We start from the raw sequence: 55,647 nt of genomic DNA, 5'->3' as shown, positions 1-55,647 counted from the left end.
GGGGGTGTCGCACAGAGTGGACGCTGCACCATCAGTGCCGTCGGGAGTCTCGGACGACGCAACTGCTGTGCCATCGGCGTCGTCGGTGCTGTCACTCATTGCTGTCACCCCCTCCCCGGAATCCCGTCGCCCACACTTCGAATATACGTTCGACTATAGCCCCCGAATCAGACACGCGCAACCCCTGATCTCGTCAAGCACAGGACCGGGAGAATCCGCCGACGAACGGGCTCCTCAGTTGCTCTGGGCTGCGTTGGCCTTGGCAGCTGACTGGGCGATCTCGGACAACAGCGGTGGCACATCCATGGTCGGAACCACGGCCTCGATAAACGTCATCCTGTCCGGGTCGTCGATTGCGGCCGTGAAGGCGGCATCGAGCTCGCGTGGCGTCGACGCCCGGAATGTTTGTGCTGACGTGACGCCCAGTGCCGACGGGGTGGACTGCCAGTCCCAGGTCGAGATGTCGTTGTAGTGGGCAGTGTCGCCGTGGATCGCCCGTTCGACGGTGTAGCCGTTGTTGTTCACCACCACGACAACAGGATTGACGTCCTCGCGCGCGAACGTGCCGAGCTCTTGCATCGTGAGTTGGGCGGCACCGTCACCGATCAGCAGAACAGTGCGTCGGCCCGGGGCGGCGACCGCCGCGCCGAGCGCTGCCGGCAGGGTGTAGCCGATCGATGCCCACAGTGGCTGACCGATGAAGGTCACACCGGTGGGGAGGCGATGCGCCGCCATTCCGTAGAACGACGTGCCCTGGTCGGCAAGGACAATATTTCCTGCTGTCAGACCCTCAGACAGCTTGTCCCACAAAGTCTCTTGCGATAGCTGCGCATCGTCGTCGATGATGCGGGTAGCGTGTGTGCGATCGGCGCCGGCCGAATACGTCGGCGCGACATCGCGGTTCTGAAGGATCATCGTCAGCGCGTCGAGCGCGTCGCGCATGTCCAGTGGAGCCACCACGGTGTTGCCGATCCGTGCTTCATGGGTATCCAGGACGATGGTGCGCGTCGGGTCGATGTGCTGCGTGAAGAAGCCACTGACCAGGTCGGTGAACTGCACCCCGGCCATGATCAGAACGGGGGCGTCCTCTACCGCGGTTCGGACCGATTCTTCGCTGGCCGCCCCCGTATAGATGCCAAGGAAGTTCGGTCGGCTCTCGTCCAGCATGCTCTTACCCCACATGAGGGTCGCGAAGGGGACGTTGCCGCGGGTGATGAGGTTATCCAGCGCGTCGACGGCACCGAGTCGATGCACCATCAGATCGGCGAGAACGGTCACCTGCTGGTCGTCGATGAGTGCGGTCGCCATCTCGATGAACTCCGATAGCGCCAGAGGGCTGGTTGCGTTGTGGGTTCGCGAGAGGAGCGGCGGCGACGGTGGGTCGGCGGGGAACCGCGCGACATCGGTGGAGAGCAGGAGATAGCCGGGTAGTTTTTGCTGGTGGACCTCCAGCAGTACCCGATCGATCTCCTCGGTTGCGGTTGCGGCTTCGAGATCGGCTTGGGCGCAGGTGAATTCACGTGCGACGCGAAGGAAGTGGCCGAAGTCGCCGTCGCCGAGGGAGTGGTGGACGACCCGGTGGGCGGCCTGTGCATCCTTGGACGGAGCGCCCACGATGTGCACCACTGGTACATGCTCCGCGTAGCTGCCGGCGATGGCGTTGGCCGCGGAGAGCTCGCCCACGCCGAAGGTGATCACCAGAGCAGAGATGCCTCGGATTCGGCCGTATCCGTCGGCGGCGTAGCCTGCGTTGAGCTCGTTGGCATTTCCGACCCCAACGCACCGATTCGTGGGTCACGATGTGGTCGAGGAATTCGAGATTGAAGTCGCGGGGTACCCCGAACACCTCGGAGACGCCGAGTTCGACAAGTCGGTCCAGTAGGTAGTCGCCAACCGTGTAGTCCGTCATGGTCATTCCTTTTCCGCTGATGAATATCGAGGTCGAAACCCTGTCGACATCAGTTCACCATCGGCGCGCCGATCACCACGTCCGGCAATCGGTGGAAACCACGGCTGACACGTCCTTCCCCCGATTGGGGGACTGACGCCGAAGGCCGATCGTAGAAGGCTAGGTGACGGTGATACCGCCATCCACGGCGATCGTCTGACCGGTGACGTAGCCACCGGCCGACGACGCCAGCCACACCGCGGAGGCGGCGAGCTCGGCGGGTTCGCCGGTACGTCCGAGCAGTACGCGCGGCAACTGCGACTCCAGGTAGCCGGGCACGTAGGAGTCGGTCATCTCGCTCTTGAAGAATCCGGGCGCCAGCGCGTTGACGCGAATTCCCTTGCGGGAGCCCCACTGCTGCGCGAGATCGCGGGTCAGGCCGATGATGCCCGCCTTGCTCGCGGCGTACGCGGCCTGGGGGAGGCCGGCGGTGGTGATCCCCAGGATGCTCGAGATGTTCACGATCGCGCTGCCCGGAGCCATCACGCGACCGCACGCCTGGGCCATCCAGTACGAGCCGTTGAGGTTGATGTCGATGACCGAGCGGAACTGATCGGGCGTCTCCCGCGTGGCGGGCGCGGCCGTGCCGACGCCGGCGTTGTTGATCAGGATGTCAACCTTGCCGAATTCCGCGACAGCGGCGTCCACTGCACCCTGGCACTGGCCTGGATCGGCGACGTCGGTCGCGACGCACAACGCCCGACGACCGGTCGCTTCCACCAGTGCTGCAGTGTCTTTCAGCTTGTCGACGCGTCGGGCGGCGAGCACGACGTCGGCGCCGGCCTCGGCAAACGCCTGGGCGAAGGCCACGCCGAGCCCCGACGACGCGCCGGTCACGATGACGACCTTGTCGGTGAGTGAGAACATGTCGAGAACAGACATCGGTGTCCTAACGGTAAGAGGTGGGAGTGGCTGTCAGAGCCACGCGGGATCGGTGTCGAGCGTGGTGCGGTCGAGGGCGCCAAGCAGGTCGAACATCGGACCTGTCTTGGGGAGTTCGTATGTGAAAAAGTACTGTGCCGCAGCACGTTTGCCGTCGTAGAAGTCGCCGGTCTTGTCGCCGACGGCGAGGAGTTGCTCGAGCCACATCCACGCGATGACGAGGTGACCGGCGGCCTCGAGGTAAGCGGTCGCGTTGGCCAGGGCGAGTTGCGGATCGCGGTCGGCCCAGACGGCGGCCGTGGTCTCGACGAGCCGGGCCAGCGCTGCCTTCAGAGCACTTCCGTGGACTGCCGCGGGTCCGCCCGCAGCAGCGGCGCGATCAATGGTGGCGCCGATCGTCTCGGCGAGCAGTGCCAGACCGGCACCGCCCTTCATGATCACCTTGCGGCCGAGCAGATCCAGGCCGTGAATCCCATGTGCCCCTTCATGAATGGGGTTCAGCCGGTTGTCGCGATAGTACTGCTCGACGTCGAACTCGCGGGTGTAGCCGTAACCGCCGTGCACCTGGATCGCGAGATCGTTGGCGGTCAAACACCATTGGGACGGCCAGCTCTTGGCGATCGGGGTCAGCACATCGAGCAGGAGCAGAAGCCGATCGTGCTCGTCGCCGGTGATCGTCGCCATCTCGTCGACGATCTTGGAGCAGTAGAGGCCGAGTGCCATCGAGCCCTCGACATACGACTTCTGGGCGAGCAGCATGCGCTTGACATCGGCGTGCTCGATGATCGGCACCGGCTTGCTGCTCGGGTTCTTGTCGTCGACCGGCCGTCCCTGAGTACGTACCTTCGCGTACTCCAGGGACGTCAGGTATCCCGCGTAACCCAGTGCGGTGGCGAGGAATCCGACGCCGATCCGCGCCTCGTTCATCATGTGGAACATGTAGAAGAGACCCTTGTGCTCTTCCCCGACGAGATACCCCACCGCGCCGGGAACGGCGTCGGGCTGCCAGGAGCCGTCGCCGAAGTTGAGCAGGGTGTTGGTCGTCGCGCGCTGGCCCATCTTGTGATTGAGGCCGACGAGTGCGACGTCGTTGCGCGTCCCGTCGTCGAGATATTTCGGGACGATGAACAGTGAGATGCCCTTGACTCCGGGGCCACCGCCCGGGGCTTTGGCGAGGACGAGGTGCACGATGTTCTCGCTGATGTCGTGCTCGCCGGCGGAGATCCACATCTTGGTGCCGGTGATGCGATACGTGCCGTCGTCCTGCGGCGTGGCCCTGGTGGTGATGTCGGCGAGCGACGATCCGGCCTGCGGTTCCGACAGGCACATCGTGCCGAAGTAGCGGCCCTCGATCATCGGCCGCACCCACGTGTCGATCTGTTCGGGGGTGCCGTACTCGACGAGCAGGTTGGCGTTGCCGATCGTCAGAAACGCATACGACGACATGCCTGCGTTCGCCGCCTGGAACCAGGCCTGGGAGGCGTGCCCGACGGTGGTCGGCAGTTGCATACCACCGAGATCGTCGTCGAAGGACCCCGCGAGTAATCCCGACTCGATGAACGCCCGGATGCCGTCGACGATCTCGGCGGGTTGGACGACCTTCCCGTCCTCGCCGACCTGCGGCTCCTGCTGATCGCCGAGCTTGTTGAGCGGCGCGAACTTCTTGACGGCGAGATCCTCGGACAGGTCCAGCACCGCGTCGAAGGTCTCCCTGGAATGCTCGGCGAACCGCTCGCGCCGCGTGAGGGATTCGACGTCGAGCCACTCGTAGAGCAGAAAGTCCAGGTCGCGGCGACTCAGTGGGGCAGCCATGTCAATCCTCTCGACGGCGGAGATATAAGCACTCGCTCATTTAATGAGCACTCGCTTATACTGCCTGGACAAGGCCGTCAGGTCAACCACCAGGAGGCATTGATGAGCGCACCGGACCCGGCACCGGGTCGTCGGGATTCGCGTGCGGCCGCCCGCATCCGTGACGCCGCCATCGCATCGTTTGCCGAGGTCGGATACGGCGGGACGTCGACCCGCCAGATCGCGAAACGCCTCAATCTCAGCGCCGCGGCGATGTATCCGCACTACCGCTCCAAGGAGGAATTGCTCTACGCGATCTCCGTCGACGGGCATCGGGACACGCTCGCGCAGTTGCGGGCCGCCGATGCCTCCGTCGATCCGTCCGAGGGAGCCGTCGGGCGGCTACGGGCCGTCGTCGGCGCGTTTGTGCGATGGCAGGCCGACCATCACGACCTCGCCAAGGTCGTCCAGTACGAATTGCACGGGCTGACCGACGACCACTATCGGGAGGTCACGGCCATCCGGCGCGACACCAGCGCCATCCTCGCGCGGGTCGTCGACGAGGGGCTCGCGACCGGGGAGTTCGACGTCGACGATGCAGGCGACGTCGTCCTGGCCATCTCGTCGCTGTGCGTCGACGTGTGCCGCTGGTTCCCCTCCCGCACCCACTCCGACGCGGATGCGCTCGCGCGGGCCTACGCTGATCTTGCGGTGCGGATGGTCGCGCCGCGAGGGTGAGGAGAGCCATGAGGATTCGCGACGCCGTCGACGGTGACGTAGCCGCCATCACCGTGATCTACAACGACGCGGTGCAGCACACGACGGCGATCTGGAACGAGAAGATCGTCGACGCCGCTGATCGCCTGGAATGGATAGCAGAACGACGCCGCTCCGGGTACCCCGTCATCGTCGCCGTCGACGACGACGATGTGGCGCTCGGCTATGCGACGTTCGGTGACTGGCGGCCCCATGACGGGTACCGGCACACCGTGGAGCACTCGGTATACATCCGCGGCGACGTGCGCGGCGGCGGGTTGGGTACGGCACTGATGGTCGAATTACTGGACCGCGCACGGCAATTGGGCAAACATGTGATGGTTGCCGGTATCGACGCGAGCAACGTCGGGTCGATCAGGGTCCATGAGCGGCTCGGGTTCCGGACGGTGGGGCTGCTGCCCCAGGTCGGTACCAAGTTCGGCCGTTGGCTCGATCTGGTGTTCCTGCAGATAGAATTGGACGATCGTACCGATCCCGACGCGATCTGACTGTGGCGGTCTGCGTCAGCCGGCCACCGATGACCAGGTGAAGTCGCCGACGTCGCTGCCCAGACCGCCGGCCACCAATCCCGCTACCACACAACCGATTCGGGCGGAATCGACCAGCGACAGGTCATGCAGGCGTGCCGCGAGGAAGCCACCCGAGAACGCATCACCGCAACCACTCGTGTCGACGACGTCGACCTCGGTCGCCGAGGCGTGCTCGGCATCCTCTGCGGTGACGACATACGCGCCGTCGGCTCCGGTGGTGACGGCGACGACCTCGACACCCTTCTCGATGAGTCGTCGACAACCGGTGACGAGCTCTGACTCGCCGGTGAATCCGCGTACCTGATCGTCATTGGGCAGCAGGTAATCGAGATGCGGCAGGATGGGTTCGATCCAGGCAAGCACTCCGGGATCCCCGTTGGCGAGGATGTCCGCGGAGATCGTGGTGCCGGTGGCCGCGACGTCGGCGAGGAGATCGACGAGCGCCGGCGGGTTGAACAGCTCGGGTGCGCCGAGATGCAGATGCGCTGCGCCGGTGAGCAATTCGAGGGGAATCCGTTCCAGCGGGTAGGCCAGATTTGCGCCCGGCTGATGCAGGGCGGGCCGGTCACCGTTGGAGCGGATCGGTAGCACGCTCATGGACGTCGGTGCGTCGACGCGGATGAGATGATCGGTGACCACCCCGAAGCGGTTGAGTGCGGTATCGAGGACAGAACCGGCGTCGTCGTCGCCGATGGCGCCCACGGTGTACACCTCGAGGCCGAGCTTGGCGAGGGTGATCGCGGTGCCGCCGGCTGGTCCCGCCGCTGACATACGGATCTGCCGAACCAGTGCTGCCCCTTGACCTTCCGGGATCTCGTCGACGGGTTGCGCGAGCACATCGAGGACGTGCGCGCCGAAGGTGACGACGGTTCTGGTCATGAGTTTCTCCCCGGGAACGGTGTGTAGTGACGTTGCGCTGCGGTGACGACGACCTCGATCAGTTGATCCCCGGTCAGGGTGGAGCCACCGGGAGCCTGCAGGTGGATGCGGGCGAGCCAGTCGACGAGTTCGATGTGATCGCACGCGGCGTCGATGTCGGTGCCCCAGGCGACCGATCCGTGGTTGCGCATGAGGGCGGCGACGCGGTCGGTGAGCGCGGCGGCGACGCCGTCGGACAGTTCCTGACTCCCGAATACCGCGTACGGCGCGACACGAATCGTGCCGCCCAGCATCGCCGCGGTGTAGTGCACGGCGGGTAGCTCGTCGACGGAATTGGCCACCGCGATGGACGCGACGGGATGTGCATGCGCAACCGCACGGGCCGTCGTCGAACGGTAGACGTCGAGGTGAATGCGCAGTTCGGACGTCGGCTGATGTGGGGTGTCCTCGACGACGGTGCCGTCGAGATCGACGACGACCATCTGTTCCGGAGCCACCGTCTCCAGACGTGACCCCGACGGCGTGAGGATCACGTGATCGTCGACGCGGATCGACAGGTTGCCGCCCGTCCCGTGTGTCAGGCCGGAGGCGGCGAGTCGGTGGGCGGCCGCCGCGAGGGCGGCGCGTTCGGCGTCGAAGGGCACGTCGCACACGTTAGTCGACCGGCCGGGGAACCTTCTCGGGTTGCGGCGCATCCAAGTTCACGCGATGTGCAGGGGGCCAACGCGGGGAGGGCAGCGTGACACCAGAACAGGAGGAGGACCTCGATGAATTCGTTCGTGTGCGGGTTGAGCCGGGATTCCTTGATCTCGAGGAACTCGAGGCGGATGTCCGGGACTGGGCCGAGGATCGCAATGTCGATACGGGCAGTGTGCGTGCGATCCTCCACGAGCAATGGCGGCGGCGAACCGCCATCGAGCACACCTGGACCGACACCGGAGACTTCGGACGACTGAGCGCGGCGTTCGCCGAACTCGGCGTCGCGGGTGTGCTGGGCCGGATGAGCTACGCATGCTGCGCCGCGTGCGCGGTGGACCGTATCGGTGGTGAACGTACCCCCGACGGCGACGGCGGCTATTGCGAGTGGGCCTACGTCTACTTCCACGAAGAGGACGCGGAGCGCCTCGTGGGGGCGGAATCGGAACTGCGGCTGGGCTTCGGCTCATTCGCCGAGTCCGACGGCTTCTCGGACTCGATGGCCGGCGTCGTCGTGGTGGATGCGCTGGTGCGCAACGGATTCGATGTCACCTGGTCGGGCGATCCGGCCGATCGCATCGCCGTCAGCATCGACGTGGCGAAAGCCGTTGCGCGGGTGGGGATGATCCCACGCCGAGCGGGCACAACCTAGCATCGAGCGGGCACGCACCAAGCCCGAGCGGGCGCGCACCAACGTCGAGCGGGCGCGCACCAACGTCGAGCGGGCGCGCACCAACGTCGAGCGTGCGCGCACAAGCCCGAGCGGGCACACTCCGACCTCAGAGCGGCGAGCGACTAACGGTGGGTCACTGGGCGTGCATCCGTCGGGCAACTTCCACTGATCCCGTGCCCGTTCGGCGTGAGGTTGTGCCCGATGGGTGCTGGTGTGTGCCCGTTCGGCGTGAGGTTGTGCCCGGTGGTTGCTGGTGTGTGCCCGTTCGGGGTCAGGAGCGCAGCGCGGAGTAGGTTGCGGACTCGAACTCGAGGTAGTTGTTCAGGGCGGTGGGGTCGCCGAAGGGGAAGATCTGCGTGGCGTAGTAGCCGCCGATCTTGTTGGTCAGGTCGATCCAGTAGTAGAGGTTGGCCAGGCCGGCCCACGCCAGCGATCCGGCGGGGCGGCCGGTGGGGGCGTCCTCGTCGTTGCGCAGAAACGAGATGCCCCAGGACTTGCGCTGTCCGGGGAAGAACTCGATGTCGTTGGACAGCGTCGGGTTGACGCCGGGCAGTGCGGTGACCTGCAGATCGCCGATGTGATTGCGGGCAGCGTCGGCGATCGTCTCGGGCCGTAGCACCTGATCGCCGGAGTCGGATTGGCCGTCCCGCAACCACATCCGGATGAACTTGAGGTAATCGCCGACGGTGGAGTACAGCCCGTGCCCACCCATGTGGACCTCCGGGTCCGCGGGCAGGGCGAACTTCCGGTTCAGCTTGAGCGAGCCGTCGGGCATCCGGTGATGCATCAACGCACGACGATCCCGCATGTCCGCGCTGAGGGTGAATCCCGTGTCCGCCATGCCGAGCGGGCTGAAGATGCGGTCGATCATGACGTCGCCGAGTCGCTGCCCGGTGACCGCCTCGATCACCAGTCCGGCCCAGTCCATGTTGATGCCGTACTGCCAGCGGGTGCCGGGGTCGAACAGCAGGGGTGTCTTCAGTGACTCGAGGGTCGCGGTCACGATATCCGGACGTCCCTGTTCCCGCGCGAGTCGCAGTAGCTCCGAGTCGAAGAAGTCGTAGCCGAAACCTGCTGTGTGCGTGAGCAGTTGGCGGACAGTTGGGGCCGATGCCGGCGCACGCAGGCGAAGCTGGCCGTCGTCGTCGATACCCTCGACGACGGCGACGTCGGCCAGTCGCGGCTCATACTCCTCGGCGGGGGCGTCGAGATCGAGCGCGCCGCTCTCGACCAACTGCAGCGCAACCGTCGCGGTGACCGCCTTGGTGGTGGAGAAGATGGCGAACACCGAGTCGGTCGTCATTCGCGACGGCGTCGGCGAATCATCAAGCGCGCGTGTGCCGGCGGCACCGAGGTAGACGGTGCGCTCGGCGGTGGTCACCCCGCCGACGACGCCGGGTGCCCGAGGTATGCCCTCGACGCCGGCCGCCAACACAGGCTCGATGGCGTCCGCCAGCTGCTGCCGGTCGACGGTGGGTGTGGTCATGTCAGCCTCCTCATTGAGTGCCGGTCGTCCGCAGGCGAGTGTAGGCGCCTAACCGAGTGACGCAACGAAGGTGCCGAGACGTGCGATCCCCTCGGTCAGTTCCGCACTGCTGGCCGCGTACGAGAGACGGACATAGCGTTCCGCGCCGACGTCGCCGAAATCCTTTCCGGGAGTGAGTGATACGTGCGCATCGGTCAACGCTCGATCGCAGAATTCCGAGGACGTCAACCCCGTCGACGACACGTCGATGTACACATAGAACGCGCCGTCGGGTTCGACGGGAACCTCGAGTCCGATCCCGGCCAGGCCGGCCAGCACCAGCGAGCGTCGCTCCCGGAATTCGGCGCGTCGGGCTTCGGCGACGGCCAGCGACTCCGGTGTGAAACAGGCGAGGGCGGCGAACTGGGCGGGCGTCGGCGGGCAGATGTAGTAATTCTGCGCCAGTCGTTCGACGACGGGAACCAGTTCTCTGGGGACGATGCACCAGCCCAACCGCCAGCCGGTCATCCCGAAATACTTGGAGAAACTATTGATGACGATGGCATTCGGGTCGTGCGCCAGAATGCTCTGCGGCGCGTGACCGTTGGTGTCGTCGGCGAGCCCCAGATAGATCTCGTCGACGATCCGCCAACCCTCGTGTCGGGCGACCGTGTCGCACAGAGCGGACAACTCGGTATAGCGGACCGACGTCCCCGTCGGATTCGACGGCGTGGCCACCATGACGCCACGGGTCGTCGGACCCCACGCGTCGTCGACGTCGGCGGCGGTGAGCTGAAACCGGCTCTCCGGCGTCGTCCCGAGGAGCCGCACCACACCGCCGAAGCTCTCGGCGAACCGTCGATTGCACGGATAGGACGGATCGGCGACGAGCACCTCGTCGCCGGGATCGATCAGCGCCGCGCAGCACAGCAGCAACGCCGCCGAGGCCCCCGCCGTCACCACCACCTGCTCTGGGCCCACCGAGCACCGGAAATGATCGCCGTAGAACCCCGCGATCGCGGACCGCAACTCCGGCAGGCCCAGTGCGTCCGTATACGCCAGGGGACGACCGTCGGTCAGTTCCCGGGCCGCGGCGAGAAACGCCGGCGGCGGACCGAAATCCGGTTCACCGATGCTCAGCTTCACCACGTGCTGTCCGGTCGCCTCGACCGCCGCTGCCCGCTTGCCGAACTCCATGGCGTAGAACGGCGTGACGGAGGCGGCGCGTCGGGAGATCCTCATGATCCCCATTCTGCGCTCGCGCCCATCTTGTTCCGTTCCGGGTCCGGAAACCCGGCCGGGTCAGGGAATGTAGTTGAACGTGTCCGGGTCCGGACCACGACGACGATCCTTGTTCAGGCCGTCGATCCGGGACATCTCGCCGTCGGAGAGGGAGAAGCCGAACAGATCGAAGTTCTCCTCAACCCGTGAGCGGGTCACCGACTTGGGGAACACGATGTCGCCGCGCTGGATGTGCCAGCGCAGGACGACCTGTGCGACGGTGCGGTCGAGGGAGGAGGCGATCTCGCCGAGAACCGGATCGTCGAGGACGTCGCCCTGCGCGATCGGCGACCATGCCTCCGTGGCGATCTCATGTCCGGCGTTGAAGGCGCGCAACGCATCCTGCGTCAGATACGGATGCACCTCGATCTGATTGACCGCCGGGACGATCTCGGTCTCCTCGAACAACCGCCGCAGATGATGCTGCTGGAAGTTGGACACACCGATGGCGCGCGCCTTGCCGTCGGCATAGAACTTCTCCAGGGCCTTCCACGTCTCGACGTAATCGCCGACATCGGGGAGCGGCCAGTGGATGAGAAACAGGTCGACGGCGTCGACGCCGAGATCGGCAAGGGTCTGATCAGCGGCGCGCAGGGCGTCGTCGTAGGCGTGGGAACCGTTGTTGAGCTTGCTGGTGATGAACACCTCGTCGCGGGGCAATCCCGACGCCGCGAGTGCCTGCCCGACACCCTTCTCGTTGCCGTACATCTCCGCGGTGTCGATGTGGCGGTAGCCCACCTCGAACGCGGTCAGCGTGGCCGCCTCGGTCTCCTCCGGCGGGATCTGGAAGACGCCGAATCCGAGCTGGGGGATGGTGACGCCGTTGTTGAGTGTGATGGCGGGAACTGTCATGTCGGAACTCCTTGGATATCGAGTGACGAACCGGAATCGAAGAAACCGTGAAAATCAGGGAATCAGAACGAATTTGCCGCGCGGGTGGCTCGCGGAGAGCTCGGTCAACGCAGGCCCGGCCTGCGCGAGTGGAAAGGTCTTGGCGACCTCGGTGACGAGGGCGCCCGACGCCGCGTCGGCGATGAGAGACGGGATGGCCGCGCGCCGGTTCGCGGTGCTCTGCGGCGTGGACCCGTTGAGCAACACGATGCCGTCGGCGGCGCGGCCGAACGCCGCGATGGACGCGATGCGTCCGGGGTTGGGGACCAGGGCCAACGACGTGTCGATCGCCTCGTCGGTGCCGACCGTGTCGATGGCCGCCGTGATCGGGCCGATCCCGAGATCCCGGATACGGTCGAGCAGCCCGTCGCCGTACTCGACGGGTGTTGCGCCGAGTGACCGCAGGAAATCGTGATGGATGCCGCGGGCGGTGGTGATGACCGTGGCGCCTGCTGCCCGCGCGAGTTGGATCGCGATCGTCCCGACGGCGCCCGAACCGCCGTGGATCAGTACGACGTCGCCGTCGCCGATCGCGGTGGTCGCGATGGTATCGGCGGCGGTCACACCGACGAGCAGGAGGCCCGCGGCGTGCTCCACGTCGAGTTCGGCCGGCCGCGGATGGACCGCGTCAACGTCGGCCACCAGCAGATCGGTGTAGCCGCCCACGGCGCGATACACGATCACCTCGTCGCCGACGGCGACATCGGTCACGCCCGGGCCGATCTCGACGACGGTCCCGGCCGACTCGAAACCGAGCGCTAGAGGCAGTTTCGACTCATCGGCGCTCATCGCGCCCTGGACGGTCTTGACGTCGATCGGGTTCACTCCGGCGGCCGCGACACGCACCAGGACCTGGCCCGATCCGGGTGGTGGGATCTCTGCGGTGACGATCTCGACGACGTCTGTCGGGTCTCCGTAAGCGGTGGCGACGGCGCGCCGGGACGTGCGATCAGCAGATTCAGCCATGCCTGGTTCAAGGCGCCCGGTGTCGCGCGGTATTCCCCGCGTCCGCAATGTCGGCTTCGATGCGATCGGTCAGCGTCGAAACCACGCGTGATCGTTTCCGCTCAGCGCATGCGTGATCCGCAACGTCGACGTCGCGGCGAGATCAGCCGGAAAGTCTTGTGGTGCAAACCATTCGACGGCGAGGTTCTCGTCATCGGCGGCGTGCGGCTTCCCGTCGACGTAGCGCGCGAGGAAGCACACATCGAGGTATTGCGTCTGATCCCCGTTGGGGTAGGTGATCATCGGCGTGACGTCGACGCTGGTGAGTCGGATGATCTCGGCCCGCACCCCGGTCTCCTCGGTGATCTCGCGCAGGGCGGCGACTGCCGGTTCCTCGCCCGGTTCGAGCACCCCGGAGACCACCGCCCACTCCTTCGTGTCGGCACGGTGGGTGAGCAGCACCCGACCGTCGTCGTCGACGATGACGGCGCTCACCCCGGACAGCCACAGCGGTGCGTGCCCGACGTGTGTGCGCAGGTGGCGGATGAAATCGGGGATCGGCATGCACCAATCTTGCCTTGCACGGTGCCCGCCTAGCAGAGTGGTGCTCGACGACGCCGAGTCGTCGACGAGGAGGTTCATGATGTCAGCCACAGCGAGCACCGGGCGCCGCTCACAGGGTCGGGGGATCTGGGTGTTCTTCCTCGTCGTCGGGTGCATCGGTTTGATCTGGGCCGTTGTCGACATCGTCAATCTGGGGCCCTCGCACGTTCCGGGCAGCACCTGGCTGTGTCTCGCGATGAGCATCGTGGTGGCCGTGGGATCGGTGTACCGCGAATTCGGTGGGACTCCGCTGGTCACCTTCGACGACGAGCCTGGCGCCTGAGGCGATTCTCATCGCTGACCCTCACGGTTGCCTGCGCTGATTGTCAGAGTCGTCTGCTTGACTCCGGATAGTGGCGGGTCACCTGGGCCCGGTCCGAGAATCAGTGGAGGTCGCGGTGCCATCGACCGAATCCGTTTGGCGCGAGATGCGTGCCTGGCTCGTGCAATCGACGACGACGATGGCCACGGGCTCCGTGCTCGAGGTCGGGCCGGCCGGCGCCGATGACGATCTGGCCGACTCCGCCCAGATCCACCGCCTGAGGGCGGGTACCTATCTGGTGCGGTTATCGCGCCGGCGGATGGACATACCGATGCTCGCCGACTATTCGGTCCCGGCCCGCGCACTGGACCGCTGGCACCACGACGGCCGCTTCCCGGACTGCACCGATGGCTATCTCTTCACGCGATCCCACGAAGTCATCGCCGACATCTGCGTCGCCTGGTTCCGCGACCGGTGCGGCGTCGCCGGCAGCGGTGACCTGGGATTCGGGTACACCGTGCCGTGCCCGGGGTGACGTGCGGCTCGTCGTCGACGACGGGTCAGGGGAGGACCCTGATCTTTCCCCCAACTGCGTGCTCAGGTGCTGATTTTTGCCCGGGACCGAGCCACAGTGGAGTCATGAACACATCACTGACCACCACCAACAACTCCGGCATGACCTTCTGGAAGATCCTCGGCATCATCGCCGTCGTCCTCCTCGGACTGGCACTCATCGGCCCGCTGATCAAGGGGCTGTTCTGGCTGGGCGTCGCCGCTCTCGCCATCTACGGCGGCTACATGCTGATCCGGTCGAACAAGACCACCTCGAACAACGGCACCACATCCCTCTGACCCGGCTCCGCGTCGTGAACCGAGCCCACCCCCGGGGTACGGACAGTCGACGGCAATGTTTCGTCTTGCGTACGAATTCGCAACGGTGCCTCCTCGGCCCGTAATCGCCCGAACGGTGCAAGGGAGGGGGGAAGCCGGGTCCACAACCTCGTGGCCCCGCCGATAACTTGGAGGCACCACATGCTCGCGCTCGGATTCTTCTCCTGGATCATCATCGGCGGACTCATCGGCGGGTTCCTTCTCAGCCTGTTCGGTGTCGACGTCGAAGGTGGCGGTTACATCTTCAGCTTTGTCACCTGTCTGGCCGGCGCCTGCCTGCTGCTCTGGATCGTCAACATGGTTCGGGGACGTTCACACACCCGCGTCTGACAGCGGCCCGCGCCGCCCGGCAGAGAGGTTGTCGGGTGGCGCGTTCTGCGCCATGGTGGAGGTATGACTTCCATCGTGATCATCGGCGGGCACGGCAAGATCGCCCTGCGCGCCGCGAGAGTCCTGTCCGCCCACGGTGATGAGGTCACCTCCCTCATCCGCAATCCGGCCCAGTCCGACGATGTCGCCGCGACGGGTGCCTCACCGAGGATCGCCGACGTGGAGAACCTCGACACCGACGGCATCGCCGAGGCGATCGCCGGACACGACGTCGTCGTCTGGTCGGCGGGTGCCGGCGGCGGTGACGCCGGCCGCACCTATGCGGTGGACCGTGACGCCGCGATCCGTTCCATGGACGCCGCGACGCAGGCGGGGGTCAAGCGCTACATCATGGTGTCCTACTTCGGTGCCGGACCGGATCACGGTGTGCCCGAGAGCGACTCGTTCTTCGCCTACGCCGAGGCGAAGGCCGCTGCCGACACCTACCTGAGGAACACCGACCTGGCGTGGACCATCCTTGGCCCCAGCTCGCTCACCGATGAACCGGGCAGCGGCAGCATCTCCCTGCGCGGCGACGGCGACTCCAGCGGCCACACGAGCCGCGACAACGTCGCCGCAGTGATCGCCGCGGTCGTCGCCGAACCAGCCACCGTCGGCGCGTTCATCGAATTCAACGACGGAACCACTCCGATCGCCGACGCGATCGGATCCGTGGGCGCGTGACGTCGGACCTCGTCGCATCGCTGCGCGAGATCGTCGGTGACCGACACGTCCTCACCGACCCCGACGCCACGCTCGGTCTGCGGACCGACTGGACCGGCCGTTGGGTGGGCGACGCCGACGCCGTCGTGCGTCCGCGCACCACCGCCGAGGTCGCAGCGATCATGACCCTGTGCGCGCACCACCGGGTGTCGGTGTGCGTTCAGGGCGGCAACACCGGGCTGGTCGGAGGATCGGTGCCACCGCCGCGCGCCGCCCACCCGACGCCGTCGACGATCTTGCTGAGTCTGACCCGGATGACCGACATGGACGACGTCGACACCGTCGGACGGTGCGTCGGGGTGCAGGCCGGCGTCACCATCGACGCGCTGGAACGCCACGCATCTGCCGCGGGATTGATGTTCGGCGTGGATCTCGCCGCCCGGGACTCCGCCACCGCGGGCGGGGTGGTGGCCACGAATGCCGGTGGCATCCGGATGATCCGGCACGGCAACACCCGCAGTCAGGTGCTCGGGATCGAGGCGGTCCTCGCCGACGGCCGCATCCTGCGACGCTGGACATCGTTGGTGAAAGACAATGTGGGATATGACATCCCGGGCCTGCTCGCCGGCAGCGAGGGAACGCTCGCGGTGATCACCGGGGTGCTGTTCCGCCTCGTGAGCCCGCCCGGTGACACCACCGTCCTGGTGGCGGCGGTCGACCGGGTGGAGAGTGCCGTCGACCTCATCGGTGCGGCCGCCAGACGTGGCCTGGTCATCGAGGCCGCCGAGATCATGACCGAGGCCGGCGTCGAGCTCGTGCATTCCTACGGACATCGACGCCCCGTCGCGACCCCCGCGCCGTACTATCTGCTGCTCGAGGTGTCGGGCACCGGAGACATCGAGTCCGTCGTCGTCGACGTCCTCGAGCACGCCGGCGGCGTCGAGGATGCCGTCCTCGAACCCGGACCCGCACGAGCACTGTGGTCGGTGCGCGAGAGTCACACCGAATCCATCTCCCGGTCCAGTGTCACCCCGGTGGTCAAACTCGATGTGTCCGTACCGATCCGGGCGCTTTCGGCGACGTTCTCCGAACTCTCGGCGCTTCCCGGCACGCTCGATCATCCCTGCCGGCCGATCCTCTTCGGTCACGTCGGCGACGGCAACATCCACGTTAATCTGCTCGACGTCCCGCCCGAGCACGCCGAGGACGTCACCGGACGCGTCTTCGCGGTGGTGGCCGCCAATGGCGGCAGTATCAGCGCCGAGCACGGCATCGGCCGTGCGAAATCCGCGTGGATACATCTCGGCCGGTCCCAGGTCGATCGGGACGTGATGTCGGCGATCAAACGCACCCTCGATCCGGACGGGCTGCTGAATCCGGGTGTCCTGTTCGACGCCTGAGCCGCGCCGGTCGGGTCACCCGCCGGTACGGCCAGGACGGGCGCGCAGCGGGCACGCGATCACCGGATGCGACATCACAGCGCCGCAGCCACCGCCGTCGACTCGACCGGCTCGGAGAACATCGGGTAATCGAAGCTGAGCGCGTTGTCGTGCTCGGCGACCGATGTCGCCGCGGTGCAGTCGGTCAGCGTGATGACGCGATACCCGTTCTCGTAGCCCGAGCGCATCGTCGACTCGACGCAACAGTTCGTGAGGAACCCGCCGAGGATGATCGTGTCGATTCCCTTGCTGCGCAGGATGAAATCGAGATTCGTGCTCGCGAACGTGTCCAGTCCACGCTTGCCCTCGATGAAGATGTCGCCGTCGGCGGGGGTCAGGTCGTCGACGATGGCCGCACCCCAGGTGCCCTTGACGAAGGCATTGCCGTCGACGACGCCCTTGAGGATGCCGTACGGGTGACGCGTGAGTTCGCCGTATCCGGGGGCGAAGGTGATGGGTGCGTGCATGATCGTCACACCCGCCGCCCGGGCCTTGTCCACCAGCGCGACGGTGTTCGCGAGCATCCCGCTCTTGTCCATCACCTCGGCCACCGCATCGTGCAGGACGCCACCCTCGGAGGTGAACTCGTTCTGGAACTCGATGAGCACCAATGCGGTGCGCGCGGGATCGAGGGTGAGGGTTTCGGCCATGGTGACTCCTTGATGAGACGACGGATGAGACGACGGGTGAGTCACATCACACTCAACCACTGTTTGGTGCTGCGCGGAGCCGGAAATGCTGAGACGATGCACGCGTGGAGACCGTCGATCGCGCACGACTGGTAGAGCTCGCCCTGGCCCACGGTGTGGCGGACAGTTACGTCGGATGGGATCAGCAGACCCATCCGGTCAGTTCGGAAACCATTGTCTCGGTGCTGGGTTCACTGGGACTACCGACCGACGAACCCGGCTGGATCGACGCCGCCCTCGCCGACCTCGACATCGCGCCGTGGCGTCGGATGCTCCCCACGGTCACCGTCGCCACGCAGCGCACCGGTCACCGCTTCCACGCCCACGTGCCGCACTGGGATCCGTTGCACGTCTGGATCGTCACCGAGGACGGCGCCACGATCGACGCGCCCCAGGTCGACGTCTGGGTGGAGCCACGGGACGTCGACGACGTCCTCGTCGGCCGCGCCACCTTCGAGATCCCGCGCGATCTCGAGCCGGGCTATCACACCATCAACGCGCACAACGCGGCCCGCGACGAGACGTCGTCTGCGCCGCTGATCGTCACGCCCGTCCGCCTCGACACGGCCGACGCGCTGCTCGATCACCAGCGGTGGGGTCTCGCGGCGCAGCTGTACTCGGTGCGGTCCGCCCGGTCGTGGGGGGTCGGCGACTTCGCCGATCTCGCCCAGATGTGCGAGGTGGCGGCCAGCCAGTACGGCGCCGACTTTCTCCAGGTCAATCCGTTACACGCCGCGCAACCCGTCGCGCCGATCGAATCGTCGCCCTATCTCCCGACGACCCGTCGGTTCGCCAATCCGCTCTACATCGCCGTCGGCGAGATCCCGGAGGCCGCGCAGGTCGGCAAGGCCGAACGCAAGTGGCGCAAGGCGTTGGAGAAGGACTTCTTCGCCGACAACACCTCGACCAAGAAGATCAAGCGCAACAAGTCCTTTCGGGCCAAGATGGCCTTCCTCGAGACCGTGCACCAGGTGCCACTCAGTCCCGAGCGTGCTGCCTCCTACGCTGCCTTCCGGCAGCGCGAAGGTGAGGGACTGCACCTGTTCGCGACATGGTGCGCGCTGGCCGAGAAGTACGGCTTCGACAGTCCGAAGTGGACCAAGAAGCTGCTCGATCCGGCCTACGTCGAGCGCAAGGCCGCCAAGCTCACCGGGCGCATCGAGTTCTTCACCTGGCTGCAGTGGATCTGCGATGAGCAGCTGGCCGTCGCCCAGCACGCGGCGCGCTCGGCCGGGATGAGCATCGGTGTCATCGCCGATCTCGCCGTCGGCGTCGGCAGACGCAGCGCCGATGTGTGGGCGCTCGGTGATGTTCTGACGCAGGGAGCCACCGTCGGTGCCCCGCCCGACGGCTTCAATCAGCAGGGGCAGAACTGGGATCAGCCGCCGTGGCATCCGGTGCGCCTGGCCGAGGCGGGATACGTTCCCTACCGCGACATGCTGCGCACCATCCTGCGGCACGCCGGTGGCGTCCGCGTCGATCACATCCTGGGGCTGTTCCGGCTCTGGTGGATTCCCGACGGCGAGAGTCCCGCGAAGGGCACCTACGTCCGCTATGACCACGAGGCCTTCGTCGGTATCCTCGCGCTCGAGGCCCAGCGCGCCGGTGCCGTGGTGATCGGCGAGGATCTCGGGGTCTTCGAGCCGGTCGTGCAGGAGACCCTGGCCCGACGCGGCATCCTCGGCACCTCGATCCTGTGGTTCGAGCACGGGCAGTACGCACCCATCCCACCCGAGGACTACCGCGAACTCTGCCTGACCTCGGTCACCACTCACGACCTACCGCCCACCGTTGGCTATCTTGCCGGTGATCACATTGAATTACGTTCTCGCCTCGGCCTTTTGGAGACCGGGGAAGCGGCCGAGCGAGCCCGCGACGAACGCGACCGCGATGCCATCCTCGCCCTCGCTGTCGAACGTGGACTGCTGGCACCCGACACCCCGCTGACCGATCAGCGGACCGTCGAGGCGCTCTACCAACTCATCGCGAGAAGTCCGTCGGTCCTCTTGGGTGTCGCGCTCGTCGACGCCGTCGGGGAGCGGCGGATCCAGAATCAGCCCGGCACCGACTCCTCCCAATACGCCAACTGGTGCATCCCCCTCGCCGACGACGCGGGCAACGCGGTGCTCGTGGAGGACCTCGCGAGCAATGCCCGCTTCACCTCGCTCATCGCCGCACTCCGCGAGGCGGGCGTCGGGTCCTAGCGTCGGGTCCTAGAGTCGGGTCCCGGCGTCGGACGCGCAGCCGACGCCTCAGACCGTCGTCTCGACGGGAGTCGGGGCGTCGGCTCGTCGAACCGCGACGACGGTCAGCACCAAGGCGACGAGGGCGAGCACACCGACGGCGACATTGAAGACCTCGCCCGCCCGCTGCAGACCCCAGTGCGCCGCGGCGAATCCCTCGCCGACGATGGGGATCGAGATGGCCACATACGCGACGACGAAGTATGTCGAGGTGACCTCGGCCCGACGATCCGGCGGCGCGGCCGCGACGACGGACGCCAGTCCCTTCGAGAACGCCAGTCCCTGCCCGGCCCCCGCAATCAGTGCGCCGGCGAACAGCAGGCCCACCGATTGGGCGATGAGTGCCGCGGTCACCACGCCGACCCCGACGACGAGGATCGCGCTGCCGGCGATCAGCGCATGATCGGTCTGCATGGGTCGACCCGCGATCTGGGCGGCCGCCGAGGCGAGGAAAAGCGTGGACACCACGATGCCGGCGACCGCGTGATTGTCGATGCCGATGACTTTCGAGATGAACGACGGCGCGACGCCGGTGAAGGTGCCCATCACGGCGAAGCCGGCGAACGCGGCGATGGCCGCCCGGACGAAGATTCCACGCATGTCCGTGGGCACCGACAGGCGTTGGGCGCGCAGGCTCGGATGTGCTTTCGGCTGCACCGGCTCGGCCATGAACCAGATCCCGATCATCACCGCGACGAGCAGCAGCATGTGCACCGCGAATGGCAGATGCAGCGGCTGCGGGGCGTACTGCGCGAGCAGTCCGGCGATCAGCGGACCCAGTCCCAGACCGCCGATGTTGGCGGCGGTGGCCACGGCCGGGGCCCGGTGGCGCCACGACGGCGGTGCCAATTCGATGACCGCCGCGGTGGCCGCGCCCGCGTAGATACCGGCGGAGAGTCCGGACAGCACCCGTCCGATCATCAGCTGCCAGACGGGTCCGGCGGTGATGAAGACGATGGCGCTGGCGAACGACAGCAGCGCGCCGGCGGCGAGCAGGGGGCGTCGACCGAGCTGATCGGACCATCGGCCGAAGCAGATGAGCGCCACGATCACGCCCCCCGCGTACACCGCGAAGATGATGGTGGTGGTCAAGACGTCGAAGTGCAGCGTGGCGGCGTAGGTGGAGTAGAGCGGTGTCGGCAGGGTGGTACCGAGCATGACGACTGCGAAGGCGAACACCGCTGCACTGAACGACCGCATCGAACTCATGCCTGCAGGCAGCGCACGGGCGGCGCGATCTATTCCTTCGTCCGGTCCCGTCGTCGGTCCGGTCCCGTCGTCGCGTAGGGGGGTGGTCAATCTCTGTGACGTGAGTTACTGTGTCGATCAGTTACAGAAACTATTTCGGGGAGTGGATCGACGATGAATCCTGATGTCGACGCGGTGATCGTGGGTGCAGGTTTCGGTGGTCTCGGCGCCGCCATCGAGCTCAAACGGCAGGGGCTGGAGAACATCGCCATCCTCGAGCGTGAGGACGATCTCGGCGGTACGTGGCACGTCAATCACTATCCGGGGCTCGCCGTCGACATCGCGTCGGTGACCTACTCGTACTCGTTCGAACCGAACCCGTACTGGTCGCGGCTGTTCGCGCCCGGTACCGAACTCAAGCGCTACGCGCATCACGTCGCCGACAAATACGACCTGAAGCGGCATATGGAGTTCGGCACCGTCGTGCAGCGCGCCGAGTGGGATGAGGACGCTGCTGTATGGCACGTGTACACCGCCGACGGCGGGCACCGCACCACGCGTTATCTCGTCACCGCGACCGGCTTCCTCTCGCAGCCGCACACCCCCGATTTCCCGGGGATCGACTCCTTCGCCGGAAAGATCATCCACACCACCGCCTGGGAGGACGGCCACGACTTCACCGGTGAACGCGCCGCCGTCATCGGCACCGGCGCGACGGCCGTCCAGCTCATCCCGGAGATCGCGGCACAGGCGTCGGCGCTGACGGTCTTCCAGCGCACACCCATCTGGGTGGTGCCGAAGGTCGACGTCCCGATCCCACCGGCCGTGCAGAAACTGTTCGCCCGTGTCCCGCTCACCCAGAAGGCCGCGCGGGCGGTGAACTCGTCGTTGCTAGAACTGCTCATGGTCGTCGGGGTCCTGCATTTCAAGCAGGCCAAGCCGGGTAACCGTGGTGCGGCGCTGCTCGCCAAGGCGCATCTGCGGGCACAGGTCCGTGATGCGGATACCCGTCGTCGACTCACCCCCCACTACGACTTCGGCTGCAAGCGACCGACGTTCTCCAACACCTACTTCGCCACGTTCAACAAACCCGGCGTGACGCTGCAGACCGACACCATCGTGCGGGTGGAGCCGGATGCGATCATCACCGCCGCCGCGGACGGCACCGAGACCCGCAACGAGGTCGACACCTTGGTTTTGGCCACCGGATTCAACCTCTGGGACACCAACTTCCCCGCCTTCGAGATCGTCGGCCGCGACGGACTGAATCTGGGAAAGTGGTGGCGCGACAACCGCTTTCAAGCCTACGAGGGCATCACCGTGCCGCGGTTCCCCAACTTCCTGTCGTTGAACAGCCCGTACTCCTACAGCGGCCTCTCGTACTTCACCACCATCGAGGGGCAGATGAGTCATATCCGACGCCTCTTCACCGAACTCACCCGGCGCGGCGAACAGATCTTCGAGGTGACCGAGCAGGCCAATGCCGAGTTCCTCGACACCGTCACCCACAAACTCGAGTCATCCGTGTTCTACAACGGGGACTGCCGCTCATCGCGCAGCTACTACTTCAATCAGCACGGCGAGGCCACCCTGCTGCGTCCGAGTTCGACGGCGGCCACGCTGCGTGAGATGAGGAGCTTCCCGCTCGAGGACTACAGCTTTCGCTGATCAGTCGCGCCGGTAGATGCTCTCGTACTCCGACTTCGTCTCCTTGCGCTTCTTGTCGCGCTTGGCGTTGAGCATGTCCGGGTCGAGACCGTTGGTGGCGAGCAGGTGGCGACGGTAGATGCGGATCAGGGCGATCTGGAAGTAGATGAGCGGGATCAGCAGCAGCGCCATCATGCAGAGCCGGTAGATCAGCGGGCCGGGGACGAAGTAGAACGCGATCAGGATGGGGATCAGCGGGATCAGTCCGCGTGTCAGGTAGCGACGGGCGTGTCCTGGGCCGGTGACGTCGGCGCGCACCCAGTCCTGCATCTCCGGCGGCAGCGGTTGACCGGCGAGGTATCGCAAACGCTGGAACAGGGACGGACTGGTGCGGCTCATACCCGGCATTTTCGCATGCGGCCGTTTATACCGGTGCGAGTAGTTCCGGACCGTTGTTCGACACCCGGTTGACCAGCGGTGCCACCTCGCGGATGTCGATCGCGTCGGCCAGCGCCTGCGCGGGCGGCGTGAACAGATCCGCGGGCGCGAGACCATCCGGATTGAGCCACGCATCCCAGTCCTCGAACGGCATGATCAGCGGCATCCGGTCGTGAACCTCGCGCAGATGGCCGACGGCATCTGTGGTCAGGATCGAGCAGCTGAGCAGGGGATCGGCGTCGCGCGGGGCATCCTTGGGGCGCCACACCGACCAGAGGCCCGCCATGAACAGTCGCGTTCCGTCATGCGGTGACATGAAGAACGGCACCTTCGTCGGTTTACCGTTGGCGCCGGCGGGACCCTTCTTCCACTCGTACCACCCGTCCATCGGGACGAGGCACCGCTTGGATTTCACCGACGTGCGGAACGAGCTCTTCTCCGCCGCCGTCTCGGCACGGGCGTTGAACAGCAGCGGGCCCTTGCCGACCTCCTTGGCCCACGGCGGCACCAATCCCCAGCGCATCGCGCGGACACGCAGCGTCGGGTCACTGTCGGGATCGTCGGCGTCGTGGCGTTTGACGACGGTCATCACCGTCGTCGTCGGCGCGACGTTGTAGTTCTCGCCCGGCGATCGCGGGGCACCCTGCTCGCCCGAGGCGTCGAGGTCCGCGGCGGGTACCTCGTTGACGGCATCGATCTCGGCGGCGAGCTTCGCCGGGTCCGTGGTCACCGCATAACGTCCGCACATGTCTCCATGCTGGCACGACCTCCGGACAGTGGCCGTCCGCATTGGTGCGTCGTCGGCGTCAGACGGCGATCTCGGCGGTGACGGCGTGGGTGACGGCGATCAGATCGGCCGGGGCCAGCGCGACCTCAAGGCCGCGCTTACCCGCGCTGCACAGCACGACGTCGAAATCCAGTGCCGAGACGTCGACGACGGTCGGCAGGGCGGTGCGCTGCCCGATCGGTGACACGCCGCCGAGGACGTAACCGCTCGAGCGGCTGACCTTGCCCTTGTCCGCCATCGTCACCTTGCCGCCGCCGAGTGCCGCAGCCACCGCCTTGGGTGCCATCCGACGTGGCACCGGCACCACCGCGACCGCGAGGAACGGACGTCCGCCACCGGTCGGGGAGACCTCAACCACCAGGGTCTTGAAGATCTGCCCGGCCTCGACGCCGGCCGCGGCGGTCATCGCCTCGACAGCCTCGCCTCCGTAATCCTCGGTGCGCGGATCGTGGTGATAGCTATGCACCTCGTGCGCGATTCCGGCACGTTCGAGGGCGGCGATCGCCGGTGTCGCGGCCATGGCAGTGGACTTCCTCTCACCTGGGGTCTAAGGACGTGATCAGGGAACAAACATGAGAAAACGTCTGTTGCCCATTGTGTTCAGAAGCAGTCTCCGAAGGGAAGGTCGATCAGGTTGACGAGCAACACAGTGGTGCTCACGCCCCCCGACCCGATGCTCGGCGAACAGCCGATGGCACGGTCGGTAAGCTGGACCGACAACACTGGGTACGACACCTCCGGGTACGACGGCCGGTTGGTACCGGCGTCCGCGGTGGGCAGGCTCTCGATCCGGGAGGTGCTCCCGCGGCCCGCGGCGGTTGCGGCCCAGATGATCACCGAAGGGACCTCAGTGGCCGACCCGGAATCGCACGATCCCTCGGCGGAGGGCGCAGGCAGTCAGGCACCCCGCCGCGCGGACCCTACCGAAACGCCCGAAGAGCTCACCGAGCGGTTCGAGCGCGACGCGCTCCCGCTCCTCGATCAGCTCTATGGTGCCGCACTGCGGATGACACGTAACCCGGCCGACGCCGAGGACCTCGTGCAGGAGACCTACGTCAAGGCGTTCTCCGCGTTCGCGTCCTTCCGTGAGGGCACCAACCTCAAGGCGTGGCTCTACCGCATCCTCACCAACACCTACATCAACGGCTACCGCAAGAAGCAGCGTCAGCCTGCGCAGTACCCGACCGACGAGATCACCGACTGGCAGCTCGCGGCCACCGCGGAGCACTCCTCGACCGGCTTGCGGTCCGCCGAGATCGAAGCGCTCGACGCCCTGCCCGACGACGAGATCAAGGAAGCGCTGCAAGCACTGCCCGAGGATTTCCGGATGGCCGTCTACTACGCCGACGTCGAAGGGCTCCCGTACAAGGAGATCGCCGAGATCATGGACACGCCCATCGGCACCGTCATGTCGCGGCTGCACCGAGGGCGTCGTCAATTGCGTGATCTGCTTGCCGACGTCGCGCGCGAACGCGGCTTCAATCGTGCGCCCAAGGGTGCCGACAGCAACTCCGACGCCGAGAGCGAGGTGGCCCGATGAGCAAGGCGATGTTCCGTCCCGGACAAGACGATGATTACGATCCCGAGCTCGCCGGGCTCGATTGCTCGGCGGTCATCGCCGACGTCTGGCTCCTGCTCGACAACGAATGCGATCAGGACGCCCGCGCTCGCATCCGCGGGCATCTCGACGAGTGCCCGTCCTGCCTCGCGCACTTCGGCATCGAGCAGCAGCTCAAGGCGCTGATCGGCCGCAAATGCGGCGGCGATCAGGCACCCGCCGGGTTGCGTGACCGTCTGCGGGTGGAGATCCGCAAGTCCGTCGTCGTCCGTGAGACCGCACACGGTGTCACCGAGACGTCGATCACCGAGACCACCGTCACCGACACCGAGGGCCTCCGCTGAGGCACATTTTTGTCCCAGCTCCCCGACGTGGGATGATGTGCTCGACCAACGTTTCGTCAAAGGAGATCCGTCATGGGTAAGCGCGGACGCAAGAAGCGCTCTCGTAAGAAGAACGCAGCCAACCACGGCAAGCGTCCGAACGCCTGAGTTGCCGCCCTCACGGGCGCATCAGAGTTCGACCAGACCGAACCCGGGTTTCGCGGGTGATCATCGCATCACCGTCGGCGGTGCCCGGGTTTTGTTGTTCCCGCTCCTGTGCCAGGGCGTCGGGGGAGTCGGGGTAGATTCATGCCCATGGCAGAAGACGTCGTTGCGGAGATCGTGGCCAGTGTCCTGGAAGTCATCACGACCGCGGGTGCGCAGGTCGAGGTCGGTGACACGCTGGTGCTGCTCGAGTCGATGAAGATGGAGATTCCGGTCCTCGCGGAAGAGGCCGGCACCATCGCCGAGGTCAACGTGAACGTCGGCGACGTCATCCAGGCCGGCGACATCATTGCCACCTATCGGTAGCCGCGCACCCCGTCCATGTCGACGCTGGCAGATCTGCTCGCCGAACACACCACGCTGACCGATGCCGCCGCCGGGCATCTGCAGCGGCTCGTCGCCGAGTGGCAACTCCTCGCGGATCTCTCGTTCGCGGACTTCACCCTCACCGTTCGCGGCGCCGACGGCGCCCTGGTGACCGTCGCCCAATGCCGGCCCAACACGGCGTCGACCGTCTTTCCCGGCGACGAGGTGGGGCGCATCATCGACGCCGGTGCCGACGCCCATGTCGACCGCGCATTCACCGAGGCACACATCCTGCGCGACGAGGACCCGACCTGGCAGGGTTCCACCGCCATCCGCCGCGAGGTGATCCCGGTGGCCTTCGACAATGATGTGATCGCCGTCCTCACCCGCGCCACCGATCTGACGCACCCACGCCTGCCGTCGGCGTTGGAGTTGGCCTATCAGGATTCGGGCAATGACCTGTGCCAGATGGTGAGCGAGGGGACCTTCCCACAGCAGGAAGGCAATCCACGCGGATTGTCGACGCCGCGTGCCGGCGACGGATTCGTGCGGATCGACGGCGAGGGAATCGTCTCCTACGGCAGTCCCAACGCGCTCTCGGCGTTCCACCGGATGGGGTGGAGTGCCGATCTCGGGCAGCGCAAGCTCACCGAGATCATCACGACCGTCGTCGACGATCCGTTCGAGTCGCAGGATGCGGAGATGATGATCGACGCGGCAGCCGGAGTGCGGGACACCTCCGCCGGGCCCTATCGGGACGTCGGGATGCGGATGGAGGTCGACGCCCGACGTGCCACGGTCCTGCTGCGGGCGGTGCCGCTACGACCGCGCGGGGTGAGTACCGGCGCAGTGGTGCTGATCCGCGACGTGACCGAGGTCAAACGCCGCGATCTCGCGCTGATCAGCAAGGACGCGACGATCCGCGAGATCCATCATCGGGTCAAGAACAATCTGCAATCGGTGTCTGCGCTGCTGCGTCTGCAGGCACGCCGGACGTCGAACGCCGAGGCCAAGGGGGCACTGACCGAGGCGGTACGACGCGTCGCGTCGATTGCGCTGGTCCACGAACTGCTGTCCGGCAGTGTCGACGAGGAGGTCGATCTCGACGAGGTCGTCGATCGTCTGGTGCCGACGCTGGTCGACGTCGCGTCCGGGGAGAATCACATCGTCGTTCGACGCCGCGACCGGCTCGGGGTGCTCCCGGCCGATGTCGCGATGCCGTTGATCATGGTGCTCACCGAGCTGATCCAGAACGCCATCGAGCACGGATTCGACGAACCACACGAGGGTTCGGCGATCGACATCTCTGCCGAACGGGACCTTCGTGAATTGGCAATCGTGGTGCGGGACAACGGTTCCGGACTGGCCAATGATTTCGATCTGGCCACCTCGGATCGGCTGGGGCTGCAGATCGTGCAGACCCTGGTCTCCATTGACCTGGGTGGCACGCTGGAGATCAGCCCGGCCCATCCGGGCGCCGCAGCGCGGATCGTCGTGCCGTTGAGGCGGGAGACGACCCGCTGACCGTGGCCTGCCGGGGGACCGAACAGCTACCTCGAGCAGCGGTCCGGACAAACGAAAAGACCCGGCACGCGGCCGGGTCTCTTCGAGGCCGGCCGCGGTGGACGCGGCCGTAGCCGGAGTCCTGTTACACGCTGCTCCGCGTGCGGGTGCGCGCGGTACGGCGCTTGAGCGCGCGGCGCTCATCCTCGCTCATGCCGCCCCAGACGCCGGCGTCCTGGCCGGACTCGAGGGCCCACGAGAGGCAGTCTGCGGTGACCGGGCAACGGGCGCAGACAAGCTTTGCATCAGCGATCTGCGCGATGGCCGGGCCACTGGTTCCCACCGGGAAGAACAGTTCCGGATCCTCGTCGCGACAGATGGCCTTGTGCCGCCAGTCCATTCCTCACTCCTTCGTCGTGCTTCGCGCATGTTTCGACGCTTGTAGATTTTGTGTGTGGCTGTAACCGTGAGTTCACGCAGAGCAACCTAATGTTTCCGCGCTGTTGCTTGTGAATACTTTCACGAATCCAGGCGAAGTCAATGGTCTCGCGTTAACACGTGTGCAATATCACCTTCGCCGCCTAGCACTTGCATGTCGGGCAGGTTGCCGGGGGTATGTGCACCGGGTCGAACACCAATGCTCTATATTACGCCCGTTACGTCGAGATGTCTTGGGAAATGTGCAGGTGGCGTAGCCTGTGAGTCATGACACGACGATGTTGATCCTCATCGCTCCCCGGTCGCCCCGGACTTTCGCTCACCGCAACGGTATCGGCCCTCGCTGAGGACCTGATCCCGTTCTATCCGCTGTACGCGGTCCTGATCACCGACCCGGTGCCGCGGGGTGGAGGCCTTTCCCAGGCGCAACTGTCGTCGTTGTTCATCATCTGGTCGGTGTCCTCGTTCGTTCTTGAGATCCCCGGCGGAATTGTCGCCGACCGGTTCTCGCGGCGTCGGCTGGCTGTCTGCGGAGCCCTCGTCACCGGCCTCGGATTCACCCTGTGGACCGTCGCCGCGGGCATTCCCGGAACGCCGACGTATCCAGCCTTCGCCGCCGGCTTCGTGCTGTGGGCGCTCGGCGGGGCGTTGCGCGGTTCGGCGATCACGGCGTTGCTCTACGACGAACTGGCCGTCCGTGGACAGGCTCGTACCTATCCGCGGGTGGCGGGACGGGTACGCGCGGCGGGTGCCGTCGGAATCCTGCTGGGCACCGCGCTCGCCGGGCCGCTCGTGGCCGGCGGTGGATACGTGGCGGCGGGTGTCGCCAGCGTTTGCGCCTGCCTGGTCTGCGCCGGCGCCACGGCGCTACTGCCTGAATCGGCGCGCCCTCGGCACTCATCGGGTGAACAGAATTCCGACACGGAAGCGGATGGCGGACAGCACGATTCGTGGCGGTCGATCCTCGCCGGCGCGACCGCGGCCATCCGTCGATCGGGTCGCATCCGGCGGGCGATCGTGGTGATCATCGCGCTGACCTGGGTGGGTGCGCTCGACGAGTATCTGCCGGTACTCACCCGTGAACTCCTCGGTGCCACCGCGACTCCCGCGGCGGTGGCCGCGCTGATGATCGTCGTCGCGGGTGGCGACATCGTGGGCAGCCTCGCTGCCGGGATCTCCGGGAGCCGGCGTGCGATGCCGTGGATACTGGCTGCGGGATCACTGTGCCTGATCGTCGGGGTGGCCGCCGCCCACCCGATCGGAATCATCGGCGTCGCAATAGCTTTCGCAGCCTACGGATGGGCGCTGGTGGTCGCCGATGCGGCATTGCAGGATCAGCTGGACTCCCGGACCAGGGCCACCGTGGGTTCGGTCGTGGGAGTGGGGGAGGAGATGATCGCGATCGTCGCCTTCACGGCGTGGGCGGCGGGCTCGACGGTCATGTCCGCCTCGGCGATGTTCGCCTGCGCGGCACTGCCCTACGTGGTGCTGTCGGGAGTCTTGGGAGCCAGGACGTCCAGGGCGCCCGGACGGTGACCGAAGGTGAGGCGGTCATAGGCGCCGACATAATCGCCGTCCATCTGGACGTCGAGTGGCTCGTCGGCGGTGAACCGGACCCACGCGACGTCGTCGTCGCGGTAGACGTGGCGGCCCTTGGGATCGCGCTGCGTCAACAACCGCGTCGCGAGCGGAAGATTGCGCGCCACCGACGTCGACGTCGCGGCGAACAACCCGAGTCGCGTGTCGAAGTTGGTGCCGGGATTGGTGCGGATCTCCCGCGACCCGAGGTAGGTCCAGGGGCTCGTGTTGCTGACGAAGCCGAAGCGGACGCCGACGATCGGATCATGATCGGGCACCTCGACGGTGAACGACGCCGGTTTGGTCGCGTTCTTGAAGAACGACGCCACCGTCGTCCACAGATACCGGGAGGGTGTCGCCGATTTGCCCGCGTGGCGTTTGCGCTCCATCTCGTGCACGACGATTGCGTCCATGCCCATGCCGGTGTTGAACAGGAACCACCGGTCCTCGGTGTGGGCGAGGCCCACGGTGCGGTGCTGATCCGACTCGAGCAGATCGATCATCTGCTGTGTCGCGGTGAGTGGATCGCCGACGATGCCCAGGGTGCGGGCGAACACATTCGCGCTGCCGCCGGGGATCACGCCCAAGGACGGCCGCGCGGCCGTCACGAACTGCGACGGTGGCCCCAGCATGCCGTTGACGGCCTCGTTGACCGAACCGTCGCCGCCGTGCACGACGACGGCGTCATAGCTCTCTGCGACCGCGCGTCTGCCCAGCTCACCGGCGTGTCCGCGATGCGTGGTGTGCTCGACGTCGAGGTGGAACCGCGAGCTCAGGGTATTGACGAGCGCATCGCGTCCCGCCGGGGTGGTGGCGGTGGCGAAGGGATTCACGATGAGCATGACGCGCACGACACCCGAGGATATGGGGTTGCGGCCCGTGATGGTAATCCGACGGTGGGCCGCGACCGGTCGACCGGCACCGAATAGGCTGATGGCGTGAGCGAGAAACCGGTCGAGAACGGAGTGGAATCGCACGGGCACGGGGCCGTGGCGACGCCGTCGACCGTGCGTGCCGCCGGTGCCATCACCGCGCTCGAGGGAATCATCGCCGTCGTCGTGGCGATCGTGCTGGTCATCCGCGAGGCCATGGGCCACCACGAGGACGCGATCAGCGGATACGGCACCGCGGCCTGGTTCGGGATCATCTTCGGCGGTGTGCTCGTCGGAGGGCTCGCCCTGATCACCGGGCGTCGCTGGGGCCGGGCCATCGCTGTCGTCGCGCAGATCCTGCTGCTTCCGGTGGCCTACTACATGATCACCAGCCACCAGCCCTGGTTCGGCATCCCGTTGGGCATCGCTGCGGTGGCCGTGCTGGTGCTGCTCTTCTCCGGACCGTCGCTGCGCTGGCATGTGGCCGATTACGCCCCCGACGCCCCGGAGGTGGCTCAGCAGCCGCCGCAGCAGCGTCCGGCCCGTCCGAAGGCCAAACGCAAGCGCTGAGCCGTCTGTGACCGGTCTCGCGGCGCCGGTCACATGCAGTGCGGGTCACAGAGACGTATGTGTCGTGATACCTACTGCGGAGTCACCTCGTATGGTTGACCCATGACGCGGATTCTGGCCGTAGCGAATCAAAAGGGTGGGGTGGCCAAGACCACGACGGTGGAGTCGCTCGGGGCGGCGCTCGCCGATCTCGATGTCTCTGTCCTCGTCGTCGACCTCGACCCGCAAGGGTGCCTGACGTTCTCTCTCGGGCATGATCCCGATCAACTCGAGTCGTCGGTGCACGACGTGCTGCTCGGCGACGAGGAGATCGCGGACGTCCTGCTCGACACGGAGGACAACGTCACGCTCCTGCCCGCCACCATCGACCTCGCCGGTGCCGAGGCCCTGCTGCTGATGCGGCCCGGCCGTGAGTACGCGCTCAAGCGTGCGTTGGCCGAGGTGGCCGAGGATTACGACGTGATCCTGCTCGACTGCCCGCCCTCCCTCGGCGTGCTCACGCTCAACGGATTGACCGCCGCCGACGAGGTCATCGTGCCGCTGCAGTGTGAAACCCTCGCCCATCGCGGCGTCGGACAACTACTGCGCACCGTCACCGAGGTCCAGCAGATCACCAACCCGAACCTGACCATGCTCGGTGCCGTCGCGACCCTGTTCGACGCCCGCACGACGCACAGTCGCGATGTCCTCGCCGACGTCGCCGACCGATACGGACTGCCGGTCCTCGATCCGCCCATCCCGCGTACCGTCCGCTTCGCCGAGGCGTCCGCCTCCGGGGCGTCGGTGATGCGGGGCCGAAAGAACAAGGGCGCCACCGCGTACCGCACCTTCGCGGAGAACCTCTGGAAGCACTGGGAAACCGGCGAGGACGTGTCGACCCTCGAATTTGGGTGAGTGGGGCACGTTTTACGCGACGCTCCCTTTGAACCCATCCACTGAGCGGGCACAGATCCACGCTGAGCGGGCGCGCTCTGGCGTCGAGTGGGCGCAGAATCCGATCGAGTGGGCACGGTGTGCCCACTCAGCGTTGGTCGGCCGACGCCGTTCTGCACTGAGGAGGAGCCGGAGAGCGCAGCGAGCGGCGCGACGACGAGGGAAGAACGGGGTTCAAGGCCGACCAACAGCGGCGACGGAGTCGCCGCCATTCAACTCAGTCGCCGCCATTCAATCGCGCGGGCCGAGCACCTGAACCGTGGTGCCCCACTGTTGGACGACGTGATCGCCGAGGACGCGGAGCGCGACCATCTGGCCGTCGCCATGACCGTCGCGGGGGACCGCGATGGAGCGGGTCTCGGCGCCGGTGGCGGGGTTGCGCACGCTGATGCCCGATGGGCTCGGCAGCAGCAGACCGTCGCCCATCAATTCGCCCGGGCCCAGGGTGCCGGGCACCTGATAGGTCGGTTTCATCGACTGCGCGTTGAGGACGACGGTGGCCGCGCCGGTCCAGAAGGTGGTGAGCCCGTCGCGGGTGATGGCGGTGCTCTCGGTGGGCACCTCGAGTCCGCCGGTCACGTACTCGACGCCGGTCTGTACGCCGTCGGTGTCGAAGATGCGGATCGTCGGTCGCCGGGGCGCGGTGGGGTCCGCGGCGGTGCCGGGGGCGGAGATATCGGGTTCGGGTGCGTCGCCACCGCCGTCGTAGACGGCAATGGCACTCGAGGACATGGCGATCACCCGGGGCGGCGGACCGTCGGCGGTGACCGTGATGATCGACGACCCGAACTGGCGAACCTTCTCATCGCTGTCGAGCGTGGAGCCGAGGACACTGAGCCGGTAGCCGGGATCGGAGGCGCAGCGTTCGATCACCGCGAGTCGATCACCCGACAGTGCCGAGGAGTAGAGCGCGCAGCCGGTGCGTGACGGCTGTGCGCCGGGTTTCACCGGCGCGGCCACACGGCCGTATTCGATACCCCGCACGAGGTTCGATCCCCACGTCTCCAGCCGCGTATTACCTTGCGCGAGTGCGTATCCGGAGTCTGCGTTCAGATAGATGGCATCGTCGGCGTCGCTGGTGCGGGCGCCGGTGCGCTGCCCGGTCGAGGCGTCGAGCGCGGTGACCTCACTGCATCCGCGTGAGTTGCGGTAGACGGCGAGGACGGTGTCGGCGACCCCCGACCATCCGGTGGCGACCGCACACAGATCCAGATTGCGGCGGTAGCTCCAGCGGGCGGCACCCGTGTCCGGATCGCGGCTCACGACGGTTCCGGCGTCTCCGGTCACCACCGACGAGGTCGAGATCACCGGGATCCGCGTCGCCGAGGACTGCTCCTGCCACAGCGGCACCAGCGACTCGGGCACCGTCCGGACGGCAGTGACCGTCGGGGTGGGGTCGGACGCCTGGACCGACTCGGAATGCCGGACCGGACTGAACCACCACACGAGCCCGCCGACGACCAGTACCGCCACCACGATCAGGGCAGCGACGATCAGGTCGATCCGGGTGCGACGCTCCGGCGTGACTCGGGTGGGAGCCGTCCGTTCGGGGACCTCGAGGTCCATGGCTGCGTTCCGGTATCAGTCCGTCGCGGCCGCCGCCGAACCAGCGGATGCGCCCGTGTTCTCGGCGCCGGACGCACCGGAGTCACCGGCACGCTTGCGGTTCGCGCCGCCGCGTCGACGACGACGCTTACGCGGCGCCGACGATCCGTCGCCGGAACCCTCGGCCCGGGTCTCGCCGGCAGACGCCGACGCGTCTGTCGACGCCGAACCCGCGGTCTCGCTCGACTCGGGAGTCGACGCACTGCCCTCGGCGCCGGCCCTGCCACCGCGCGTGCGCTGACGGGTGCGCGTGGACTTGGGACGGTCGCCGCGCGGACGACGCTCCTCCCGGCCTTCCCGGCGAGCACCGTCGTCGGAACGCTTCGGTGATCCGACACGGCCGGTGGCCGACTCGGGGATACCGAGTTCGGTACGCAGATGCTCGGAGGTCGAGTACGTCTCCGCCGGCTCCGGCTGCCCGATGCCCAGCGCGTTGTTGATCAGTTCCCAGCGGTGCAGCTCATCCCAGTCGACAAAGGTCACCGCGATGCCGGTTCGTCCGGCGCGACCGGTCCGGCCGATGCGGTGGACATAGGTCTTGTCGTCCTCGGGGCACTGATAGTTGATGACGTGGGTGACGTCGTCGATGTCGATGCCGCGGGCGGCGACATCGGTGGCGACGAGGACGTCGATCTCCCCGGTGCGGAACTTCTTGAGGGCCTTCTCACGAGCAACCTGCCCGAGGTCGCCGTGGACTGCGCCCACCGAGAATCCGCGCTCGCCGAGATCGTCGGCGACCTTCTGCGCGGTGCGTTTGGTGCGGGTGAAGATCATCGTCGCGCCGCGGCCCTCGGCCTGCAGGATGCGGGCCACCAGCTCGGCCTTGTCCAGCGCGTGGGCGCGGTAGACGAACTGGGTGGTGCGCTCGTGGACGGCGGAGTCGTTGGCCTGCTCGGCGCGGATGTGGGTCGGACGGTTCAGGAACGTCCGGGCGAGGGTGACGATCGGGCCCGGCATGGTGGCCGAGAACAGCATCGTCTGACGCGGTGTCGGCAGGGAGGCCATGATGCGTTCGATGTCGGGGAGGAAGCCCAGGTCGAGCATCTCGTCGGCCTCGTCGAGGACGAGGATCGCGACCTTGCCGAGGATCAGGTGACCCTGCTGTGCCAGGTCGAGCAGTCGGCCCGGGGTGCCGACGACGACGTCGACGCCGCTCTGCAACTCGGCGATCTGGGATTCGTAGGGGCGTCCACCGTAGATCGAGGTGATCTTCAGCGGACGTTCGGTGCCGTCGGCGAGGGTCACGTTCACGTTCTTGGCGGCGATCTCGAGGTCGCCGGTCACCTGGATGCAGAGCTCACGCGTCGGGACGATCACGAGGGCACGCGGGGTGTTGTCCAGCGCGCGCAGCCCGTGCTTCTCGGCGGTCGTCAGACGGTGCAGCAGTGGGACGCCGAAACCGAAGGTCTTGCCCATGCCGGTGCGGGCCTGACCGATGAGGTCATCGCCACTGAGGGCCAGCGGCAGGGTGAGTTCCTGGATGGCGAAGGTGCGCGTCTTGCCGTCGGCTTCGAGAGCCGCGACGATCTGCGGATCGACACCGAGTTCGGCGAAGGTGGGGGAGGTGTGGGTCTCGTCGACGATGGTGGTCTGGATGCCTTCGGTATCAGTACCTGCGGTGGCGTCGGTCGTCGTATCGATGGGGTCGCTCATATGTGGTTGACGATGCCTTTCGTATCGCGTCAGCACGCACGAAAGCACCACGTCGCGGGTTCGCGGGCGGCGGCGTTGATCTCGGCTCCGCCGGGTCGGCGGGGATCATCGCGGCCACGTGTGGGCTCGGAACTCGTGTTCCGAACAGGTGCGCGCACAGATCTGGTGAGTGCGGACGGGGACGCCGTCACGAATCGGCCCCCGGATGTCGGGTTGGCGCTCATCCGCGGCGTTCGCACGCATACACCATCGGTAATTGTACGTGCTGGGGTCACCGAACATGGCATCGCGACCTGCCACACGTTTACGATCAGCAGCATGAGCACTGGCGCATCGACCTCGGACCCCGACGGTGACGTCGCGATCACGGCGGAGGATTCCGGGATCACCAAACTGTTCGCGGTCCTGCTGGCCGGTGAATATGCGGCATTCGGCCGATTGATCAGCGAGTCGCGTATGGCGCCCGATGTGGCCAGTCGTGTCGCCATCGCGCGGATGATCGCGTCGGAGGTTCGTCACTACGGTGACCTGGCCGAACACATCGAGGCGCGGGGCATCGACTCGGCCGGGGCCGTCGAGCGGTACAGCCCGATCTTCGATCAGTATCACCGCGCGACCACGCCCACCAACTGGTACGAGGTGCTCGTGAAGGCCTACGTCGGTGACGGCCTGGCCGCCGATTTCTACACCGAGCTCGCCGGGGTCCTGCCCGAGCATGCCCAGACATTGCTGGCCGATGTGATGGGTCAGACCGCGCAGTCGGAGTTCGCCTGCGAGCAGGTCCGGGCCGCGGTGACCCGGGACCCGAACCTGAAGTCGCCGTTGGTGTTATGGGGGCGTCGACTCCTGGGTGAGGCCATCACCCACGCGCAGTGGGTGCTCGCGGCCGAGGAGGAGGTCACCGATCTCCTGTTCTCCGGTGCGGCCTCGCTGCAGGGAGTGGCGTCGTTCTTCGAGAATGTCGAGGAGAGCCACAACGTCCGGATGGCCGCACTCGGCCTGGCCTGATTCCTCCGAGGCGTCGCGAGACGACACGCGCTTTTCGCTGTCAGCGGAGCGGGTGTCCCGGCACGGGAGTGCTGAACTAGCCTGGAACCAATAGCTGTCAACGTGATCGAAGAGGGTGGACATGGCCGTGGAAGTGAAGATCGGAATCGCCGACAGTTCGCGCGAGCTGACGGTGCAGTCGACGCAGACCAGCGATGAGGCCTACGCCGCGATCACAGCTGCGCTGTCGGGCAAGGAGGACGTCCTCGCGCTGACCGACGAGAAGGGGTCGCGCTACCTGGTGCCCACCGCCAAGATCGCCTATGCGGAGGTCGGCAACACCGAGGTGCGCCGCGTCGGCTTCGGCGCCTGAGCGTCGATTGATCCGGGCATCACCGGATCTGCGCACCATCTGATCTGACACGAGAACCCCGGCCACCGGGCCGGGGTTCTCGCATGTCCGGGGTCCGATGCCGGGGACGTCAGTGATCTTTCTTGCCGAAGGGGAGCACGGTCACGATGCCGACGACGACCGTGCCGACGACGAGGCCGAGGATGGCCGAGCACGTCGTGTTGGTCACCCAGCCCAGCACCGCGCCCACCGGCCCGGTGGCGTCGTGCACGAGTTCCTCGAGGTGATGGACCTTGCCGTAGAGCCAATGCCAGCCGAGTTCGTCGGTGCCGGCGAGCAGGATGTGTCCACCCACCCAGAGCATCGCGACGGTGCCGACGGTGGACAGCGTGGTGAGCACCTTGGGCATGCCGGCCACCAGCTTGTGGCCGAACCGCTTCGCGAACGACGACGATCGCTGCGTCAGTGCCAGTCCGACGTCGTCCATCTTCACGATGCCGCCGACGACGCCGTACACGGCGATGGTGATGACGATCGCCACCACGATCAGGATGATCAGGCGCGCGAAGAAGGCCTGATCGGCGACTTCGTCGAGGGCGATGACCATGATCTCCGCGGACAGGATCAGGTCGGTGCGGATGGCACTGGCGACCGTCTTCTCCTCGGCATCGGCGTCTTTCTCGACAGCGGCGTCGACCTGCTCCTGATCGGTGGAGTGATGGCCGAGGAACCGCCCCCAGACCTTCTCGGCGCCCTCGAAGCACAGGTAGGTGGCGCCGAGCATGAGGATCGGTGTGAGCAGCCACGGCGCGAACTGACTGAGGATCAGGGCGACCGGCAGGATCAGCAGCAGTTTGTTTCGCAGTGATCCGATCGCGATGCGCTTGACGATCGGCAGTTCACGTTCGGCGGCGATGCCCTGCACGTACTGCGGGGTCACGGCGGTGTCGTCGACGACAACACCGGCGGCCTTGACGGTCGCCTTGCCCGCGGCCGCGCCCACGTCGTCGACCGAGGCGGCGGCGAGTTTCGCCAGGGCCGCGACGTCGTCGAGGAGTGCGAAGAATCCGGATGCCATATCGCTTGCGAGATTAGGCGATGTCGCCGGTGTCGGCAGAGGTCGCGGCGTCGGGGTTGACGACCATGTCGCCGAGGCCACCCTCGCCGGAGAGCAGCGGCACATGCGACAGGCCACCCCAGAGCAGCGCCACCGTTGTGTCGATCGCCGCTTCCTTGCCGACGGGTCGCTTGGCCTCGAGCCAATATCGAGCGTTGACCTGACTTGCTCCGACGAGGCCGGCCGCCAGCATCCGCGAACGGTAGGGATCAAGGCCCGAATCGTGCATGACCAGCCCGTGGACCGCGTCGACGCAGCCCTCGGTGGCGCTCTCGATGCGGCGGATGACCGCCGGGTCCATGGCGTCGGAGGAGAAGATCAGGCGGTAGCCGGAATTGTCCTGATCGATGAAGTCGAAGAATGCCTCCACCGCGGCCCGCACACGCTGTCGGTTGTCGGTGGTGGTGAGCAGGGCCGCATTGACGTCGCTGACCAACTTCTCCGCATGTGAATCCACCACTGCGAGATACAGATCCAGCTTCGACGGGAAATGCTGATAGAGCACCGGCTTGCTGACGCCGGCGTGAATGGCTATCTCATCCATGCCTGCGGAGTGATATCCGCGTTCGACGAAGATCTCGCTGGCGGCCTCGAGCAACTGCATCCGGCGCGCACTCCTGGGCAACCGCGTGTTCCGTCCCGCGGAAGCGTGCGAGTTCGTGGCAGTCGACATGTACCGAGAGTACTCGCAGGAACGGGTTCATTCGTGCGGGGTCAACACGCCAAGCAGGGGGTGCGCGGGTTGCCTGCGAAGAAACCCGACGGCGTTATGAGAAAGTTGATGTGTGAATCGCCCTGAGGAAGGTGGGAGCGCGTCGGCTCCCAGGTCGGTGAATTCCGGGGGTCCGGTAACCGAATCAGGCCGTCGTGTGCGCCCCAACCCCGATCAGCCGCTGCGTGCGCGCTGGGATCCGACCGAGGACCGTGGTGGCCGTGCCCGCGTGGATCGGGAGGGTCAGCCCGAACGCAAGAAGCAGAGCGCACTGGGTCGATTCGTCAGTACGTACGGGTGGCGCGCCTGTGCGATCCCGGTCCTGCTGATCCTGACGATCGTGCTGATCGTCGTGACGATGCGCTCGAGTACCTCCGCCGACGTCGTGCACACCTCCGACACCAACCCTGATCCGTCGGCGCGCAACACCGACATCAGCAAGGAGACCAGGCCGATCGGTGCACCGTCGGCGCAGGTCGAGGAGAACAGGCTGCCCGCCGGGGCACTGCCCGCGGGTGGCCCGTACACCAAGCAGGGCGACGAGGTGTTCCGCGTCATCAAGGGCGCGGGCACAAAAGTCGGCACCGGGCAGCTGTACACCTACAGCGTCGAGGTCGAGCGGGGCGTGAATCCGCAGGACTTCGGCGGCGATGCGTCGTTCGCGAAGATGGTCGACGCGACGCTGGCCAATCAGCGCAGCTGGATCGGCGACGGCAAGGTCGCGTTCCAGCGGGTCGACTCGGGGGAGCCGGATCTGCGGATCTCGTTGACGTCGTCGGATACGGCCCGGGAGTTGTGCGGCTACCAGATCCGTCTCGAAACGTCCTGCTATTACCCGCCGGACAATCGCGTCACCCTCAACGAGGCGCGGTGGGTGCGCGGCGCGATCTCGTATCAGGGTGACGATCTGCTCTACCGCCAGTACCTGATCAATCATGAAGTGGGACATGGCATCGGCTACGAGGCGCACGTCCCGTGCGCGGAGAACGGTGCTCTCGCGCCGATCATGATGCAGCAGTCGTTCGGCGTGGCCAACTCCGACATCCTCGCCCTCGATCCCGACATCGGCGGCAACAAGTCGTTCGTGTGCAAACCCAATCCGTGGCCGTATCCCACCAAGCACGAGGTCTGACGAAGGCGTCGTGATCATCCGGCCGGCGTTTCCCGACGATGGTTGGGCGCCGACCGGGGCGCGTAAGGACGACGTCGTGTGGGGTGTGCCGGTCGTCGAAGTGGAATACCGGACCACCATCGCGCAGTTGAGGTGAGGGAATACCAGTCCACTCCCGGAGGAGTCACGATGTCGTCTCTGCCGCCCCTGGTCGAACCGGCCGGCGAGCTGTCCAACGAAGAAGTCGCCCGCTACAGCCGCCACCTGATCATTCCCGACGTCGGCATGGACGGACAGAAGCGCCTCAAGAACGCGAGGGTGCTGGTCATCGGCGCCGGTGGTCTGGGATCGCCGACGCTGCTCTATCTCGCCGCGGCGGGTGTCGGGACGATCGGCATCGTCGAGTTCGACATCGTCGACGAATCGAATCTGCAGCGACAGGTGATCCACGGCCAGTCCGACATCGGCCGCCCCAAGGGTGAGAGCGCGCGGGACTCGATCCTGGAGATCAATCCGTACGTGACGGTGAATCTGCATGATCAGCGGCTCGAGCCCGAGGGCGCGATCGAGCTGTTCTCCCAGTACGACCTCATCCTCGACGGCACCGACAATTTCGCCACCCGCTACCTCGTCAACGATGCCGCGGTGCTGGCGCACAAGCCGTATGTGTGGGGCTCCATCTACCGCTTCGAGGGTCAGGCGTCGGTGTTCTGGGAGGACGCCCCGGACGGCCGCGGCATCAACTATCGCGACCTCTATCCGCAGGCCCCGCCGCCCGGCATGGTGCCCTCCTGCGCCGAAGGCGGCGTGCTGGGCATCCTGTGCGCCTCGATCGGTTCGATCATGGGTACCGAGGCGATCAAGCTGATCTGCGGCATCGGTGAGCCACTGCTCGGGCGGCTCATGGTCTATGACGCCCTCGAGATGACGTACCGCACCATCCGCATCCGCAAGGATCCGGAAGGCGAGCGGATCACCGGCCTCATCGATTACGACGAGTTCTGCGGTGTCGTCTCCGACGAGGCCGCCACCGCTGCGGCTGGTTCGACGCTGACTGCCGTCGAACTGAAGGAGAAGATCGACGCCGGCGACCGGATCGCGCTGATCGACGTCCGGGAGCCGGTCGAGTGGGACATCGTGCACATCGACGGCGCGACGCTGATCCCCAAGGACGAGATCCTGTCCGGTGCCGGCCTGGCGAAAGTGCCGCAGGACCGCCCCACCGTCCTTTACTGCAAGACCGGGATCCGGTCCGCAGAGGTGCTCGCCGCCCTCAAGCGCGCGGGGTTCGCCGACGCCACACATCTGCAGGGCGGCGTGACCGCCTGGGCCAATCAGGTGGACAAGAGCCTGCCGGTCTACTGATCGGTGTGGCTGCCACCACGCACTTTTGCTCCCCGACCCGGCGGCGTTGTTGCGCGAAAAGCAGCTGACCTGGCGGTAACCTCGCAGACGTGAACACCCTCGCCCCACCCGATCATGTGCTGAACACGTTCGGGCTGACCGCGCACCCGCCCATCGAGATGGGTGACTCCTGGGTCGGTGGTTGGCGCGTGGGTGAAGTGGTGTTGTCCCTTGTCCCGGATCATGCGCGGGCCGCCTGGTCGGCGTCGGTACGGGAGTCGCTGTACGTCGAAGGCCTGCGGATCGCCCGTCCGTTCCGTGCGACCGACGGCCGCTACGTGGTCTCCGGGTGGCGCGCGGACACCTACATCGCGGGTTCTCCGGAACCGCGGCACGACGAGGTGGTCTCCGTCGCCAATCGGCTGCATGAGGCGATCTCCGGGATCGAACGTCCGCGGTTCCTGCTGCAACCGCCCGCGCCGCCACATACCGACGTCGACGTCTTCACCGCCGCCGACCGTGCCGCCTGGGAGGACACCCCGCTGCGTGCGGCGCGCGCCGCCGGGATGGGCGAGCCGACCTCACCCGACGGTGTCGAGAGTGTTGACATCCTGAAAACCCTTGCGACACTGCGTAAGCCGGTCGACCTGCCGTCGCAGGTGGTGCACGGCGATCTCTTCGGCACCGTGCTGTTCGCCGGTGCGGCCGCCCCTGGCATCACCGACATCGTGCCGTATTGGCGACCCGCCTCCTGGGCCGCCGCGGTCGCCGTCGTCGATGCCCTCGCCTGGGGTGGCGCCGACGAGGATCTCGTGCGACGCTGGGCAGACCTGCCCGAGTGGCCACAGATGATGTTGCGCGCCACGATGTTCCGCCTGGCGGTGCACGCACTGCATCCGCGGTCGACCTCCGGTGCGCTGCCCGGACTCGAGCATGTCGTGGACATCGTCCGCCTGATGGTCTAGTCCGATCGATTCCTCTCACACGGCCCGGGTGCCCATGTGAGAACAACGTGACGCTTCGGATACGCGGGGGAAAATCCGCGCAACACATTCTGCATACCGTGATTTCCAACCGACAAGGCCGTCGGCGCACAGCCCGATCCACCACGGCACACTCGTCACCAAGGAATCACTCTCATGCCTTCAGCACTTCTCGCGGCATTGCGTCGCGATCACACCATCACCGACTGGGATCCGGAGGACCGCAAGGCCTGGGATGCCGGCAACGCCGAGATCGCCAAGCGGAACCTGACCTGGTCGGTGTTCTGCGAGCACGTCGGATTCTCGGTCTGGTCGCTGTTCTCCGTGATGGCCCTGTTCATGGGTCCGGAGTACGGGATCAGCCTGGATCAGAAGTTCATCATCGCGGCCACCGCGACCTTCGTCGGCTCCTGCCTGCGCATCCCCTACACCCAGGCCACGGCCCGCTTCGGTGGCCGCAACTGGGCGATCTTCAGTGCGATCGTGCTGCTCATCCCCACCTCACTCACGATGATGTTGATGATGAACCCGGGCAAGTTCGGGTTCGGCTGGTTCCTCGCGGTCGCCGCGCTGACCGGCCTGGGCGGCGGTAACTTCGCGTCGTCGATGACCAACATCAACGCCTTCTACCCGCAGCGACTCAAGGGCTGGGCGCTGGGCCTCAACGCCGGTGGCGGCAACATCGGCGTCCCGCTGATCCAGTTGATCGGTCTGCTGGTGATCTGGCTGGCATCGGACCGGCCGGAGATCGTCTGTTCGATCTATCTGGTCGCACTCGTCGTCGCCGGTATCGGTGCGGCGATCTACATGGACAACCTGGATCATCAGACCTCCAGCGCCAAGGCCATGGTCGACTGCCTCAAGTACCGCGACACCTGGTTGATCGGGTTGCTCTACGTCGGTACCTTCGGCTCGTTCATCGGCTTCGGCTTCGCCTTCAGCCAGGTCCTCAACATCAGCTTCACCTCGGCGGGCGCGGCCAAGCCCGCACTGGCCGCCGCGCAGATCGCCTGGATCGGTCCGCTGCTCGGTTCCCTCGCCCGCCCCTTCGGCGGCAAGTGGGCCGACCGGGTCGGCGGTGGCCGTGTCACGCTGTATTGCTTTGTCGCCATGACCTTCTCGGCTGCGATCCTCGTGGTGGCAGGCATGTCGGCCGACGCCAACGGCAAGGTCATCGGCACGGCGCAGATGGTCGGATTCATCGTCGGGTTCATCCTGCTGTTCCTGCTCTCCGGTATCGCGAACGGATCGGTGTACAAGATCATCCCCACCATCTGGGAGCACAAGTCGCAGTACATGACCGACCTCAGCGCGCTGGGCAAGGTGCGCTGGTCGCGGAGCATGTCGGGTGCGCTCATCGGTCTCGCGGGCGCCGCCGGCGGCCTGGGCGGTGTGGGCATCAACCTGGTGCTCCGTGCCAGCTACAAGTCGAATCACTCTGCCACCGTGGCCTTCTGGGTCTTCATGATCTTCTATGTGCTCGCCGCGGGAATCACCTGGTGGTTCTACGCGCGTCGTCCGATCGTCATCGGTGAGACCACCGATCTCGCGGTCACCGATGCGTCCTCGACCGCCGTCTCCGCGGGAGAGGGTTCCGCCGGCGAGAAGGCGATGGCCTGATGAGCGAGGGGACGCACATGACCTCGGGAACGGTCGTGGTGGTGGGTCACGGCATGGTCGGGCACCGATTCGTCGAATCGCTGCGCGCCCGTGATCCGGAAGGTGCCTGGCAGATCGTGGTGATCGGCGAGGAAGCCGATCCCGCCTATGACCGCGTCGGACTGTCGTCGTATGTCGGTGCGTGGCAGCGTGATTCGCTGGCGCTGGCCGGCAACACCTACGACGGCGATCCGCAGGTCACCTCCTATCTGGGTGAACTGGTCACCGAGATCGATCGGGTGGGGCGCCGCGTCGTCACCGACTCCGGTCGCGTGGTGGACTACGACGCGGTGGTCCTCGCGACCGGGTCCTACGCCTTCGTCCCGCCGGTCGAGGGGCACGACAATGCCAAGTGCTTCGTCTACCGCACCCTCGATGATCTCGACGCGATCCGCGCCACGGCCGAGGCGGCGGGGCCGGGCGCGGTGGGGGTCGTCGTCGGCGGCGGACTACTCGGCCTGGAAGCGGCGAATGCGTTGCGGCTGCTGGGGATGACCCCGCATGTGGTGGAGTTCGCGCCGCGGCTGATGCCGATGCAGGTCGACGAGGGCGGCGGCTCCGTGCTCAAGCGGCTCGTCTCCGAACTCGGGCTCACCGTGCACACCGGAGTCGGGACCACCTCCATCGTCGATCACCCCGATGTCGACGACGACCTGCTGATCACCCTGAGCGACGGCTCCCAGATCGACGCGTCGCTGCTGGTGTTCTCCGCGGGCGTCCGCCCGCGAGATCAGGTGGCCCGTGACGCCGGCCTGGACGTCGGCGAGCGCGGCGGCGTCTTGGTCGACACCGGATGCCGGACCAGCGACGAGCGGATCTTCGCGATCGGTGAGGTCGCCGCCGTCGACGGTCGATGCTACGGACTGGTCGCACCCGGCTACACCACCGCCGAGATCGTCGCCGATCACCTGACCGGTACGGCCTCGGAGTTCCCCCGTGCCGACATGTCCACCAAGCTCAAGTTGCTCGGCGTCGACGTCGCGAGTTTCGGCGACGCGATGGGTGCGACGCCCAACGCCCTGGAGATCGTCTATCACGATCCGGTTGCCGGGAAGTACGCGAAAATCGTTCTCTCCGACGATGCTTCGACGCTGCTCGGCGGCATCCTGGTCGGCGACGCGTCGGCGTACGCGATGCTCAAGCCGATGGTCGGTCGGGAGATCCCCGGTGACCCGGCAGCCTTGATCGCGCCGTCGTCGTCGGGATCGGGCATGGGCATCGACGCATTGCCCGACGATGCCGAGATCTGTTCCTGCAACGGCGTCTCCAAGGGCACGATCTGTTCGGCTATCGCCGACGGCGCGTGCGATGTGGCCGCGATCAAGGGCTGCACGTCGGCGGGTACCACGTGCGGAGGGTGCCTCCCGAGCATCAAGCAGTTGCTCGAGTCGTCGGGTGTGGAGCTGAGCAAATCCCTGTGTGAACACTTCTCGCAGTCGCGCGCGGAGCTCTTCCAGATCGTCGCGGTCACCGGTATCCGCACGTTCTCCGAACTGCTCGAACGCCACGGCACCGGGCAGGGTTGCGAGATCTGCAAGCCGACGGTGGCGTCGATCCTGGCGTCGACGTCGAGCGATCACATCCTCGACGGCGAGCAGGTCGCGCTGCAGGACACCAACGATCACTTCCTGGCGAATCTGCAGAAGAACGGCTCCTATTCGGTGGTCCCGCGGATGCCCGGTGGGGAGGTGACCCCGGAGCAACTCATCGTGATCGGGGAGATCGCACGGGATTTCGGCCTGTACACCAAGATCACCGGCGGCCAGCGCATCGACCTGTTCGGGGCGCGCGTGGATCAGTTGCCGCTGATCTGGCGGCGGCTCGTCGATGCGGGGATGGAATCCGGTCATGCCTACGGCAAGAGCCTGCGGACGGTGAAGAGCTGCGTCGGATCGACGTGGTGCCGCTATGGGGTGCAGGATTCCGTCGGTATGGCGGTGTATCTGGAGAAGCGGTACCGCGGCCTGCGCTCGCCCCACAAGCTGAAGTTCGGCGTCTCGGGCTGTGCCCGCGAATGTGCCGAGGCCCGCGGCAAGGACGTCGGGATCATCGCCACCGAACACGGCTGGAATCTCTACGTCGCGGGCAACGGTGGGCAGAGTCCCAAGCACGCCGTGCAACTCGCTTCTGGAGTGGATGACGCCACCCTTGTCGCCTACATTGATCGGTACCTGATGTTCTACATCCGCACCGCGGATCGGTTGCAGCGCACGGCGCCGTGGCTGGAGTCGCTCGAGGGTGGACTGGATCATCTACGTGCGGTGGTGTGTGACGACAGCCTGGGTCTGGCCACCGAGTTGGAAGAAGCGATGGAACGCCACGTCGCGGGGTATCGCGACGAGTGGTCCGCGGTACTCGACGACGAAGAGAAGCTGCGTCGGTTCACGTCGTTCGTCAACGCGCCCGACGTCCCCGACCCGACGATCCGATTCGCCGAGTACGACCGGAAGGTTCCGGTCCTGCTGGACATGCCGGCCATGCCCGCGGACCAGGACACGCGTGAGGACACCGACCGTGAGATCAGCGGTACCGACATACGGCAGGGGGTATGAGCACGATGAGAGTGACCGACGAGAACCTGGTGGGCAGTCATCCCGACGCCGTGCCGGGGCAGTGGGTGCGCGCGTGTCTGCTCGCGGATCTGGCCGTGGGCCGGGGCGTGGGCGTGCTCGGTCCGGAGTTCGAGCAGGCGGCACTCTTCCGGGTGCCCACCGGCGAATCCGACCGGGAGGCCGTTGCCGGCCGAACCAGGCTCTATGCGATCGGCAACATCGATCCGTTCGCCCGCGCCGCGGTGTTGTCGCGCGGGCTGACCGGTGACCGCGGCGGGGAGCCGACGGTGGCCAGCCCGCTGGGCAAACAGGTGTTCTCGCTGCGCACCGGGATCTGTCTCGATGACGAGACGGTCGCGGTCCGCAGCTACGCCGTTGCAGTCGTCGACGACGCGGTCGAGGTGTACTTTCCGGACAAATGAGTGCACACAGCCCCACTGAGGACACTGCAGCCCTTCCACTGGCGGGATTCACCATCGGTATCACCGCGGCGCGTCGTGCCGAGGAATTCGCGGCGCTGCTCGAGCGTCGCGGCGCGCAGGTGATGATGGCACCGACCATCCGCATCCTGCCGTTGGCCGACGACACCCAACTCGAGCGCGTCACCGAGGAGATCATCGCTCATCCACCTGAACTGATGGTGGCCACCACCGGCATCGGGTTCCGCGGATGGGTGGAGGCCACCGACGGCTGGGGCGACGCCGAGGACCTGATCACCGCACTGGGTACCAGCAGGCTGATCGCGCGCGGCCCCAAGGCGAAGGGGGCCATCAGAGCCGCGGGTCTGCGCGAGGAGTGGTCCCCGGCCAGCGAGTCGTCGTCGGAAGTCCTCGAACGACTCCTGGACGAAGGCGTCGACGGTGTGCGCATCGCCGTCCAACTGCACGGCGCCACCACCGAATGGGAGCCACTGCCGGACTTCTGCGAGGTATTACGCGCCGCCGGGGCCGAGGTACTGCCGGTTCCGGTGTACCGCTGGAACATCCACCCCGACGTCGACCGCATCGACAAGATGGTGTTCGCGGTGATCCGCGGCGATCTCGACGCCATCACCTTCACCAGTGCGCCGGCGGCGGCCGCGATCCTGACGCGGGCCAAGGAACTCGGGAAGCTGCCGCAGTTCACGCACGCGATGCGGACATCGGTACCGGTGTTGTGTGTCGGCTCGGTGACCGCGGGACCGCTTGCGGCACTGCAGATCCCGACGACCTACCCGCAACGTTTCCGGCTCGGCGCACTTGCCCGGTTGATCACCGAGGATCTGCCGCGGCGCGGACATCACCTGCGCGTACACGGCCACGACACCGCGATCCGCGGTCAGGCCGTTCTCGTCGACGGTAAGGTGCGGGACCTGTCCGCGACGAGCCTCATGCTGCTGAAGTCGTTGGCGGTCAATCCGGGACGCGTGGTGTCCCGGCAGGAGTTACTCGCCGGCTTGCCCGGTGACAGTTCCGACACCCACGCCGTGGAGGTCGCGATGGCGCGACTGCGGAGGGCGCTCGGTGATCCGAAGATGGTGCAGACGGTGGTCAAACGTGGCTATCGCCTCGCCGTCGACCTGGAGTATGACGGGGAGGAGGGCGAATGAGTCCTCGACGAATGGACGGTTTACCCGTGGGCGATCGGCTGCGCGATGTCAGTCCGATCATCGTGGCGCACGGCACGCGAAGTCCGCATGGCGTCGGTGTGATCGCCGAGATCGCCGCGGGCGTGAGTGAACGGATCGGCGTCACCCGGACGGCATTCGTGGACGTGCTGGGGCCGACGCCGAGCGAGGTGATCGCCGATCTGGATCGTCCGGCGGTTCTGGTCCCCGCGTTTCTGGCATCCGGATACCATGTGCGCCAAGATATTCCGGCACATGTTGCCGACGCAGGACGCTCCGACACCATCGTCACCCGTGCGCTCGGGCCGGATCACACGATCGCCGCGGTCCTGCGCTTGCGGCTGATCGAGGCGGGATGGCGTCCCGGTGACGTCGTCGTCCTCGCCGCGGCCGGGTCGTCGGATGAGAGTGCCTGTGGTCAGGTGCATCTCGCCGCCCGCCAACTCGAGAACCTGATCGGAGGACGCATCGAGGTCGGTTTCATCACGACCGCATCACCGGCCGTCCCCGACGTTGTCGCGGCGGTGCGCCGGGGCCTGCATCACGGTGGGGGCGTGCATCACGGCGGCGGCCTACATTTGGGCGGGGGGCGGCACGGGGTCGGGGGACGGCTCGGGCGTCGCCGGGTGGTGATCACGAGTTACCTGTTGGCTCCCGGGCTCTTTCACGAACGGCTGCACACCTACGGCGCCGACATCGTGACCGAGCCGCTCGGTGCCGATCCCCGGATCTGCGACCTCATCGTCACCCGCATGCGTGCTGCGGTCAGTCCGTATCGGCGCCGGGCGTCCACCGAGCCACACGCATGACGACCTTTCCGTCCCGCACCGGCACCCCCTCGGCGGCCAGCCGATCGAGCTGACGCTGCGCCAGATGTGGTGCAGGAGAACCGGATACGCCGATGACCCGATGCCAGGGGAGATCCGCGGAGTCGGTGCGCATGATCCAGCCGACGATCCGCGGGCTTGTCAGTCCCACCGCCGCCGCCAGGTCGCCGTAGGTGGTGACCCTTCCCGTGGGAATCGCGGCGACCAGCGCGCGCACCGCCTCGATCTCGGCGTCGCTGACCGCGGCCATCGGGTCAGTCCCGGTCCGCGTCGCGTCGGTCGACGGCCCGCCTCACCAGCCGCGCCACCAGATCCGGCGCGAGGAACGGCACCATGTGCTCGCAGTCGGCGTGGATGATCTCCACCTGCTCCGGGAGGTCGGCGAGGAAACCCGCGCGGACGAACGGTGGGTCGACACGATCGGCGACGACGACCGTCGTCGGCACCCCGGCGGGTGGCAGGCGGTGTGGTCGGGACATCTCGCTCCAGGCCGTCGCCGCTCCGGGTTTGCTGACGCGCCACCCGACTCGGCCCGGGCCGAGATCGACGAGATGATCGTCGATCTCGTTGTCCAACACACGATCCGGGATATCGGCCCAGCCCTCGGAACGCTTCGCGGCACGCGCGGCGTCGGCGTCGGCGTAATCCCAATGCTCCAGACTGTCGGTGGCCACCCTCAGCGCCCACTCCGGATCGAGGCCCTGTGCCGGATCGAGCAGGATGATCTCGGCGGGCCCGCGGCCGGCCTCGTGCAACCGGTGCGCGAGATGCACCGAGATCGCGCCGCCGAAGGAATGACCGAGCAGGATCGGGGACGTGTCGTCGGGGAGATGGGTGTCGATCACCTCGATGAGTCCGTCGACATTCGCGTCGATCGACCACGGCGGGGTGAACGGTGAGAAGCCGTGCCCGAGCAGATCGGGAGCGATGACCCGTACGCCGGGGAGATGCTCCTCCGCCAACAGCCGCCACCGTCGACCGTGGCCGGTGAGTCCGTGGACGGCGAGGATCGCGGGGGCGTGCGGGTCGTCGGGGCCGAAGACGTCGACGTTGAGTGGCATGCGCATCATCCTTGCAGGTGTGCGTCTGCGCTGTTCCGCGGCCGCCGCAACGTTGTCGGTGGTGCGTGCAACGATGGGGTCATGGTCAGCAAACAGGCGCGCGGCACCTCCGCGCGGGGCGGTTCGGTGCGTGGCGCCGCCCTGCGTGCGCGCCTGGTCGCCGGTGATCATGCCGCCACGACGACCCGCGAGTGGCCGGCGCCGGCCGCCGCGGTCATCGGCACGACGTCGAGGCCGGCGGGGGAGGACGCGTGGAGTCCGTTCCGCGTTCACGGTGGGCCGGGCACCGGTAAGACGTCACTGATCGTCGACGCCGCGGTCGCACGTCTCACCGACCCGGCCGTCAGTCCGGAGTCGGTGCTGGTGATCGCCGCGAATCGGCGGGCGGCGGTCACGCTGCGCGAGGAGATCACCCGCCGGGTGCTCGCATCGGATGCCGGTTTCGCCGGCGGGGCAGACGAGGGTCAGGCGCCCGGCCGCGGTGCGGTCCGCGAGCCGCTCGTGCGCACCGTGCACTCCTACGCCTTTGCCATCCTGCGGTTGCAGGCCTCCGCCCATTCGAATCCGCCGCCGAGGCTGATCACCGGCTCGGAACAGGACGTGGTGCTGCGGGAGTTGCTCGCCGGGGACATCGAGGACGGCGCCCGGTACTGGCCACCTCATCTGCGTCCGGCACTCGCCACCGACGGCTTCGCGCAGGCGCTGCGTGATCTGTTGATGCGCGCCGCCGAGCGCGGGGTGGGCCCGGAGGATCTGACGGCACTGGGGCGTCACCACAAACGGCCCGAATGGGTGGCGGCCGGTCGGGCGTATGCCCAGTACGAGCAGAACATGCTGCTGCGCGGTGCGGTCGGCCTCGCGACTCCCGGTGCATCGGCACCCGCCGTCGACGCCGCCGAACTCGTCGGCTCGGCGCTCTCGGCCTTCGCCACCGACCCGGATCTGCTGGCCGGGCAGCGCCGCCGCATCCGGCATCTCCTTGTCGATGATGCCCAGCACCTCGATCCGCAGGCGGCATCGCTGCTGACGCTCATCGGGACCGGTACGGACTCGACGATCATCGCCGCCGACACCGACCAATCGGTGTTCGGCTTCCGCGGCGCGAACCCGTCCTTCGCCGACGGACTCGCGGACTCCGGCGATCCGCGGGACGTGGTGCTGACGGTGGATCACCGCAGCCACCCGTCGATCAACCGGGTCGGGCGGGCGCTGGTGGCGCGGCTGCCCGGTGCCCGGCCACATGCCTACCCCGAACCGGCCACTGCGGAAACCGACGCCGCCGGACCGGCCACCGCCACGGGCGCACGGGTGCAGGTGTTCTCGTCCTCGGCGAAGGAGGCCACCGCCGTGGCCGATCTGCTGCGCCGGGCGCACCTCTTCGACGGCGTGCCGTGGTCGGAGATGGCGGTCATCGTGCGGTCGGTCTCGTTGGCGCTGCCCGCGTTACGACGCGCATTCCGCTCAGCCGGTGTCCCGATGTCCACCCCTACCTCCGATCTGCCCCTGCACCGGCAGCGCGCGGTGATCGGTCTGATGCTCGTCCTCAAGGTGATCGCCGCGCGGGATACGCGGCGCGGTGTCTGGATCGCCGCCGATACCGCCGGTCTCGCACACGAATTCGGCGTCTCCGAGACTGCCGACGATGTCACCCTCGACGACGTCATGGAATTGCTCACCGGTGTGATCGGCGGCGGTGACCCGGGGTCGATGCGGCGGCTGCGCCGCGGGGTCCGCCGCCTCGACGAGAAGGCCGGCGTCGTCGACGTCGACTCGCTGACCTCGTTGCGGTCGGCTCTCCTCGATACCGAAGCGGCACAACGGTATCTGCGTGGACTGTCCGAGTCGGAGGCCAAGCCGCTGCGTCGGGCGCTGTCCGTCGTCGACGCCGCGTATCGCGTGCACAGCGCGAACCGTGGGCTCGAGGAGACCCTGTGGGCGGCCTGGCAGGAAACCGGACACGATCGTCGCTGGGCGGCCAGTGCTCTGCGGGGTGGGCCCCTCGGGGAACAGGCCGACCGTGATCTCGACGCCGTCATCGCGATGTTCGAGGCCGCGGGCACCTTCGTGGACAATCTGCCCGCCGCGGGGCCGAGCGGATTCGTCCATTACCTGACGCAGCTGCAGATCCCTCGGGACAGCCGTGCGGCCGGTGCCGCCGCGGACTCGGTGACCGTGCTCTCCGCACATGCCGCGACGGGTCGTGAGTGGGAGGTCGTGGCGGTCGCCGGGGTGCTCGACGGATTGTGGCCATCGCTGAAGAGCCGGGGCAGCGTGCTCTCGACGGGGCAACTCGTCGATCTCCTCGACGGCATGTCGGCCGCCGCGGTGGACACCGTCGCCCGGGGTTCGGTGGCTGTCGCCGACGAACGACGCCTGTTCCTGGTGGCCTGCACGCGCGCCCGGTCCAGCCTGCTGGTGACGGCCGTCGAGGACGGCGTCGGTGATGCGTCTCCCTCCAGATTCATCGGTGAGATCGCCTCCGCAACAGGAGAATACGATGATCTCGATGGCCAGTCGGACGAGTACGGAGAGACCCTCGACGAGCTGCCGCTGCATCCGGGCGTCGGTCGGGTGCTGTCATTGCCATCGATGGTCGCGACGCTGCGCGCGGCGCTGGTCGACGGAGCCGCGGAGGCGGGCTCCGGTGCGGCCGGGGAGCCGGGCTCCGGTGCGGCCGGGGAGCCGGGCTCCGGTGCGGCCGGGGAGCCGGGCGCCGGTGATGCGGGAGCACTCCCGGCCCGCGCGCAGGTCGCTGCCGAACTCCTCGCCGAGCTCGCCGACGCCGACATCGCCGGTGCGCACCCGCGTGACTGGTACGGGCTCGCCGGCGCGAGTACCGATGTGGCACTGTGGGATTCCGGCCGTGGGCCGGTGCCGCTGTCGCCGTCGAATGTCGAGTCGCTCTCGAAATGTTCGCTGCGCTGGATGCTGGAACGCAATGGTGGCCGGGACGGGGACGCCGCCCCGGCGATCACCGGAACGCTCGTGCACACCCTGGTGCAGGCGGTGGCCGGCAACATCGACCCCGACGATGTCGCCGACGCGTTGCGCGAGATCTGGGACCGCGTCGACAACGGTGTGGCGTGGTACTCCGCACGCGAACTCGAGCGGACCGAGGGCATGCTCTCGAACTTTCGTGACTGGCTGCGGGTCTCGCGCGCCGAGCTCACCGAGTACGCGGTGGAGACCGACGTCGACGCGACGGTGCCGCCCGCCCCCGACGATGATCTCGCCGTTCGGCTGCGCGGACGCATCGACCGACTCGAGACCGACGCGCAGGGGCGTCCGGTGGTCGTCGACGTCAAGACCGGCAAGTCGCCGATCACCGCGAAGGACGCCGCTGATCACGCCCAGCTCGCCGCCTATCAGGTCGCGATCGCACTGGGCGGGATCACCGGGTTCGGGGTCACCGAACCCGGTGGCGGCCGACTGGTGTTCGTGTCGTCGGTGAACAAGAAGACCGGGGCCGCGCAACGCACCCAGGATCCGCCGACCCCGGAGAAACTCGAGGAATGGACGGCGTTGGTACGCACCGCGGCCCGCGCGAGCGTCGGTCCCACCTACACGGCCACCCCGAACTCGGGATGCGTGACCTGTTCGCTGGTGACGAGTTGTCCAGCGCAGTTGCGGGGGAAGTCGGTGATCGATGATTAGCGCCACCTCGCTGGCCGCGGCGCTCGAATTGCCCGCGCCCACACCGGAACAGATCGAGGTGATCGAGGCTCCCCTGGAGCCGATGCTGGTGGTGGCCGGCGCCGGCGCCGGCAAGACCGAGACGATGGCCTCGCGCGTCGTCTGGCTGGTGGCCAACGGACTGGCCGGCCCCGAGGAGATCCTCGGCCTGACGTTCACGCGTAAGGCCGCGAGCGAACTCGGTGCGCGCATCCGGCGACGGCTGTCGATGCTCGCGGGGTCGTCGGCGCTGCGGCACTGGGATCCGGCGGGCACCCTGGCCGCCCGTCTGCGCAGCGCCGATCCGGAAGTCAGCACCTATCATGCGTACGCGGGCAGGCTCATCGCCGATTACGGCCTGCTCCTGCCGGTGGAACCGACATCGACGTTGCTGTCGGAAACGGAACTGTGGCAGTTGGCATTTGGGGTGGTGTCCACCTGGCCGGGGGAGCTGACCACCCCGAAGGTTCCCGCGTCGGTCACCGAGGCGGTCCTCAAGCTCTACGCCGAAACCGCCGAACACCTCGTTGACCTCGACGATCTCGCCGGCGCCGGGGATGACCTCTATCACCTGATCGACACGCTGCCGCCGGGTCCGCGTCAGCAGGCGGCGCCCAGCAACCAGGTGCGCAAGTACCAGGAGGTCATCGACGAACGCCGCGAGCTCATCCCGATCGTGGCGGCCCTCGTCGATGCGATGAAGGCGCAATCGGCGCTCGACTTCGGTTCGCAGATGTCCATGGCGGCTCGTCTCGTCCGCGATCATCCCGACGTCGCCGACGCCGAACGCACATCGGTGCGCGCGGTGCTGCTCGACGAGTATCAGGACACCGGCCATTCTCAGCGAATCCTGTTGTCCGGCTTGTTCGGTGGCGGTGCTCCTGTCGCCGTGACCGCCGTCGGCGATCCGATCCAGTCCATCTACGGGTGGCGCGGCGCGTCCGCGGCGAACCTGCCTCGCTTCACCCGTGACTTCCCCAAGGCCGACGCCACACCGTCGGATCGTCGGGAGTTGTTGACCAGTTGGCGCAACAGCACGTCCGCGTTGCACCTGGCGAACGAGACGTCGGAGGAGCTGCGTCGGCGTGGGGTCCCGGTGAGTGTGCTACGCGCTCGCGACGGTGCACCGGCGGGTACCGCCCAGCTGGCGCTGTGTGAGACCGTCCTGGACGAACGGGCCTGGATCGCCGACCATATCGAGGCACGGTGGCGTGATGCCGAGGCCTCCGGGCAGGCGCCGCCGACCACGGCGATCCTGGTGCGGCGCAACGAGGACTCGGCGCCGCTGGCTGCCGAACTACAGGTCCGGGGTATTCCGGCGGAAGTGGTGGGACTCGGCGGCCTGCTGCACGTGCCCGAGGTCGCCGATATCGTCGCGACGCTGCGGTTGATCGCCGATCCGATGGCGGGCACCGCGGCCATGCGGCTGTTGACCGGGGCGCGCTGGCAGTTGGGCGCGGCCGATCTGGCCGCGCTGTGGCGGCGGGCCCGGGAGATCGCGGTGATCAACCGCAACGAGGCCACCGGCGTGATGACGACTCGCGAGGAACTCGACGCCGCACTCGATTCGGCATTGCCCGCCGAGTCCGTCGATCAGGCCGGGATCGCCGACGCCGTCATCGATCCGGGTGATCCGTCGCGCTACAGCGAATCGGGACTCGCGCGTATCAAGGTGTTCGGGCGCCAGCTGGAGACCCTGCGGCGCAGGATCGGTCAGCCACTTCCCGAATTGGTCGCCGACGTCGAGGTGGCGATCGGCGTGGCGGTCGAGGCGCAGGTGAGGGCCCGCCGAATGCGCGGATCCACCACGGGCCGTGAGCATCTGGACGCCTTCGCGGATTACGTCGCCCACTACGCCGAACGGCCCGGCGCGAACCTGCCCGGCCTGCTGGCTTTTCTGGACGCCGCCGAGGTCATCGAGAAGGGTCTGACACCGGGGCAGATCGAGGTCGCCTCCGACCGCGTGCAGATACTGACCGTGCACGCCGCCAAGGGGCTCGAGTGGGACGTCGTCGCCCTGGTTCATCTGTGCGACAAGATCTTTCCCGGTGGCCGGGCCGACTCGACCTGGTTGGGGAGCCCCAAGGAACTGCCGGCCGAGTTGCGTGGTGATCTCGTGGCGA

General features: G+C 67.1%; 55 protein-coding genes and 1 pseudogene (1 of these 56 only partly in view). 32 read left to right on the top strand and 24 right to left on the bottom strand.

Annotated features, from left to right (window positions below):
- Positions 1-234: 234 nt before the first annotated feature.
- The 4 genes and pseudogenes from ACZ4TW_RS19495 to ACZ4TW_RS19480 all read right to left on the bottom strand — a co-directional run bounded on the left by ACZ4TW_RS19495 (position 235) and on the right by ACZ4TW_RS19480 (position 4,642).
- The gene (locus ACZ4TW_RS19495; RefSeq protein ID WP_465545464.1) at positions 235-1,719 is read right to left on the bottom strand and encodes an alpha-keto acid decarboxylase family protein; all 1,485 of its coding nucleotides are present in this window, start codon (positions 1,717-1,719) and stop codon (positions 235-237) included.
- 112 nt (positions 1,720-1,831) lie between these two features.
- Positions 1,832-1,909, bottom strand: a pseudogene (locus ACZ4TW_RS19490) (hypothetical protein); the annotation flags it as partial.
- Between the two features lie 159 nt (positions 1,910-2,068).
- On the bottom strand, positions 2,069-2,830 hold the full coding sequence (locus tag ACZ4TW_RS19485) for an SDR family NAD(P)-dependent oxidoreductase (RefSeq protein WP_465545453.1): 762 nt from the start codon (positions 2,828-2,830) through the stop codon (positions 2,069-2,071).
- 33 nt (positions 2,831-2,863) lie between these two features.
- Entirely contained in the window at positions 2,864-4,642 is a 1,779-nt protein-coding gene (locus ACZ4TW_RS19480; RefSeq protein WP_465545451.1) for an acyl-CoA dehydrogenase, read from the bottom strand.
- Between the two features lie 102 nt (positions 4,643-4,744).
- On the opposite strand from ACZ4TW_RS19480, the gene ACZ4TW_RS19475 reads away from it, so the two are divergent.
- Together ACZ4TW_RS19475 and ACZ4TW_RS19470 are read left to right on the top strand one after the other, a co-directional pair.
- On the top strand, positions 4,745-5,359 hold the full coding sequence (locus ACZ4TW_RS19475; protein ID WP_465545449.1) for a TetR/AcrR family transcriptional regulator: 615 nt from the start codon (positions 4,745-4,747) through the stop codon (positions 5,357-5,359).
- A gap of 8 nt (positions 5,360-5,367) precedes the next feature.
- Entirely contained in the window at positions 5,368-5,886 is a 519-nt protein-coding gene (locus ACZ4TW_RS19470) for a GNAT family N-acetyltransferase (RefSeq protein WP_465545447.1), read from the top strand.
- A gap of 15 nt (positions 5,887-5,901) precedes the next feature.
- Here the strand turns inward: ACZ4TW_RS19470 and ACZ4TW_RS19465 are convergent, their stop codons facing one another.
- Complete coding sequence (locus ACZ4TW_RS19465) at positions 5,902-6,807, bottom strand: carbohydrate kinase family protein (RefSeq protein ID WP_465545445.1); 906 nt, start codon at positions 6,805-6,807, stop codon at positions 5,902-5,904.
- Positions 6,804-7,451 carry a class II aldolase/adducin family protein gene (locus tag ACZ4TW_RS19460; RefSeq protein WP_465545443.1) on the bottom strand — a complete coding sequence of 216 codons (648 nt, stop codon included), beginning with the start codon at positions 7,449-7,451 and terminating at the stop codon, positions 6,804-6,806. Before ACZ4TW_RS19460 ends, ACZ4TW_RS19465 begins: the two co-directional genes overlap by 4 nt.
- Positions 7,452-7,546: 95 nt before the next feature.
- Between ACZ4TW_RS19460 and ACZ4TW_RS19455 the strand changes: the two genes are divergently transcribed.
- Positions 7,547-8,155: a DUF6891 domain-containing protein gene (locus ACZ4TW_RS19455; protein ID WP_465545441.1), complete on the top strand. Its 609-nt coding sequence runs from the start codon at positions 7,547-7,549 to the stop codon at positions 8,153-8,155.
- 292 nt (positions 8,156-8,447) lie between these two features.
- Here the strand turns inward: ACZ4TW_RS19455 and acmB are convergent, their stop codons facing one another.
- The 5 genes from acmB to ACZ4TW_RS19430 form a co-directional block, all read right to left on the bottom strand.
- Positions 8,448-9,662 (bottom strand): methyl acetate hydrolase AcmB, encoded by a 1,215-nt coding sequence (gene acmB, locus ACZ4TW_RS19450; RefSeq protein ID WP_465545439.1) that lies wholly within the window; start codon positions 9,660-9,662, stop codon positions 8,448-8,450.
- A gap of 48 nt (positions 9,663-9,710) precedes the next feature.
- The gene (locus ACZ4TW_RS19445; protein WP_465545437.1) at positions 9,711-10,883 is read right to left on the bottom strand and encodes an aminotransferase class I/II-fold pyridoxal phosphate-dependent enzyme; all 1,173 of its coding nucleotides are present in this window, start codon (positions 10,881-10,883) and stop codon (positions 9,711-9,713) included.
- 60 nt (positions 10,884-10,943) lie between these two features.
- On the bottom strand, positions 10,944-11,774 hold the full coding sequence (locus tag ACZ4TW_RS19440) for an aldo/keto reductase (protein ID WP_465545435.1): 831 nt from the start codon (positions 11,772-11,774) through the stop codon (positions 10,944-10,946).
- A 54-nt stretch (positions 11,775-11,828) separates the two neighbouring features.
- Complete coding sequence (locus ACZ4TW_RS19435; RefSeq protein ID WP_465545433.1) at positions 11,829-12,779, bottom strand: NADP-dependent oxidoreductase; 951 nt, start codon at positions 12,777-12,779, stop codon at positions 11,829-11,831.
- A gap of 69 nt (positions 12,780-12,848) precedes the next feature.
- Positions 12,849-13,322: an NUDIX hydrolase gene (locus tag ACZ4TW_RS19430; protein ID WP_465545431.1), complete on the bottom strand. Its 474-nt coding sequence runs from the start codon at positions 13,320-13,322 to the stop codon at positions 12,849-12,851.
- A gap of 37 nt (positions 13,323-13,359) precedes the next feature.
- On the opposite strand from ACZ4TW_RS19430, the gene ACZ4TW_RS19425 reads away from it, so the two are divergent.
- From ACZ4TW_RS19425 to ACZ4TW_RS19400, 6 genes are all read left to right on the top strand, one after another.
- Positions 13,360-13,644 carry a hypothetical protein gene (locus ACZ4TW_RS19425; RefSeq protein WP_465545430.1) on the top strand — a complete coding sequence of 95 codons (285 nt, stop codon included), beginning with the start codon at positions 13,360-13,362 and terminating at the stop codon, positions 13,642-13,644.
- A gap of 115 nt (positions 13,645-13,759) precedes the next feature.
- Positions 13,760-14,158, top strand: coding sequence for a hypothetical protein (locus ACZ4TW_RS19420; RefSeq protein WP_465545428.1), 399 nt, complete (start codon positions 13,760-13,762; stop codon positions 14,156-14,158).
- A 104-nt stretch (positions 14,159-14,262) separates the two neighbouring features.
- Positions 14,263-14,475, top strand: a complete 213-nt coding sequence (locus ACZ4TW_RS19415; RefSeq protein WP_465545426.1) for a hypothetical protein — start codon at positions 14,263-14,265, stop codon at positions 14,473-14,475.
- A 180-nt stretch (positions 14,476-14,655) separates the two neighbouring features.
- Entirely contained in the window at positions 14,656-14,844 is a 189-nt protein-coding gene (locus tag ACZ4TW_RS19410; protein WP_465545424.1) for a GlsB/YeaQ/YmgE family stress response membrane protein, read from the top strand.
- Between the two features lie 63 nt (positions 14,845-14,907).
- A complete protein-coding gene (locus ACZ4TW_RS19405; protein ID WP_465545422.1) occupies positions 14,908-15,567 on the top strand; it encodes an NAD(P)-dependent oxidoreductase in 660 nt (219 codons plus the stop codon).
- Positions 15,564-16,946 (top strand): FAD-binding oxidoreductase, encoded by a 1,383-nt coding sequence (locus tag ACZ4TW_RS19400; RefSeq protein ID WP_465545420.1) that lies wholly within the window; start codon positions 15,564-15,566, stop codon positions 16,944-16,946. The genes ACZ4TW_RS19405 and ACZ4TW_RS19400 overlap by 4 nt, the downstream gene beginning before the upstream one ends.
- A gap of 74 nt (positions 16,947-17,020) precedes the next feature.
- On the opposite strand, the gene ACZ4TW_RS19395 is transcribed toward ACZ4TW_RS19400, so the two are convergent.
- Entirely contained in the window at positions 17,021-17,635 is a 615-nt protein-coding gene (locus ACZ4TW_RS19395; RefSeq protein ID WP_465545418.1) for a cysteine hydrolase family protein, read from the bottom strand.
- Between the two features lie 104 nt (positions 17,636-17,739).
- On the opposite strand from ACZ4TW_RS19395, the gene malQ reads away from it, so the two are divergent.
- On the top strand, positions 17,740-19,878 hold the full coding sequence (gene malQ / locus ACZ4TW_RS19390) for a 4-alpha-glucanotransferase (RefSeq protein ID WP_465545416.1): 2,139 nt from the start codon (positions 17,740-17,742) through the stop codon (positions 19,876-19,878).
- Between the two features lie 48 nt (positions 19,879-19,926).
- On the opposite strand, the gene ACZ4TW_RS19385 is transcribed toward malQ, so the two are convergent.
- The gene (locus ACZ4TW_RS19385) at positions 19,927-21,126 is read right to left on the bottom strand and encodes an MFS transporter (protein ID WP_465545414.1); all 1,200 of its coding nucleotides are present in this window, start codon (positions 21,124-21,126) and stop codon (positions 19,927-19,929) included.
- 153 nt (positions 21,127-21,279) lie between these two features.
- Here ACZ4TW_RS19385 and ACZ4TW_RS19380 point away from each other — a divergent pair, with 153 nt between their 5' ends.
- Positions 21,280-22,773, top strand: coding sequence for a flavin-containing monooxygenase (locus ACZ4TW_RS19380; RefSeq protein WP_465545413.1), 1,494 nt, complete (start codon positions 21,280-21,282; stop codon positions 22,771-22,773).
- Here the strand turns inward: ACZ4TW_RS19380 and ACZ4TW_RS19375 are convergent, their stop codons facing one another.
- From ACZ4TW_RS19375 to ACZ4TW_RS19365, 3 genes are read right to left on the bottom strand one after another with little or no spacing between them, the layout of a single operon-like run.
- On the bottom strand, positions 22,774-23,151 hold the full coding sequence (locus tag ACZ4TW_RS19375) for a DUF5313 family protein (protein WP_465545411.1): 378 nt from the start codon (positions 23,149-23,151) through the stop codon (positions 22,774-22,776).
- Positions 23,152-23,176: 25 nt separating this feature from the next.
- Entirely contained in the window at positions 23,177-23,938 is a 762-nt protein-coding gene (locus ACZ4TW_RS19370; protein WP_465545409.1) for an SOS response-associated peptidase, read from the bottom strand.
- A 58-nt stretch (positions 23,939-23,996) separates the two neighbouring features.
- A complete protein-coding gene (locus ACZ4TW_RS19365; protein ID WP_465545407.1) occupies positions 23,997-24,497 on the bottom strand; it encodes an aminoacyl-tRNA deacylase in 501 nt (166 codons plus the stop codon).
- Between the two features lie 309 nt (positions 24,498-24,806).
- Between ACZ4TW_RS19365 and ACZ4TW_RS19360 the strand changes: the two genes are divergently transcribed.
- The 5 genes from ACZ4TW_RS19360 (at position 24,807) to ACZ4TW_RS19340 (ending at position 27,913) form a co-directional block, all read left to right on the top strand.
- Positions 24,807-25,517, top strand: coding sequence for a sigma-70 family RNA polymerase sigma factor (locus ACZ4TW_RS19360; protein ID WP_465545462.1), 711 nt, complete (start codon positions 24,807-24,809; stop codon positions 25,515-25,517).
- Positions 25,514-25,879, top strand: coding sequence for a mycothiol system anti-sigma-R factor (gene rsrA / locus ACZ4TW_RS19355; RefSeq protein WP_465545405.1), 366 nt, complete (start codon positions 25,514-25,516; stop codon positions 25,877-25,879). Before ACZ4TW_RS19360 ends, rsrA begins: the two co-directional genes overlap by 4 nt.
- Positions 25,880-25,951: 72 nt before the next feature.
- Positions 25,952-26,026: a 50S ribosomal protein bL37 gene (locus ACZ4TW_RS19350; protein WP_371865352.1), complete on the top strand. Its 75-nt coding sequence runs from the start codon at positions 25,952-25,954 to the stop codon at positions 26,024-26,026.
- 147 nt (positions 26,027-26,173) lie between these two features.
- The gene (locus tag ACZ4TW_RS19345) at positions 26,174-26,389 is read left to right on the top strand and encodes a biotin/lipoyl-binding carrier protein (protein ID WP_465545403.1); all 216 of its coding nucleotides are present in this window, start codon (positions 26,174-26,176) and stop codon (positions 26,387-26,389) included.
- 15 nt (positions 26,390-26,404) lie between these two features.
- On the top strand, positions 26,405-27,913 hold the full coding sequence (locus ACZ4TW_RS19340) for a sensor histidine kinase (RefSeq protein ID WP_465545401.1): 1,509 nt from the start codon (positions 26,405-26,407) through the stop codon (positions 27,911-27,913).
- 124 nt (positions 27,914-28,037) lie between these two features.
- Here ACZ4TW_RS19340 and ACZ4TW_RS19335 read toward each other — a convergent pair whose 3' ends face one another.
- Positions 28,038-28,292, bottom strand: coding sequence for a WhiB family transcriptional regulator (locus ACZ4TW_RS19335; protein ID WP_124710746.1), 255 nt, complete (start codon positions 28,290-28,292; stop codon positions 28,038-28,040).
- A 434-nt stretch (positions 28,293-28,726) separates the two neighbouring features.
- On the opposite strand from ACZ4TW_RS19335, the gene ACZ4TW_RS19330 reads away from it, so the two are divergent.
- Positions 28,727-29,866 carry an MFS transporter gene (locus ACZ4TW_RS19330; RefSeq protein WP_465545399.1) on the top strand — a complete coding sequence of 380 codons (1,140 nt, stop codon included), beginning with the start codon at positions 28,727-28,729 and terminating at the stop codon, positions 29,864-29,866.
- On the opposite strand, the gene ACZ4TW_RS19325 is transcribed toward ACZ4TW_RS19330, so the two are convergent.
- Complete coding sequence (locus ACZ4TW_RS19325) at positions 29,809-30,750, bottom strand: diacylglycerol/lipid kinase family protein (RefSeq protein WP_465545459.1); 942 nt, start codon at positions 30,748-30,750, stop codon at positions 29,809-29,811. The two genes, ACZ4TW_RS19330 and ACZ4TW_RS19325, sit on opposite strands and share 58 nt — an antisense overlap.
- 96 nt (positions 30,751-30,846) lie before the next feature.
- Here ACZ4TW_RS19325 and ACZ4TW_RS19320 point away from each other — a divergent pair, with 96 nt between their 5' ends.
- Together ACZ4TW_RS19320 and ACZ4TW_RS19315 are read left to right on the top strand one after the other, a co-directional pair.
- The gene (locus tag ACZ4TW_RS19320; RefSeq protein ID WP_465545397.1) at positions 30,847-31,350 is read left to right on the top strand and encodes a hypothetical protein; all 504 of its coding nucleotides are present in this window, start codon (positions 30,847-30,849) and stop codon (positions 31,348-31,350) included.
- A 102-nt stretch (positions 31,351-31,452) separates the two neighbouring features.
- Complete coding sequence (locus ACZ4TW_RS19315) at positions 31,453-32,244, top strand: ParA family protein (protein ID WP_465545395.1); 792 nt, start codon at positions 31,453-31,455, stop codon at positions 32,242-32,244.
- Between the two features lie 270 nt (positions 32,245-32,514).
- Here the strand turns inward: ACZ4TW_RS19315 and ACZ4TW_RS19310 are convergent, their stop codons facing one another.
- Both ACZ4TW_RS19310 and ACZ4TW_RS19305 read right to left on the bottom strand, forming a co-directional pair.
- Complete coding sequence (locus ACZ4TW_RS19310; RefSeq protein ID WP_465545393.1) at positions 32,515-33,849, bottom strand: Rv3212 family protein; 1,335 nt, start codon at positions 33,847-33,849, stop codon at positions 32,515-32,517.
- A gap of 15 nt (positions 33,850-33,864) precedes the next feature.
- Entirely contained in the window at positions 33,865-35,541 is a 1,677-nt protein-coding gene (locus tag ACZ4TW_RS19305; RefSeq protein WP_465545392.1) for a DEAD/DEAH box helicase, read from the bottom strand.
- A 213-nt stretch (positions 35,542-35,754) separates the two neighbouring features.
- Here ACZ4TW_RS19305 and ACZ4TW_RS19300 point away from each other — a divergent pair, with 213 nt between their 5' ends.
- Positions 35,755-36,549: a ferritin-like fold-containing protein gene (locus ACZ4TW_RS19300; RefSeq protein WP_465545390.1), complete on the top strand. Its 795-nt coding sequence runs from the start codon at positions 35,755-35,757 to the stop codon at positions 36,547-36,549.
- A gap of 121 nt (positions 36,550-36,670) precedes the next feature.
- On the top strand, positions 36,671-36,901 hold the full coding sequence (locus tag ACZ4TW_RS19295) for a DUF3107 domain-containing protein (RefSeq protein WP_465545388.1): 231 nt from the start codon (positions 36,671-36,673) through the stop codon (positions 36,899-36,901).
- A gap of 109 nt (positions 36,902-37,010) precedes the next feature.
- Here ACZ4TW_RS19295 and ACZ4TW_RS19290 read toward each other — a convergent pair whose 3' ends face one another.
- The gene (locus ACZ4TW_RS19290; RefSeq protein ID WP_465545386.1) at positions 37,011-37,958 is read right to left on the bottom strand and encodes a DUF808 domain-containing protein; all 948 of its coding nucleotides are present in this window, start codon (positions 37,956-37,958) and stop codon (positions 37,011-37,013) included.
- Between the two features lie 13 nt (positions 37,959-37,971).
- On the bottom strand, positions 37,972-38,601 hold the full coding sequence (locus ACZ4TW_RS19285; protein ID WP_465545384.1) for a TetR/AcrR family transcriptional regulator: 630 nt from the start codon (positions 38,599-38,601) through the stop codon (positions 37,972-37,974).
- Between the two features lie 265 nt (positions 38,602-38,866).
- On the opposite strand from ACZ4TW_RS19285, the gene ACZ4TW_RS19280 reads away from it, so the two are divergent.
- The 9 genes from ACZ4TW_RS19280 to ACZ4TW_RS19240 all read left to right on the top strand — a co-directional run bounded on the left by ACZ4TW_RS19280 (position 38,867) and on the right by ACZ4TW_RS19240 (position 48,773).
- The gene (locus ACZ4TW_RS19280) at positions 38,867-39,841 is read left to right on the top strand and encodes a DUF3152 domain-containing protein (protein WP_465545382.1); all 975 of its coding nucleotides are present in this window, start codon (positions 38,867-38,869) and stop codon (positions 39,839-39,841) included.
- Positions 39,842-39,851: 10 nt separating this feature from the next.
- A complete protein-coding gene (locus ACZ4TW_RS19275; protein WP_465545380.1) occupies positions 39,852-39,977 on the top strand; it encodes a hypothetical protein in 126 nt (41 codons plus the stop codon).
- Positions 39,978-40,009: 32 nt separating this feature from the next.
- A complete protein-coding gene (gene moeZ / locus ACZ4TW_RS19270) occupies positions 40,010-41,185 on the top strand; it encodes an adenylyltransferase/sulfurtransferase MoeZ (RefSeq protein ID WP_465545378.1) in 1,176 nt (391 codons plus the stop codon).
- An 89-nt stretch (positions 41,186-41,274) separates the two neighbouring features.
- Positions 41,275-42,129: a TIGR02569 family protein gene (locus ACZ4TW_RS19265; protein WP_465545376.1), complete on the top strand. Its 855-nt coding sequence runs from the start codon at positions 41,275-41,277 to the stop codon at positions 42,127-42,129.
- Positions 42,130-42,303: 174 nt separating this feature from the next.
- On the top strand, positions 42,304-43,767 hold the full coding sequence (locus ACZ4TW_RS19260; RefSeq protein ID WP_465545374.1) for a nitrate/nitrite transporter: 1,464 nt from the start codon (positions 42,304-42,306) through the stop codon (positions 43,765-43,767).
- Entirely contained in the window at positions 43,767-46,358 is a 2,592-nt protein-coding gene (gene nirB, locus ACZ4TW_RS19255; protein WP_465545372.1) for a nitrite reductase large subunit NirB, read from the top strand. Before ACZ4TW_RS19260 ends, nirB begins: the two co-directional genes overlap by 1 nt.
- An 11-nt stretch (positions 46,359-46,369) precedes the next feature.
- Positions 46,370-46,780 carry a nitrite reductase small subunit NirD gene (gene nirD / locus ACZ4TW_RS19250; protein ID WP_465545370.1) on the top strand — a complete coding sequence of 137 codons (411 nt, stop codon included), beginning with the start codon at positions 46,370-46,372 and terminating at the stop codon, positions 46,778-46,780.
- Positions 46,777-47,946 (top strand): uroporphyrinogen-III synthase, encoded by a 1,170-nt coding sequence (locus tag ACZ4TW_RS19245; RefSeq protein ID WP_465545368.1) that lies wholly within the window; start codon positions 46,777-46,779, stop codon positions 47,944-47,946. Before nirD ends, ACZ4TW_RS19245 begins: the two co-directional genes overlap by 4 nt.
- Before the next feature lie 26 nt (positions 47,947-47,972).
- Positions 47,973-48,773, top strand: a complete 801-nt coding sequence (locus tag ACZ4TW_RS19240) for a sirohydrochlorin chelatase (RefSeq protein WP_465545366.1) — start codon at positions 47,973-47,975, stop codon at positions 48,771-48,773.
- On the opposite strand, the gene ACZ4TW_RS19235 is transcribed toward ACZ4TW_RS19240, so the two are convergent.
- Together ACZ4TW_RS19235 and ACZ4TW_RS19230 are read right to left on the bottom strand one after the other, a co-directional pair.
- Positions 48,730-49,041 (bottom strand): MGMT family protein, encoded by a 312-nt coding sequence (locus tag ACZ4TW_RS19235; RefSeq protein WP_465545364.1) that lies wholly within the window; start codon positions 49,039-49,041, stop codon positions 48,730-48,732. The genes ACZ4TW_RS19240 and ACZ4TW_RS19235 overlap by 44 nt on opposite strands.
- A gap of 4 nt (positions 49,042-49,045) precedes the next feature.
- Positions 49,046-49,852 (bottom strand): alpha/beta fold hydrolase, encoded by an 807-nt coding sequence (locus ACZ4TW_RS19230; RefSeq protein WP_465545362.1) that lies wholly within the window; start codon positions 49,850-49,852, stop codon positions 49,046-49,048.
- 81 nt (positions 49,853-49,933) lie between these two features.
- Here ACZ4TW_RS19230 and ACZ4TW_RS19225 point away from each other — a divergent pair, with 81 nt between their 5' ends.
- Entirely contained in the window at positions 49,934-53,506 is a 3,573-nt protein-coding gene (locus tag ACZ4TW_RS19225) for an ATP-dependent helicase (protein ID WP_465545360.1), read from the top strand.
- Positions 53,499-55,647, top strand: partial view of a UvrD-helicase domain-containing protein gene (locus tag ACZ4TW_RS19220; RefSeq protein WP_465545358.1) — the 5' portion only. Its footprint extends 1,235 nt past the window's final position; the window shows 2,149 of its 3,384 coding nt (coding positions 1-2,149); its start codon is at positions 53,499-53,501; its stop codon lies off the right edge, out of view. Before ACZ4TW_RS19225 ends, ACZ4TW_RS19220 begins: the two co-directional genes overlap by 8 nt.

Source organism: Agromyces sp. NPDC029043 (assembly GCF_055564615.1).
The sequence above is the reverse complement of the archived record's forward strand: the minus strand, read 5'-3'. Positions and strand labels throughout refer to the sequence as shown.

Excerpts from the sequence above, each read along its gene's own strand:
- ACZ4TW_RS19485 (WP_465545453.1), bottom strand. The coding sequence starts at position 2,830 with ATGTCTGTTCTCGACATGTTCTCACTCACCGACAAGGTCGTCATCGTG.
- ACZ4TW_RS19480 (WP_465545451.1), bottom strand. The coding sequence starts at position 4,642 with ATGGCTGCCCCACTGAGTCGCCGCGACCTGGACTTTCTGCTCTACGAG.
- ACZ4TW_RS19475 (WP_465545449.1), top strand. The coding sequence starts at position 4,745 with ATGAGCGCACCGGACCCGGCACCGGGTCGTCGGGATTCGCGTGCGGCC.
- ACZ4TW_RS19470 (WP_465545447.1), top strand. The coding sequence starts at position 5,368 with ATGAGGATTCGCGACGCCGTCGACGGTGACGTAGCCGCCATCACCGTG.
- ACZ4TW_RS19465 (WP_465545445.1), bottom strand. The coding sequence starts at position 6,807 with ATGACCAGAACCGTCGTCACCTTCGGCGCGCACGTCCTCGATGTGCTC.
- acmB (WP_465545439.1), bottom strand. The coding sequence starts at position 9,662 with ATGACCACACCCACCGTCGACCGGCAGCAGCTGGCGGACGCCATCGAG.
- ACZ4TW_RS19445 (WP_465545437.1), bottom strand. The coding sequence starts at position 10,883 with ATGAGGATCTCCCGACGCGCCGCCTCCGTCACGCCGTTCTACGCCATG.
- ACZ4TW_RS19440 (WP_465545435.1), bottom strand. The coding sequence starts at position 11,774 with ATGACAGTTCCCGCCATCACACTCAACAACGGCGTCACCATCCCCCAG.
- ACZ4TW_RS19435 (WP_465545433.1), bottom strand. The coding sequence starts at position 12,779 with ATGGCTGAATCTGCTGATCGCACGTCCCGGCGCGCCGTCGCCACCGCT.
- ACZ4TW_RS19430 (WP_465545431.1), bottom strand. The coding sequence starts at position 13,322 with ATGCCGATCCCCGATTTCATCCGCCACCTGCGCACACACGTCGGGCAC.
- ACZ4TW_RS19415 (WP_465545426.1), top strand. The coding sequence starts at position 14,263 with ATGAACACATCACTGACCACCACCAACAACTCCGGCATGACCTTCTGG.
- ACZ4TW_RS19410 (WP_465545424.1), top strand. The coding sequence starts at position 14,656 with ATGCTCGCGCTCGGATTCTTCTCCTGGATCATCATCGGCGGACTCATC.
- ACZ4TW_RS19405 (WP_465545422.1), top strand. The coding sequence starts at position 14,908 with ATGACTTCCATCGTGATCATCGGCGGGCACGGCAAGATCGCCCTGCGC.
- ACZ4TW_RS19395 (WP_465545418.1), bottom strand. The coding sequence starts at position 17,635 with ATGGCCGAAACCCTCACCCTCGATCCCGCGCGCACCGCATTGGTGCTC.
- ACZ4TW_RS19385 (WP_465545414.1), bottom strand. The coding sequence starts at position 21,126 with ATGAGTTCGATGCGGTCGTTCAGTGCAGCGGTGTTCGCCTTCGCAGTC.
- ACZ4TW_RS19380 (WP_465545413.1), top strand. The coding sequence starts at position 21,280 with ATGAATCCTGATGTCGACGCGGTGATCGTGGGTGCAGGTTTCGGTGGT.
- ACZ4TW_RS19375 (WP_465545411.1), bottom strand. The coding sequence starts at position 23,151 with ATGAGCCGCACCAGTCCGTCCCTGTTCCAGCGTTTGCGATACCTCGCC.
- ACZ4TW_RS19370 (WP_465545409.1), bottom strand. The coding sequence starts at position 23,938 with ATGTGCGGACGTTATGCGGTGACCACGGACCCGGCGAAGCTCGCCGCC.
- ACZ4TW_RS19365 (WP_465545407.1), bottom strand. The coding sequence starts at position 24,497 with ATGGCCGCGACACCGGCGATCGCCGCCCTCGAACGTGCCGGAATCGCG.
- ACZ4TW_RS19360 (WP_465545462.1), top strand. The coding sequence starts at position 24,807 with ATGATCACCGAAGGGACCTCAGTGGCCGACCCGGAATCGCACGATCCC.
- rsrA (WP_465545405.1), top strand. The coding sequence starts at position 25,514 with ATGAGCAAGGCGATGTTCCGTCCCGGACAAGACGATGATTACGATCCC.
- ACZ4TW_RS19345 (WP_465545403.1), top strand. The coding sequence starts at position 26,174 with ATGGCAGAAGACGTCGTTGCGGAGATCGTGGCCAGTGTCCTGGAAGTC.
- ACZ4TW_RS19340 (WP_465545401.1), top strand. The coding sequence starts at position 26,405 with ATGTCGACGCTGGCAGATCTGCTCGCCGAACACACCACGCTGACCGAT.
- ACZ4TW_RS19335 (WP_124710746.1), bottom strand. The coding sequence starts at position 28,292 with ATGGACTGGCGGCACAAGGCCATCTGTCGCGACGAGGATCCGGAACTG.
- ACZ4TW_RS19325 (WP_465545459.1), bottom strand. The coding sequence starts at position 30,750 with ATGCTCATCGTGAATCCCTTCGCCACCGCCACCACCCCGGCGGGACGC.
- ACZ4TW_RS19315 (WP_465545395.1), top strand. The coding sequence starts at position 31,453 with ATGACGCGGATTCTGGCCGTAGCGAATCAAAAGGGTGGGGTGGCCAAG.
- ACZ4TW_RS19310 (WP_465545393.1), bottom strand. The coding sequence starts at position 33,849 with ATGGACCTCGAGGTCCCCGAACGGACGGCTCCCACCCGAGTCACGCCG.
- ACZ4TW_RS19305 (WP_465545392.1), bottom strand. The coding sequence starts at position 35,541 with ATGAGCGACCCCATCGATACGACGACCGACGCCACCGCAGGTACTGAT.
- ACZ4TW_RS19295 (WP_465545388.1), top strand. The coding sequence starts at position 36,671 with ATGGCCGTGGAAGTGAAGATCGGAATCGCCGACAGTTCGCGCGAGCTG.
- ACZ4TW_RS19290 (WP_465545386.1), bottom strand. The coding sequence starts at position 37,958 with ATGGCATCCGGATTCTTCGCACTCCTCGACGACGTCGCGGCCCTGGCG.
- ACZ4TW_RS19285 (WP_465545384.1), bottom strand. The coding sequence starts at position 38,601 with ATGCAGTTGCTCGAGGCCGCCAGCGAGATCTTCGTCGAACGCGGATAT.
- moeZ (WP_465545378.1), top strand. The coding sequence starts at position 40,010 with ATGTCGTCTCTGCCGCCCCTGGTCGAACCGGCCGGCGAGCTGTCCAAC.
- ACZ4TW_RS19260 (WP_465545374.1), top strand. The coding sequence starts at position 42,304 with ATGCCTTCAGCACTTCTCGCGGCATTGCGTCGCGATCACACCATCACC.
- nirB (WP_465545372.1), top strand. The coding sequence starts at position 43,767 with ATGAGCGAGGGGACGCACATGACCTCGGGAACGGTCGTGGTGGTGGGT.
- ACZ4TW_RS19245 (WP_465545368.1), top strand. The coding sequence starts at position 46,777 with ATGAGTGCACACAGCCCCACTGAGGACACTGCAGCCCTTCCACTGGCG.
- ACZ4TW_RS19235 (WP_465545364.1), bottom strand. The coding sequence starts at position 49,041 with ATGGCCGCGGTCAGCGACGCCGAGATCGAGGCGGTGCGCGCGCTGGTC.
- ACZ4TW_RS19230 (WP_465545362.1), bottom strand. The coding sequence starts at position 49,852 with ATGCCACTCAACGTCGACGTCTTCGGCCCCGACGACCCGCACGCCCCC.
- ACZ4TW_RS19225 (WP_465545360.1), top strand. The coding sequence starts at position 49,934 with ATGGTCAGCAAACAGGCGCGCGGCACCTCCGCGCGGGGCGGTTCGGTG.